42 protein-coding genes and 6 pseudogenes are annotated in these 56,401 nt (G+C 36.0%); 12 read left to right on the top strand and 36 right to left on the bottom strand.

Annotation, left to right across the window (positions count from 1 at the left end; genetic code table 11):
- Window positions 1-604 precede the first annotated feature (604 nt).
- The 14 genes and pseudogenes from HX005_RS17630 to HX005_RS17700 form a co-directional block, all read right to left on the bottom strand.
- A pseudogene (locus HX005_RS17630) lies at window positions 605-1,736 on the bottom strand (IS3 family transposase).
- A gap of 500 nt (window positions 1,737-2,236) precedes the next feature.
- A pseudogene (locus HX005_RS17635) lies at window positions 2,237-2,524 on the bottom strand (IS5/IS1182 family transposase); the annotation flags it as partial.
- Between the two features lie 10 nt (window positions 2,525-2,534).
- Window positions 2,535-3,323 carry a (2Fe-2S)-binding protein gene (locus HX005_RS17640; protein ID WP_286378345.1) on the bottom strand — a complete coding sequence of 263 codons (789 nt, stop codon included), beginning with the start codon at window positions 3,321-3,323 and terminating at the stop codon, window positions 2,535-2,537.
- 5 nt (window positions 3,324-3,328) lie between these two features.
- Window positions 3,329-4,165, bottom strand: coding sequence for an ABC transporter ATP-binding protein (locus HX005_RS17645; protein ID WP_286378346.1), 837 nt, complete (start codon window positions 4,163-4,165; stop codon window positions 3,329-3,331).
- An 11-nt stretch (window positions 4,166-4,176) separates the two neighbouring features.
- The gene (locus HX005_RS17650; RefSeq protein ID WP_286378347.1) at window positions 4,177-5,208 is read right to left on the bottom strand and encodes a FecCD family ABC transporter permease; all 1,032 of its coding nucleotides are present in this window, start codon (window positions 5,206-5,208) and stop codon (window positions 4,177-4,179) included.
- Window positions 5,201-6,238 (bottom strand): FecCD family ABC transporter permease, encoded by a 1,038-nt coding sequence (locus HX005_RS17655; RefSeq protein ID WP_286378348.1) that lies wholly within the window; start codon window positions 6,236-6,238, stop codon window positions 5,201-5,203. Before HX005_RS17655 ends, HX005_RS17650 begins: the two co-directional genes overlap by 8 nt.
- Before the next feature lie 54 nt (window positions 6,239-6,292).
- Window positions 6,293-7,132: an ABC transporter substrate-binding protein gene (locus HX005_RS17660; RefSeq protein WP_286378349.1), complete on the bottom strand. Its 840-nt coding sequence runs from the start codon at window positions 7,130-7,132 to the stop codon at window positions 6,293-6,295.
- Window positions 7,133-7,236: 104 nt separating this feature from the next.
- Window positions 7,237-7,527, bottom strand: a complete 291-nt coding sequence (locus HX005_RS17665) for a hypothetical protein (protein ID WP_286378382.1) — start codon at window positions 7,525-7,527, stop codon at window positions 7,237-7,239.
- Window positions 7,528-7,703: 176 nt separating this feature from the next.
- Window positions 7,704-9,167: an IucA/IucC family protein gene (locus HX005_RS17670; protein ID WP_286378350.1), complete on the bottom strand. Its 1,464-nt coding sequence runs from the start codon at window positions 9,165-9,167 to the stop codon at window positions 7,704-7,706.
- Window positions 9,168-9,178: 11 nt separating this feature from the next.
- The gene (locus HX005_RS17675) at window positions 9,179-9,985 is read right to left on the bottom strand and encodes an HpcH/HpaI aldolase family protein (protein WP_286378351.1); all 807 of its coding nucleotides are present in this window, start codon (window positions 9,983-9,985) and stop codon (window positions 9,179-9,181) included.
- Window positions 9,979-11,871 carry an IucA/IucC family protein gene (locus HX005_RS17680; protein WP_286378352.1) on the bottom strand — a complete coding sequence of 631 codons (1,893 nt, stop codon included), beginning with the start codon at window positions 11,869-11,871 and terminating at the stop codon, window positions 9,979-9,981. Before HX005_RS17680 ends, HX005_RS17675 begins: the two co-directional genes overlap by 7 nt.
- Before the next feature lie 23 nt (window positions 11,872-11,894).
- A pseudogene (locus HX005_RS19650) lies at window positions 11,895-13,334 on the bottom strand (DHA2 family efflux MFS transporter permease subunit).
- A complete protein-coding gene (locus tag HX005_RS17695; protein ID WP_286378355.1) occupies window positions 13,331-14,533 on the bottom strand; it encodes a type III PLP-dependent enzyme in 1,203 nt (400 codons plus the stop codon). The pseudogene HX005_RS19650 and the gene HX005_RS17695 overlap by 4 nt, the downstream one beginning before the upstream one ends.
- A complete protein-coding gene (locus HX005_RS17700) occupies window positions 14,526-16,301 on the bottom strand; it encodes an IucA/IucC family protein (RefSeq protein WP_286378356.1) in 1,776 nt (591 codons plus the stop codon). Before HX005_RS17700 ends, HX005_RS17695 begins: the two co-directional genes overlap by 8 nt.
- A gap of 324 nt (window positions 16,302-16,625) precedes the next feature.
- On the opposite strand from HX005_RS17700, the pseudogene HX005_RS17705 reads away from it, so the two are divergent.
- From HX005_RS17705 to HX005_RS17715, 3 genes and pseudogenes are all read left to right on the top strand, one after another.
- A pseudogene (locus HX005_RS17705) lies at window positions 16,626-18,846 on the top strand (TonB-dependent receptor).
- A 9-nt stretch (window positions 18,847-18,855) separates the two neighbouring features.
- Window positions 18,856-19,117, top strand: a pseudogene (locus HX005_RS17710) (IS982 family transposase); the annotation flags it as partial.
- 40 nt (window positions 19,118-19,157) lie between these two features.
- Complete coding sequence (locus tag HX005_RS17715; protein WP_286378357.1) at window positions 19,158-19,325, top strand: hypothetical protein; 168 nt, start codon at window positions 19,158-19,160, stop codon at window positions 19,323-19,325.
- Window positions 19,326-20,032: 707 nt separating this feature from the next.
- Here the strand turns inward: HX005_RS17715 and HX005_RS17720 are convergent.
- On the bottom strand, window positions 20,033-20,611 hold the full coding sequence (locus tag HX005_RS17720; RefSeq protein ID WP_107008480.1) for a TetR family transcriptional regulator: 579 nt from the start codon (window positions 20,609-20,611) through the stop codon (window positions 20,033-20,035).
- 100 nt (window positions 20,612-20,711) lie between these two features.
- On the opposite strand from HX005_RS17720, the gene HX005_RS17725 reads away from it, so the two are divergent.
- Complete coding sequence (locus HX005_RS17725) at window positions 20,712-22,211, top strand: MFS transporter (RefSeq protein ID WP_286378358.1); 1,500 nt, start codon at window positions 20,712-20,714, stop codon at window positions 22,209-22,211.
- Between the two features lie 189 nt (window positions 22,212-22,400).
- Here the strand turns inward: HX005_RS17725 and uraH are convergent, their stop codons facing one another.
- Together uraH and HX005_RS17735 are read right to left on the bottom strand one after the other, a co-directional pair.
- Window positions 22,401-22,799, bottom strand: coding sequence for a hydroxyisourate hydrolase (gene uraH, locus HX005_RS17730; RefSeq protein WP_286378359.1), 399 nt, complete (start codon window positions 22,797-22,799; stop codon window positions 22,401-22,403).
- 26 nt (window positions 22,800-22,825) lie between these two features.
- Window positions 22,826-23,305 (bottom strand): GlcG/HbpS family heme-binding protein, encoded by a 480-nt coding sequence (locus tag HX005_RS17735; RefSeq protein ID WP_286378360.1) that lies wholly within the window; start codon window positions 23,303-23,305, stop codon window positions 22,826-22,828.
- 118 nt (window positions 23,306-23,423) lie between these two features.
- On the opposite strand from HX005_RS17735, the gene HX005_RS17740 reads away from it, so the two are divergent.
- Window positions 23,424-24,095: a heavy metal response regulator transcription factor gene (locus HX005_RS17740; RefSeq protein WP_107008484.1), complete on the top strand. Its 672-nt coding sequence runs from the start codon at window positions 23,424-23,426 to the stop codon at window positions 24,093-24,095.
- Window positions 24,092-25,465 carry a heavy metal sensor histidine kinase gene (locus HX005_RS17745; protein WP_286378361.1) on the top strand — a complete coding sequence of 458 codons (1,374 nt, stop codon included), beginning with the start codon at window positions 24,092-24,094 and terminating at the stop codon, window positions 25,463-25,465. The genes HX005_RS17740 and HX005_RS17745 overlap by 4 nt, the downstream gene beginning before the upstream one ends.
- Before the next feature lie 89 nt (window positions 25,466-25,554).
- Here HX005_RS17745 and HX005_RS17750 read toward each other — a convergent pair whose 3' ends face one another.
- From HX005_RS17750 to HX005_RS17760, 3 genes are all read right to left on the bottom strand, one after another.
- Complete coding sequence (locus HX005_RS17750; RefSeq protein ID WP_286378383.1) at window positions 25,555-27,654, bottom strand: TonB-dependent receptor domain-containing protein; 2,100 nt, start codon at window positions 27,652-27,654, stop codon at window positions 25,555-25,557.
- Window positions 27,655-27,748: 94 nt separating this feature from the next.
- A complete protein-coding gene (locus tag HX005_RS17755) occupies window positions 27,749-30,172 on the bottom strand; it encodes a glucose/quinate/shikimate family membrane-bound PQQ-dependent dehydrogenase (RefSeq protein ID WP_286378362.1) in 2,424 nt (807 codons plus the stop codon).
- 857 nt (window positions 30,173-31,029) lie between these two features.
- Complete coding sequence (locus HX005_RS17760) at window positions 31,030-31,443, bottom strand: GMC family oxidoreductase N-terminal domain-containing protein (RefSeq protein WP_286378363.1); 414 nt, start codon at window positions 31,441-31,443, stop codon at window positions 31,030-31,032.
- A 12-nt stretch (window positions 31,444-31,455) separates the two neighbouring features.
- Between HX005_RS17760 and HX005_RS17765 the strand changes: the two are divergent.
- A pseudogene (locus HX005_RS17765) lies at window positions 31,456-32,387 on the top strand (IS5 family transposase).
- Here the strand turns inward: HX005_RS17765 and HX005_RS17770 are convergent.
- From HX005_RS17770 to HX005_RS17780, 3 genes are all read right to left on the bottom strand, one after another.
- A complete protein-coding gene (locus tag HX005_RS17770; protein ID WP_286378364.1) occupies window positions 32,380-32,595 on the bottom strand; it encodes an RHS repeat domain-containing protein in 216 nt (71 codons plus the stop codon). The pseudogene HX005_RS17765 and the gene HX005_RS17770 sit on opposite strands and share 8 nt — an antisense overlap.
- Before the next feature lie 171 nt (window positions 32,596-32,766).
- On the bottom strand, window positions 32,767-33,090 hold the full coding sequence (locus HX005_RS17775) for a hypothetical protein (RefSeq protein WP_107010046.1): 324 nt from the start codon (window positions 33,088-33,090) through the stop codon (window positions 32,767-32,769).
- Between the two features lie 38 nt (window positions 33,091-33,128).
- A complete protein-coding gene (locus HX005_RS17780; protein WP_228199089.1) occupies window positions 33,129-33,338 on the bottom strand; it encodes a hypothetical protein in 210 nt (69 codons plus the stop codon).
- Window positions 33,339-33,831: 493 nt separating this feature from the next.
- On the opposite strand from HX005_RS17780, the gene HX005_RS17785 reads away from it, so the two are divergent.
- On the top strand, window positions 33,832-37,404 hold the full coding sequence (locus HX005_RS17785; protein WP_286378365.1) for an AAA domain-containing protein: 3,573 nt from the start codon (window positions 33,832-33,834) through the stop codon (window positions 37,402-37,404).
- 430 nt (window positions 37,405-37,834) lie between these two features.
- Here HX005_RS17785 and HX005_RS17790 read toward each other — a convergent pair whose 3' ends face one another.
- The 5 genes from HX005_RS17790 to HX005_RS17810 form a co-directional block, all read right to left on the bottom strand.
- Window positions 37,835-38,839, bottom strand: a complete 1,005-nt coding sequence (locus tag HX005_RS17790) for a YeiH family protein (RefSeq protein ID WP_353622004.1) — start codon at window positions 38,837-38,839, stop codon at window positions 37,835-37,837.
- A 46-nt stretch (window positions 38,840-38,885) separates the two neighbouring features.
- Window positions 38,886-39,308 carry a GFA family protein gene (locus tag HX005_RS17795; protein WP_286378366.1) on the bottom strand — a complete coding sequence of 141 codons (423 nt, stop codon included), beginning with the start codon at window positions 39,306-39,308 and terminating at the stop codon, window positions 38,886-38,888.
- Window positions 39,305-40,732, bottom strand: coding sequence for a spinster family MFS transporter (locus tag HX005_RS17800; RefSeq protein ID WP_286378367.1), 1,428 nt, complete (start codon window positions 40,730-40,732; stop codon window positions 39,305-39,307). The genes HX005_RS17795 and HX005_RS17800 overlap by 4 nt, the downstream gene beginning before the upstream one ends.
- Before the next feature lie 184 nt (window positions 40,733-40,916).
- A complete protein-coding gene (locus HX005_RS17805; RefSeq protein ID WP_286378368.1) occupies window positions 40,917-41,915 on the bottom strand; it encodes a flavin reductase in 999 nt (332 codons plus the stop codon).
- A gap of 62 nt (window positions 41,916-41,977) precedes the next feature.
- Complete coding sequence (locus HX005_RS17810) at window positions 41,978-43,039, bottom strand: LLM class flavin-dependent oxidoreductase (protein ID WP_286378369.1); 1,062 nt, start codon at window positions 43,037-43,039, stop codon at window positions 41,978-41,980.
- Window positions 43,040-43,125: 86 nt separating this feature from the next.
- Between HX005_RS17810 and HX005_RS17815 the strand changes: the two genes are divergently transcribed.
- Window positions 43,126-44,037 (top strand): LysR family transcriptional regulator, encoded by a 912-nt coding sequence (locus HX005_RS17815; RefSeq protein WP_286378370.1) that lies wholly within the window; start codon window positions 43,126-43,128, stop codon window positions 44,035-44,037.
- Window positions 44,038-44,155: 118 nt separating this feature from the next.
- Here HX005_RS17815 and HX005_RS17820 read toward each other — a convergent pair whose 3' ends face one another.
- The 3 genes from HX005_RS17820 to HX005_RS17830 all read right to left on the bottom strand — a co-directional run bounded on the left by HX005_RS17820 (window position 44,156) and on the right by HX005_RS17830 (window position 48,751).
- Window positions 44,156-45,781, bottom strand: coding sequence for a long-chain fatty acid--CoA ligase (locus tag HX005_RS17820; protein WP_286378371.1), 1,626 nt, complete (start codon window positions 45,779-45,781; stop codon window positions 44,156-44,158).
- A 43-nt stretch (window positions 45,782-45,824) separates the two neighbouring features.
- On the bottom strand, window positions 45,825-47,003 hold the full coding sequence (locus HX005_RS17825) for an OmpP1/FadL family transporter (protein WP_286378372.1): 1,179 nt from the start codon (window positions 47,001-47,003) through the stop codon (window positions 45,825-45,827).
- Between the two features lie 314 nt (window positions 47,004-47,317).
- Window positions 47,318-48,751 carry a coniferyl aldehyde dehydrogenase gene (locus HX005_RS17830; RefSeq protein WP_286378373.1) on the bottom strand — a complete coding sequence of 478 codons (1,434 nt, stop codon included), beginning with the start codon at window positions 48,749-48,751 and terminating at the stop codon, window positions 47,318-47,320.
- A 151-nt stretch (window positions 48,752-48,902) separates the two neighbouring features.
- On the opposite strand from HX005_RS17830, the gene HX005_RS17835 reads away from it, so the two are divergent.
- Window positions 48,903-49,913 carry an AraC family transcriptional regulator gene (locus HX005_RS17835; RefSeq protein ID WP_286378374.1) on the top strand — a complete coding sequence of 337 codons (1,011 nt, stop codon included), beginning with the start codon at window positions 48,903-48,905 and terminating at the stop codon, window positions 49,911-49,913.
- Window positions 49,914-49,989: 76 nt separating this feature from the next.
- On the opposite strand, the gene HX005_RS17840 is transcribed toward HX005_RS17835, so the two are convergent.
- Window positions 49,990-50,838, bottom strand: coding sequence for an SMI1/KNR4 family protein (locus tag HX005_RS17840; protein WP_286378375.1), 849 nt, complete (start codon window positions 50,836-50,838; stop codon window positions 49,990-49,992).
- A 24-nt stretch (window positions 50,839-50,862) separates the two neighbouring features.
- Window positions 50,863-50,994, bottom strand: coding sequence for a hypothetical protein (locus HX005_RS17845; protein WP_286378376.1), 132 nt, complete (start codon window positions 50,992-50,994; stop codon window positions 50,863-50,865).
- Window positions 50,995-51,171: 177 nt separating this feature from the next.
- On the opposite strand from HX005_RS17845, the gene HX005_RS17850 reads away from it, so the two are divergent.
- Together HX005_RS17850 and HX005_RS17855 are read left to right on the top strand one after the other, a co-directional pair.
- Window positions 51,172-52,374, top strand: a complete 1,203-nt coding sequence (locus tag HX005_RS17850; protein WP_286378377.1) for a tyrosine-type recombinase/integrase — start codon at window positions 51,172-51,174, stop codon at window positions 52,372-52,374.
- 608 nt (window positions 52,375-52,982) lie between these two features.
- Window positions 52,983-53,933 (top strand): LysR family transcriptional regulator, encoded by a 951-nt coding sequence (locus HX005_RS17855; RefSeq protein ID WP_286378378.1) that lies wholly within the window; start codon window positions 52,983-52,985, stop codon window positions 53,931-53,933.
- On the opposite strand, the gene pcaF is transcribed toward HX005_RS17855, so the two are convergent.
- The 3 genes from pcaF to HX005_RS17870 form a co-directional block, all read right to left on the bottom strand.
- Window positions 53,917-55,119 carry a 3-oxoadipyl-CoA thiolase gene (gene pcaF / locus HX005_RS17860; RefSeq protein ID WP_286378379.1) on the bottom strand — a complete coding sequence of 401 codons (1,203 nt, stop codon included), beginning with the start codon at window positions 55,117-55,119 and terminating at the stop codon, window positions 53,917-53,919. The two genes, HX005_RS17855 and pcaF, sit on opposite strands and share 17 nt — an antisense overlap.
- Window positions 55,120-55,427: 308 nt before the next feature.
- Window positions 55,428-56,078: a 3-oxoacid CoA-transferase subunit B gene (locus HX005_RS17865; protein ID WP_286378380.1), complete on the bottom strand. Its 651-nt coding sequence runs from the start codon at window positions 56,076-56,078 to the stop codon at window positions 55,428-55,430.
- A 20-nt stretch (window positions 56,079-56,098) separates the two neighbouring features.
- The coding region (locus tag HX005_RS17870) for a 3-oxoacid CoA-transferase subunit A (protein WP_286378381.1) at window positions 56,099-56,401 on the bottom strand (303 nt) is incomplete at its 5' end.

Genomic DNA, 56,401 nt, shown 5'->3' on the forward strand with positions numbered 1-56,401 from the left:
TTTTTGCTCATGGTAAACTCCTGATGAGTATGTTTAGTTTACCAAGTTAAAGTCTCCGTTTTTATCAGCACACATCATACCTCTAAATTTTAAATATGATATTACAGATAAAGAATTTTATGAAGAATCCGATGATTTCATTAATTGGGTATTCAATCATAGAAAGAACAATGAAATTAAGATTGAAGATATTAAAAGATTGAATCAAGATTTAATTAATCATATTCATAATATACTTCAATAAGATACTACCTTAGATTAAGAAAATAAGTAAAACTCTTAATTGATTATAGAGTTTTTTATAAATATCTAGAGTAAGGCTCGTCCTTAAGGGATCGAGCCTAATTTCATTTGTTAATGCTCTTTGTTGAGCAGATGATTACACCTGTTCTGGTGGTTCAATTTTTTCATGCCGACTTAGGCCATATTCCATTTCATATTTCTACTGCTAAGCAATAGTTTTATGCTTGTCTAATCTAGAAGAACAAGCCACGATTTTTTCATGCTGGTGTAGCATTATCCCGATTTAGATCTCAGGCAAACAGAGGTGGTCCCACTTGTTTGAACAACTAAAAGCTTATTTATAAGTGATATTCTGCTCTAGTTAAGCTACCTTATTTTGTTGTGGTAGCTGGTCATAGTAAAACTCATCTGGAGTCATTTTGTCCAGACTCGAATGAGGTCGTTTCAAATTATAAAATTCAAAATATGCGTTTAATTGCTTCTTCGCATCCAAAACATTGCTGTAGGCTTTGAGATAAACCTCCTCATATTTAACGCTCCGCCATAATCGTTCAATCATCACATTATCGACCCAACGACCTTTACCGTCCATGCTGATTTGGATGTCATTTGATTTTAACACTTCAATAAACGCATCACTGGTAAATTGACTGCCTTGGTCTGTATTAAAGATTTCAGGTCGACCATATTTTTCAATAGCTTCATTTAATGTTTCTATACAAAATGCAACCTCCATACTAATCGATACGCTATGGGCAAGCACCTTACGGCTGTACCAATCAATCACAGCACATAAGTAGACAAAGCCTTTGCCATAGGGATATATGTTATATCCGTTGCCCATACTTGATTACTCCGTTGAATATTCAATCCTTTGAGCAGATATGGATATTTACGGTGAGCTTGATTGACCTGACTTAGATTTGGTTTACGATATAACGCATTAATGCCCATTTTTTTCATTAAAGTACGTGTATGACGTCGTCCTATATGATGTCCTTGACGGTTCAATAAATCACGCATCATACGGCTACCTGCAAAAGGGTATTGCATATGTAATTCATCAATACAGCGCATCAGCTTCAGATCTGATGCACTCACAGGTTTTGGGCAATAGTAATAACAACCACGGGAGACTTTCAGTAGCTTAGCTTGCTTAGATACTGAAATCTGAAGTGAGTCGTCGATTAACTTTTGTGGTTGAAGCGGCCCAGTTTCTTCAACACACCTTCTAAAAAATCAATTTCTAATGCCTGCTCACCGATTTTTGCATGTAGTTTTTTTAGATCAATGGGTGGTTCTGCTGGAGCTTTTGATTGATCGAAGGCTTGCGAGGAAGCCGAAATCAATTGATTTTTCCAGTCGATAATTTGGTTTTGATGAACATCAAATTCAGCACTCAATTCAGCAAGTGTTTTTTCTGCTTTAATCACAGCAAGTGCTACCTTAGCTTTAAAATCATTTGAATGATTTCTTCTTGGTCTACGTGCCATAAAATACTCCTTATATCGATGTTTATAACATCATTTGGGGAGCAAAATATCACTTATAGGTGTTGTTCAAATTTCCTGATCCACCTCTGTAGTGCTTCTCATACAAATGAACAGATTACTAATAACGATTTAAAGTAATCCAATATTTGCCTGTAATTGATTACTTTTGCGTTAGGCGAACTAGGTGGCACTTTTAGCTGATGTGTTTTAAGCCAATCATACGGTTGGTAAGCGCTCTTAATTCTACATCAACAGTCTTTTTAATCCTAAATAACAGAAAATTGAGTTGCGGAATAAAGTAAAGATGAATGGTAACTATAATGGTTAATTAAAGCTAAACACCTTAATTTATATAAATATAAAACAAATACTTATAATTTTATATGATGCGTAACTTACGCATCATACTATATCTGTAAATTTCGCTATAATAAAAATTTCATGCATAGTTAGTCACTTCATGAAAATTTATGTAATGGGCGAATAGAATTAGATATTGAGATATAATTTAAATCTGTATCAGCAGTCAGATGAATTTTAGAACTATTTCCACCAAAACTTTTAGAAATATCCTGACCTTTTATTCCAGAAGAATGTTGATGTGCCTAAACATGGCTATCATCAATAAAAACTCATTCCATATCCGCAGTAGAAGATATTAATTTAAATATTTTCATCAACTTATTATTTTTAGATCATCGATTGTTTTTTCTAAATATTGAATTATATGAGCCAAGTTCTTTTGGAAAATCACGTCAAGAACAGCCAACTTTTATTCTATGATGGATAATTTAGTTATTATCTTTTACGCTTAAGCCTTGGATGTAATAGGGGACAGGTACTACAGTATTCAATTGGATCCGAAGCTTGATAATAAAAGCAACAACTTTTTCGAAATCTGATCTCTGCATCTAAGCTGTCAATATAAGTCTTTGTATGATTGAAACGTGTAAGTGGGTTATAGCCCATGTTAAAAAGGTCAAAATTTTTAGGGTCTAATAAAAAATTAAAATCATTTATAATACGTTGTTTTACATGAAGGCATTGAACATTCTGCATTCTTTTTTCATATAATAGATATACTCGGACTGCTGTATTTTCCCATAAAATTCTAGAATTAACCTTGCTTATATTGACAAAAGCTTGCCACAATTTTGTTAAATTTTCTGCAAATAATTGTCGAATTATATTTCTTCGCCATTCATCTCTATCATCAGATGGGGCACATATATATGTTAAATCAGAGAGCGGCATTTTTGACTGCCATAAGCGATGATTAAAATTGTAATCTAAGTAACAATTGTTGGCAGAGAAATTTAAGCCCTTATCAAATATAGTCATTGCATACAAGCAAGAGGCTGTCGTCAAAAAAGCAATCCGCTTACTGAGCAAAGAAGCCGTTACTTTTATGGATGGAGAATGGATAATGGGTGTTAACTCAATGAGCAAGTTCTCACACTGTAACGGATCTATGATTAAATCTTGAATGTGTAAAGTTGTTGCTAGATTACGCTGATTTGAATGAATCAATCCTAAGTTTTTGGATAATACATCCCATTCTTCACCCGTAAATAATGCGGTATGCATATGCATCAGCCTTTCTCATCACTGGGTAAGTTAGATAAAATATTTTTTTTGATTTGTTGCTGACCTTTACCATAAGGAATACACAATGGTGTACCAAACAGCGGATCTTCTGTGATCAAACAATTTAAACCAAATACATCTTTAACGGTTTTAGCATCCAAAATTTCAGTAGGACGACCTTGCGCATAAACCGTTTTTTGAGCGACTGCGATCATATGATCTGCATAACGACATGCTAAATTTAGGTCATGTAAAACCATGATGATGGTTTTCTTATGTTTTTTATTGAGATCAAATAATAAATCTAAAATATCAATTTGATGTGCTAAATCTAAATAAGTTGTTGGTTCATCTAATAATAATATATCTGTATCCTGTGCTAGAGTCATTGCAATCCACGCCCTTTGTCGTTGACCACCTGATAATGAATCAACTGCTCGATCTCTTAATGCAAGTAATTGTGTTTGTTCGAGTGCTTCATTCACTTTCAATTCGTCTTCTCTTGACCATTGTTTTAACCAATTTTGGTGTGGGTAGCGCCCCATTCTCACCAATTGATAAACCGTTAATCCTTCAGGAACGACAGGAGATTGCGGTAAAATAGACAATTTTTTTGCGACAAGCGCCGTTGCTTGCTGGTGAATATCTTTTCCATTTAATAAGATTGCCCCTTGTTTAGGTCGTAATAAGCGTGCAAAAGATTTTAATAATGTACTTTTTCCACAGCCATTGCTCCCCACTAAAACAGTGATTGAATAGAGAGGAATATTTAGATCTAAATCTTCAATGATATTATGATTTTCATAAGCAAGAGTCAGCATATTACTTTGCAAAGGATACATTGGACTATTCCTTAAAAACGTTGTTTGAGTAGCAAGTAAATAAAAAATGGGGTGCCAAATACAGCAATAAAAATGCCTGCGGGTAAATCCAAAGGTAAAAAAACAGTTCGCCCAATCAAGTCTGCTAACATCACTAAATTTGCGCCAACCAAGCCGCTTACCCATGCTAAGCCACCAAAAGATCTGGGTACAAACATACGGGCAATATGAGGTGCGATGAGTCCAACAAAAGCAATCGCACCTGCATAAGCAATTGCGACAGCAGCAAGTGCAACAGCAATAAAAAGTAAACACATCCGATTAGGTTCAGGATTTAATCCTAAACCGACCAAAATGCTATCTTCGAGTTCATGTGGGTTAAGATGTCTAGAGAAAAAGATGAGCAGTGGAATAATAAGGATAAGCCAAATACTCAAATGCGCAATGTCTTGCCATAAAGCACCGTAGACACTACCAGTCAACCATACAAAAGTTGATAGCGTTGTATTTAATGGACCTAAAACAAGTGTTAAAGTCGTAATAGCACCTAAAATAGTAGAGATCCCAATCCCCATCAACACTAAGCGTATGCTTGTAGTACCACTTTTCCAAGATAATAAATAAATGAGTAATGCCGCACACCATGCACCCAAAATGGCAAATAAAGGTAACCAATGTAGACTTAACTGTGCGCTCAAAAAGGTCATAAAAATGACAACTGAAACTGATGCGCCAGAGGTCACACCTAAAATATCAGGCGAAGCTAATGGATTTCTCACAATATTTTGTAGAATTAAGCCAGAGAGTCCTAAAGCCATACCGACCAAAAATGCCAACACAATACGAGGTAATCTCAAAGACTCTATAATGAATGTATATTCACTTTGCGTTGTAGTGAAAAGCTCTTTCAAAATTTGGTCAAAGGGAATAAAAACTTTTCCTAGCGATAATGAAATCAGACTATGTATAATCGTCAGAATGAATAAACAACAAATCACCCAAAAGGTTTTAATGTGGATGAGGCGTGAAAACTTACCAAAACGTAAGTTTAACGTTTTAGCCATTTCGCATTCCTTGTCTAATTAAGTAAATAAACACAGGACCACCTAATAAAGCAGTCATCACGCCAATAGGTATTTCTTGTGGAAAAATAAGGATTCGAGCAATGAGATCAGAGATTACAAGCAATAGTGCTCCATAAATAATACAACCTGGGAGTAACCATTGATAATGCTTTGAAACAATAAGTCTGACGATATGCGGAACGATTAATCCAACAAAGGCGATACTACCCGCTATGGCAACAGCACCCCCTGCCAGTAAAATGATGATGAGTCCCATTGTAATTTGTAATAAGACCGTTCTTTGCCCAAGACTTTTTGCGATTTCCTCACCCGCCATCAAGATGTTGATTGGTAAAGCAAGGACTAAGCTCAGCACTAAACCTAGGCATAAAAAGGGGAAGATAGGTGCAACAACATTTAATTGACGGTCTGAAATCGAGCCTGCTAGCCAAAATAAAATACTGTCTAAACTTTCTTGGTCTATGACTAACATAGCTTGTGTTAAAGCTGTAAACAGTGCCGAAATAGCGGCACCAGCCAAAACAAATTTTAATGTATGTAATTGTCCATTCTTTGCAGTACCTAGAAAATAAACAAGACAACCAGCAATGGTGGCACCAAGCATTGCCAGATACATATAATCTTGAATTCTAGACAGGCTAATAAAACTTGAAAAAATGACAATACTAAACATTGCTCCAGAATTAATGCCAAATAAGCTAGGCGATGCAAGAGTGTTGCGTGTTAATGCTTGCATGAGCGCACCTGCTACGGCTAAACAGGCGCCAATAATGAGTGCAAGTACTGTTCTCGATATACGTGTTGTTTGAACTAAAATGTGTTGTAAGTTTGTAGGGTCATAATGCTGAAATGAATCTAACACAATATTTGGCTGAATAAATTCATGACCAATTGATAGACTCAAAATTGAGAAAAAAAATAATAATAAAACACCTATAATTAATGCAAAAATAGGTTTGAAATCATGGTTAAGACTGTTAGCAACACAAATTTTGAATAGAGGTTTCATATTTATTTTTTGACTTCCTCAATTTTAAAAATCTGATTAATTTCATCTAAAACTCTATTGGCGCCTAAAATACCTCCTGTTAAATTCCAATTCACTGTATTCACAAAATAAATCTGTTTTTTTTTGTGATGCTCTTAATTGTTTCCATAAAGCATGTGATTGCCAAGTTGTAAAATTTTGTTTCGTCGTTGGGCTATTTCGCATAAAAATAAAAAAAATATCGGCATCCAGTAAAGGAATACTTTCTTTACTTGTTAGCTTTTGCAAAGCCCATTGTTGCTTTGAGGAAACCTTAGACCAACTAAAACCAAGTTCGGATAAAATTTGACCTGAAAAACTATGTGGAGAATATGCTCTTAAATGATCATCTCGGATTTCAAGTAAAGATACTTGTTGTGGCCAATGCTCTGCATAGCGATGTTTAAGTTGAGATTGCGTGTTTTTAATGCGCTGATTCCATTGTTGTAACAGCATATTGGCTTGTGGTTCTTTGCCAACTGCTTGACCTACAATTTTTAAAGTATCTTTAAATTCATATACTTCTGTAAGCATCACAGTAGGAGCAATCTGTGACAGAATTCTATAGGTTTTTTCATTGCGAAATTTTGATGCAATAATTAAGTCAGGTTTTAAACGCGCGATATCTTCTAAGCTAGGTTGTGTCTCTAAACCGACATAATGCAATTGTGGTAAATGTGGGCGTAAATATTGGTACATCGGTTTTTCAGACCAAGATTCAACAGCTCCAATAGGTTTAATTCCTAGTGCCACTAAAGTATCGGTGGCTCCCTGCATTAAACTGACCACGCGTATTGGTTGACCATAGATCGTGGTTTTCCCCATAGCGTGGTGGATGGTTCGACTAGGCACTGTATCAGCACGCACATCGTTCATTAATAAAGTGAATAGCAGAAAAATAGCATAGAGAAAATCAATAATACGATGCTTTCTGGTCAAAACTTTACGAGCTGATATTATGAATAGCATTATAATTAGATCTATAAAAATTTATGGTATTGTAAAAAAGGATTCGGTATTTGCCCTTTACCGAATGGCATGCTGCCTGGATCATCGTCATCATGCTCAAACATTGGCGTAAGAAGCATTTTAAATGGCCAGCATTCTTCTGTAAAAAGTAGTTTATTAAGGAGTATTTTCATAGCGTAATCAAGTTCAATTTCTTTAATTACCTGTTTTATACTTGTACTCATGTCTTGCCATAAAATGGCAGGCGGTATCTGATAAATTTGTGCTAATGTCTCAATAATGGCACGTAGATTAACTTGAATTCCGAGTGTTTGAAAAAAGAAAAATAAATCTTCAGGTTGTTGATTGTATAAAGTATTTGGATAACCTTTTTAATACTGTATTTAGGATCATATAGACCATTTTTTTCAAGTAATGGCACACATACGCGTAATGCATCATGATCACGCATTAAAATGCCTTGGGCATGCCCATCTTTTCAGACAAATACAGCATTTTGTCCATGCATTTCTCCAACCATTCCTAATTTAAATAATCTTAAATTTACGTTGTAAAAGCAAACACATAACTCTTTAAATAAAAGTCTTACAGATGAGTGATTTGTTGGTAGTTGACGATATTGCATCCAATCATCAAAAAAATGATGAGCGCTATTTGGTATGACAGTACCCAAAGTTGCCATAGGAATCAGCTTGAATTGCGAATTTTCCAATAGTTCATTTGGATAGTGCCTAAGCATTGCTGATAAATGCCGAGGCTCTTGAGCATATAATATTTCATTGTCAGGATGATAATCATGAATATTTTCTGGCAAATACGCCCACCAAATCGCTTCATCACATAACCAGAGCTTATCTTGTAATTCAGGATCTTTAGAAAGTGCATCTTGCAAAAGTTGTTGACTTTTTTGTCCATTAATCATTTTAATTGCTGGCAAATAACGTGCAGAACATAAAGAATAGATGTCCATAGGTAATTTTAAGTAAAATGGACTTTCTGAATCAGGTGCTAAGGAACGCAATGAAGACGTTGCGTTGAAAGGTGAAGATTGAAATTTTAAAGCAATACATGTTTTTTGGATAAATGTATCGGGTAGGAATTTTTGTATAACTCGGTCAAATTGCCATGGGTGAACAGGAAGTGCAATATGGCTATCTAGAACATTCAATTTTTCAAGTTCAGCGAGAAGTTCAACTTGCTCATGTGAGTTTAAAAAGTAATGTAAAGGATGCTGTTTGGAAATATCTTTAACACCATGACCAAGCATCAAATAATCTTGATTAACTGCAATCCAGAAGAGTGGAATTTTCTTTGAAAATTCAGCCATATATTGACAATAATCTTGTTGATTCAATCCTATTTTTGCTTTTGCAAGAGGATGATATGGTCTGTCTCGTAAAGAAGCCCACTGTTCCATGCATTGAAAAAATTCAGCAGGGCTTTTTGAAAAAAGTTTTTGATGGTTGATCTGATAATTTTGCGACCATTCAAGCTGTTTAATATTTTCTTGTAATAAATCTAAAAATTTATGCATTGCTTTAGGTTTATTTGGATAATATTTTTCTGCTGCATAGCGCATAAATGTTACAGGATCTAGAATCACGATTTGATTGGATGATTCTTTTTCAAATGAATGAACAGCATAAACAGGCGTGTTGCTCACCTTTTGCCATGTTTGAGTTAAAGCTGGTATCAATGCTATAAGAATATAAAGGTTTTCATTCGGGATACTGAGCTGCCAAATTTTCGCTTCAGTCTCTAAATTTGGAAATAGACGAGCGCTCGTTAGATGTGGTGTAATCTGTATCAATTTGTCCCATTGTTCAAGACCATATAACTGTTCAGAAATATCGCCAAAAAATTCTTCGACCAATAAACCATCGACGAGATCTTGCATAACCGAAATAGTTGCTTGTTTAAATAAATTTGGATGAGTATTCACACTATAATTCCTTATACTTGAAGCTCAACAAAAATTTCACTTTGTGCTTGGGTTAAGCGACTTGATAAAGCTCGGAACGCAATTCCACGCTCATCTCCTAAAACAAAAATATTGATCCCTAAATTTACCCAATATTGTTGTTCTGAAGCTTGTCTTGGAATTGCGGAATAAGGAACGTTGAGTGCTTTACAGGTATCAACAACATGTAATAAAGCGTGTTGTACAACTTTATTTTCGATTTGCCATGGCACTCCTAATGATTGAGAGAGATCTGCAGCACCTTCAAGGACAAAACTAATGCCTTCTACAGATGCAATGCTTTGGATATTGGCGACACCAAGTTGACTTTCAATCATAGGAATAACCATGATTTGCTGATTCGCAAAAGCCATATAATCTACAAGACCTCGCTCACCAAAGGCATAAGAGCGACCAAAAGCTCCTGGTCGACCTGCATTTAAACTACGTTTACCTTCTGGGTAATATTTACAGGCTTCTATACATTGTTGTACTTGCTCCCCATATTCAACCATAGGCAGTACAATGCCTTGTGCGCCAGCATCTAAAATCTTCAACATCATTTTTGAATTAAAATCAGACACACGGACTAATGGTGTCAAGTCGAAACCTTCAGCTGCACGAATCATATTTTCTAATGTCTCAGGATTGATCATGACATGTTCAGTATCAATAATTACAAAATCGAAACCTGCTTCACCAATGATTTTGATCGCTGAAGGTGAAGGAATTGAGCAAAACAATCCGAAAACAGCTTGTTTCTGCGTGATCTTTTTGAGCAAAGTATTTTCTTTCAGCATGTTTTTATCTCTTTTAATGCATTATTTGGTGTCTGATGAGTTTGGGCAAAAGCGGCTAAAGGATTATTCACATATTTAAAACGTGGTTGTGCATCGCCAAAGAGACGCAGTTTGGTTAATTCTTCAACTTGAATTTGTGCGGTAAATACATCAAATAATTTGAACCTTGTCTGATGTTGAGGGTGTTGGTGTTGATAATCATGAATACAATCAGCAACCAATTTCCAGAAACTCTGTTCGGAATAGTGGTATTGTTGATAAAGAAAAATTGCGAAGTCAGCTAAGCAAATAAAAAAGAAACAGTCGCATGTGATGTCTCGCACAGCATTTGGATCAGTTGTGATGACATGCGAGTTATCATTTTTTTTGGCGTGATGTTCAGGCATAGAAATGAGTTGAGGGGCAAGCTCAGCTCTTGCCAAATGTTGGACAGAATAACGTATACCATCATGGAAATCCTTTAGTGCTACGCGAACAGGCCATCCATTTTTATGTATTAAAATAATATTTTGAGCATGAGATTCCATGCCTATACCCTCAGCAAAGAGCATATGGATGACAGGCAGTGTTGTCACTCGAATCAATTGTTTAAGCCATGCTTCTAAACCGTATTGTTCAACCCAACCCGAAATAATCGGTTGTTGATTGGGTTCTAAGTAACTAAAACCATTTAATGGAAAAGCCTCTTCATCTTCACGTAAATAGGGATGAATACTTTCACGCCAAATAACGCCCAATGCTCCATAACATTTTTGCTGTGTTGATGGCGGCAATGATTCATCAGCATAACCAACACCTACATTTTCATTCAAAATCACAAAATCTAAGTGTTGAGCAGTCGGGTCTGATTCGATTAAATACTGTAACCAATCACTGATAAGTGGTGCATTCATTACAGTATGACGTGATAAAGTACGTTTACTGGATGTGTTGGTAATCCCTAAAGCGAGTTTGACATAGGGTTTATTAGGATCAGTGAAATTTGCTAAGGAGCGAATAGATTGCTGAGCACGGTAACATTCAGACGATTTACCCAATAAGATCATTTTTTGTTGTGCAATCTGCAACATAAAAAGTGAACTAATTTCATTGTCCCATTGCCAAGGATGAACAGGCAAAATCCAATAGTCATTGGCTGCTTTACCTTGCAGCATCAACATATTTTGAAAGCTTTGGTATTGCTCATGACCGATTTGTTGTTGAATAAATTCCACATAATTTAGCTTTTTAGATACATTTAAGCCGATTTCAGATTTAACAACAGCTAACCAAATTAGTTGAATATCTTGTTTAAATTCAGGAGAAAAACGAAAATTATCCTGTAAATTAAAACCTATACGGGACTTATAGCAAGGATGGTAAGTATGTGCATCGAGCAAATAGCTTTCAAGCGCATCATATTGACGTTCTGATGAAGATAAAATGTGTTGACCGCATAGACTACGGGCTTGAGCATCTTTAAGTAATGTTTGTTCTAACTCATCAATAAATGAGTCTAGATGAATGGTGTTCGGTAGAGGTAAAATTAACTCTTCAACAATTTGTTGAAACGTCGCATTTTCACGACTTTCTTCAGTAACACGTTGAACTACATTATTTTTATCTAAACGAATTAAGTCAAAACTTTGATAAATTTTACCAATACATTCATAACGTATGTCCTGAGTATCTTGCATTTTGACATGGATGGTAAATAATGTCTTTTGGTCTGTAAGCACATCTTGCTCAAACTCGAAGATGTGTTCAAACAGCATGGTTTGTATTAGTTGGCGTATAACACGTTGTTCAACTTTTTCAAAGATATTCAGGTGTAATGGTGTTAGCCAAGTATTATGTTGCTCTATATTTGGGGTGATGACAGGAGTATGGTAATTTAATGAATTCATGAGCTAATCCTTATCTAATTTGTTTATGAATGATGATGTTCAGTGGAAAACTTAGAAAAATGTTGCTGTTTTTTTGAAGTCAATAAATATGCACAGGGGATGGTCATCACAATTAAGCCACTTGTTACGAAAAAAACTTCATTAATAGATAGATGCAATGATAAAAGTTGTGGAAATCCTTGCTGTACAAAAGATGCACTGCGGACTTCAAGATAGATCGCTACAAATATGATTGCTATAGATGATGCGATCCGTCGGATTAAATCGTGCATTGCTGTGGCTTCTACAAGATGTCGTTGCTCAATATGATGAAGACCTGCTGTAGTCACGGGAGTTATTGAAAACCCAATGCCAATCCCTCTTAAAATCATCAAAAGAATCAGCCATAGCATATTGTTTGGATGAGTTGATAGTTGTCCAAGTGAAAAGATTGCAATTGCTGATAATATAAGTCCAAACATGACAATATTACGGGGACTCTGTAAGTCCAAAAACTTAGCTGCAAGATTTAAACTGAGACTGGCAGATAAAGCGGTTGTGAATAAGGCAATTCCTGTCCAAATAGAATTAAGGTTAAAAACCTTCTGAATCAATAAGGGTAAAAGTACTAAGCATTCAAACATTGCAACGGTTTGAATCATGGTAATTATGACGCTAAGTGAATAATTGCGGCACTGAAATAGACGCAAATTTAAAAGTGGAGATTTACTTTTTAATTAGTAGAAAATAAAAAATAGAAGGCAACCAAATGCGAGAACCAAAGCAAGTAGATTTGAATTCGACATCATCTCTTGCCATGACTTTAGTTGGTGACATGTCCAAATTAAATATCCCAATCCAAAGCTAATTAAAGAAAAACCGATCCAATCGAAAGCGTTATTTCTATTTGTTGCTTCGTCTTTAGGCAAATTTTTGGTAGCAAGACTAAAAGCAATTAAAGATAGAGGAACATTAATGAGAAATAACATTTCCCAACTACTTAGAGATAAAATAATTGCACCAAGAAAAGGACCAATCGCCAACGAAAACATAACAACGGATGCCCATAAGCTGGTGATACGTCCACGTTTTTGTGTTTGTGTAACTGAAAAAATAAAAGGAAGCGAAAGTGGCAGGATAAGTCCACTTGCTATACCTTGTATACTTCGTGCAAAAATCACGAGATAAATATTGTGAGCAATACTTCCTAAAAAGGAGCCCAAAATAAAAAGAGCGAGACCAATCAGATAAATACGGCGTTTCCCGAGGCTATGACTTAAATAACCTGTAACAGGCAAAGTTAGACACATTGCCAACATAAATGCAGACAGAATCCAGCTTGCTAATACAGGTCCAATCTGGAAAATCTGCATGAACTCAGGCAAAGCTGGATTGAGTGCACTATTATTTAGACTAACAGTGATTGCACCGAGTAAAATCGTAAAAACGACTTTTTTCTCTGTTGGATTATTTTCAATTTTCATATGTTTAATGAACGATGAACGAAAAGTTGTTCTGGTCGCGGATGACAGAGAAAATCAGCATGAGAAATGTTATAACCATAAGCACCCGCAAGAGGTAAATAGAGTAAATCACCAATTTTGATATTATTTAGTTTTTGGTCACGACTAAGCACATCTTTGGGAGTGCACAATTGCCCAACAATGTCATATATTTCGTTAGATATTTTGTGATCTAATTCAGCTTTAGGAAAATGCATGATGGGGTGAGCATGTGCTTGGGCTGCAGGCAATCGAAACTGATGCGTACCACCTCTACAAACTAAGAAGTTTTTTTTATGACTTCTTTTAATATCAAGTACTTCTATGACATAGTAACCACAAAATGCAGAAATAAAGCGTCCCATTTCAAAACGTAATAACGGCATATCATCAAATTTAGACTGTAGCTGATTCAAGCGATTACAAAAATCTTGCCAGTCAAATTGCAAGGGGCTTAAATAATTTACTCCGATACCTCCGCCAACATTAAAATATTGAAGCGATGCGGGATATTTTGCCCAACTTTTCCATAGCTGCCATTGCTTTAAATACCACTGCATTAGTTCTAAATGCTGATTTACTTGTGTTTGATGAGACATGGCATGTACATGAAAGCCACACAAACGTAAGTTTGGACTTTGTTCAACTAATGAAATCGCTAGATGAAGATCTTGCTCATCAATGCCAAAAGGAGTAGCAGTGCCTGCCATTGATAATTTTGTGAGTAAATGACTGGGTAAATGAGGGTTAATTCTGATCAAAATATCTTGTTGCTTGTTCTGTGTTGCAGCAATTTGATTAATTTTTTTAATTTCATTTAGACTTTCGACATGAATAAATTCGACATTGTTTGCTATAGCTGCCTTCAAATCTGAATCTAATTTACCCGGTCCTGAAAAAACAAATGGTTTTTTATATTTACATTGCTCAATCTTTGCAATTTCTCCGCCAGATGAAATTTCAAAACCATCCACTAAGGGAGCAATTGTATTTAAAATATCTACTTCACTATTGGCTTTAATTGCATAATAAAGAGAAATTCGAGGTGGTAAATTATCGACAAGGTTCTGGACATGTTGCTGTAGTGCTTCTAGATCATAAATAAATAGAGATATAGGATCAGGTTGTTGAGTTTGAAAAAGTAGTGCCGTAGCTTGTATGTGTTCAGGAATATTAAACATTCGCACTACTCCAAGGTGATGCAAGTTGAACATAGCCCGCATCGCGATCTGCATTTCCAGCCAAACGTACTTTAAAATTAGTTTTACAATGAATCGGAGCACCTGCTAAAAGTGCATCAATCTCTGGTGTTGGGACTGAAATCGAATTGCGAAATTTTTCAAGTTCGTCATGCACGAATTGCCACATCTGCACGGCAAGTGCAGGACGTTGCCAAGTCAAAGCTAAAATAGCTTCTGATAAATGATTTACAAATAAACAGTAACTAATCCGCTTCCAACCTTTTTCTCTTGAATATTCAACAGATTGTTTGACACGTGGATGAATTTCTTCCTCTTGAATTAAAAGTATTCCTACATCCGAAGTGAGTTTGACACCTTCAAAATCTCGCAGTAAAACTTTCATAGGAATCGAATTCTGATGAACCAAAACACTATTTTGTAAATGAGGTTCCATGACAATGCCATATTGATAAAATAGACTTAAGACAGGATTTAATAATAATGATTGATATTGCTTAAACCAATTTAATAGGTCTTGATCTTGCAAATCTTGATTTAAGTGAGTGCGGAGGAAATCGATAATATTAGGAATTAAGTCATATGAGCGACCAAAAACCGTTCCCGCTAATAAACAATTGTTATCACCTTCTGTTTTACAAAAATTTTCTCTAAAAATTGTTCCTGTTTGTTCTTGGAACCACAGTTGGTCTTCTGGAGATACATCAATAGGAGCCCAACTCAATACAGCGGGTTCTGCAACAGGCTGAAAACTAGTGAATGTTTCAGCCTGAGAGCTAAGCAATTTTTTGAATATTTTATCAATTAACAAAGTGCTTTCTAATTCATACCATGCATTTTTCCGCACGCAGTTTGTTATGCGGACATGTAAAGAACCTTTAATGAAAAAATTATGCTTCGAAGAGAACCAAGTACGAATTGAGGCGGTAGGGACAAATTTTTCACCCACACAGCCTAAATCTGTAATTATCCCTTTTTTGATATAAGATTGAACTCTTTCATCCTGTAGAAATAACTGCGCTTGTACGGGATGTAGACAAATTATGACCTTATCTGGATTTTCAGGTTGATCTGCTATTTCTTGTAATATTTCTGTATCAGTCAACTGACCATTCACCCGAAGCAACAGCCCATTTTTAGGGACTTCAAATTTATATAATGCATTTGGTATAGCAAATTCAGGTGAAAAATTATTTTGTTGCTGTGTAGACCATAAACGTGCCTTTGGCGCAGGATGGGTTGGATGCCCAAACCAAAGGGCTTGTTCACTTCGTGCATAAGTTTCTAGGGGGTTTTGATCTTGTTGTTGTGCAAAGTGATGGATTTGTTTTTTTAATATTCTACTCGCATAAATTTGTTCAATTAACTCTTTATTATGATATCCAGTAATCGCACTACAAGATTCTAATAATAGATTCACAAACTCCTCAAAATCCAAATACTGCCATTTGTCTTCTAACTTCCGTGTATAAATATCAGATAAATAATATTGCGCTCCTAAACAATCTTTTCTGTCAACTAATATAAAAAATTCTTGTTCGTTAGGCATATGAATGTGAAGAGGTATGCCTTCGATAAGTTTTCCATTGAAAAAAACGCCAATAGGAATGCCTGATATATCGGATGGCCATTCGTATGAACATAGTCCCATTGGCAAAGCAAATTCTTTAACCAAACAATTAAGTAAGGTGTGGCTAGCTGCAAGATTGCAAACCAAATTAGATTTAAACGAGTAATTTAACTGCAGCATATAAAAGAGCCTTTTTAGGAATTAGATTTATAGGATTTTTAAATTTAAATTAATAGTAATGATTTTCATTATTATTAATATTAATACTTACAATTAAATACAATTTAATAATGAAAAAATATTTTTTATTACCAAAAGCGTCTAAGAATTAGGGATGAATTATGATGTTTTATTTAAAGTATTGAATATAAAAAATATTTTATTTTCTTAATAAAAAATGTAGCTATTTTTGAATAAGATTGCATTATTTAGTAATAAAAAATAATTGACTAAAAACCAAACAGGAATTATGTTGATAACAATTATTATTACCATTTATAATTTATGAAAAAGCCACCTTCAATATTTGCACCTAAAAATTTTTTCCCAATACTGGCAACAACAGGGGCAATTTTCATTTCTAATTCAAGTTTTGCTGAAAATGCAGATCAAACTCTACCATCAAAAAGTACGATACAACAGTTAGAAACAATGACATTCACAGCATCACGTGCTGATGGTGTACAAGAAAATTCTAAACAAACAACAAAAATAGATGAAAAACAGTTGGAGCTTTTAAAGCAAAGCTCAGCAGGAAATATTGCAACGGTTTTGGCTAAAACAGTCCCTGGTCTTGCAGATTCGAGCCGTACAATCACTGATTTTGGACAAACTTTACGTGGTCGCAATGCACTGATTTTAGTTGATGGCATTCCTCTTAATTTAAGTCGAGAAACCTCTAGAGGGCTCTCTGGTATTGATCCAGAAAGTATTCAGAATATTGAAGTTATTCGCGGAAGTAATGCAATTTATGGTGGTGGTGCAACGGGTGGTATCATTTCAATCACGACCAAGAAAGCAGGGGGAGAACCTGAAGCAAAAACCGTTGTAGGCTTTCAAACACCATTAACTAATTTTAGCCATGACGCTTTAAGTGCTGATATACATCAGTATTTTTCTGGAAGTTTAAATGATTGGGATTATGCCTTAGATTTTGGATATAAACGTACAGGTAGCTCTTATGATGCAAGTGGTGATCGTATCGCACCAGAGCCTAGTCAAGGTGATTTATTTGACTCTGACGCTTATAGTATTGGCGGAAAATTAGGCTATCATATTGATGATCATCAATATATTCAACTATCCGCAAATTATTATACCGCTGACCAAGACTCAAAATATGCTGCTGATCCAAGTGTAGCAAAGCTACCAGCTGGTAGTGTACCAGCGAAAGCGATAAAAGGTTTAAAGTTGGTAGACCAGAACCAAAATGAAAGTCAGGTCTATAATTTGACTTATAAAAATAAAGATTTTCTAGGAAGTAAGTTCGACTCTCAGATTTATTACCGTGACTTTTATACGCGCTTTAACCCAACAGATGGTAGGAATCAAGCAAACCGTGCCAATACCATTAATCAGGGATATCAAGAGAATGATGTCTTTGGTAGTCGTTTTACATTTAATACACCTCTTCATTTTTTTAGGTGATAGCTCATTAGTATGGGGAGGGGATTTTATCCGTGAACAAAGTAAAATGCCTTTAGATACCTTTGATCCTGCAATTTATGATCAATCTGGCGGATTAGCATTTGTCAAAAATGGCAATCTCATCTACCTGCCAGAGCTTACAACACAAAGTATGGGTGTCTTTGCACAATTAAAACATCGTTTTAATGATCAATGGTCTGCTGAAGTAGGTACTCGTTATGAAGATAGCTTTGCAGAGGTCGATGATTTCATTCCACTAACACAAGCCAACAAACCAAACCCATATACAGTAAAGGGGGGTAAAGTTAAAGCAGATGCATGGTTATACAATGCGAGCATCACTTTTAGCCCTGTAAAAAAACATTCGATTTATGGCTCTTTTAGTCAGGGCTTTCAACTCCCAGATGTTGGTTTAGTGATTCGTAATGCAAATACTGGATTTGATTTAGGTTCTTCATTTTTAGAACCCGTTAAAGTTGATAACTATGAACTTGGTTGGAATGGTGATTTCGATCGTATTTCATCGAGCTTAGCGGTGTTCTACTCAACTTCAGATTTAGGCGCAGTGCAGTCATTTAATAATGGTCTTAGCCTTGCGCGAACAAAAGAAGAAGTGACAGGGGTTGAAGCTACTTTTGACTATCTAGATCAGGACGGAATTTGGGGATTGGGTGGTAGCGCGACATGGATGAAGGGACGTGAAACACCGCAAGGACAAAGTAAAGATCAAAGAATGACGGGGTATCGTATTCCACCATTAAAACTGACATCTTATATTTCTTATAATCCATCAGATACGTGGACTAATCGTTTACAAGCCACTTATTGGGGTTCTCAGGATTATCGTTTAGATGGAAAAGAAAGCTTTGGTCGATATGATGCAAAAACATATACAACCGTTGATTTAATGAGTAGTTTTGATGTGAATGCTAAGAATAATGTCAGTATTGGTTTAGAAAATATTTTCAACAGAAAGTATTATCCTTTATATAGCCAATTATTGCGTAGTAATAACAATATGAGTCATTTATTGGCTTCTGGTATCACTTTAAAAGTCGCATATAGTCATAAGTGGTAGTGTAACTAGTTGATTACACGTGTAAAAAGGAATAAAAATTACATGTTTTAGACCCATTTGATCATGATGTATTAAAAAATGAGGAATTATTTAAGCACTATTCAATCTTATAAAGAGTCAATTTGATCTTGGGCATACTCGACATAGATCAAAAATAGGATTATTAACTACAATATTTTCGGCTTTAACCTTGTATGCGTTGGTACTTGTGAATGGGTATAATTCAGGTATTCAGCAGATTTTAAAACCCATTAAGTTAAAATCTGCTTAAGCCGAATTCACGTTATACAAATTCAGAAGCTGACGACACGATGAAGAGTAGAAATATCAGTGATGTAGTTAGTGATATGAAACAGAGAAAATTAAATCCAGATAAATTTTTAATATCTTATACAGTTGATCCTAAAACAGGTGTTCCTATTATTTTAAATAATAGAGATGGTAGTGGTGTTATTAGAACAGTTTCATGTCCTTTTTAAGAGGAATTGTTTTTAAAGCAAACATAGTAAAGTTTATGAAGTATTCTTAAGGTCAACATATCATATTTATCGTTGAAATAGAAATTAGTTAAGTTATTGAATTATAGCTTAAGAAAGAAGGATATGAAGTTATTGTTAGGTGTATCGGACTTAACATAACGTACATTATGCGAAATGGTGGTGTTACTCACCATTTAAAGCGTATTATGTTAATTTTAGAAATACTAGATTCAATATAGTACAATCAATTTGCTTGCTATTTATTCAAAATAATATTTTTTATAACTGTAAATCCTAATAACTTTTTAAATAATTCCCAATCTACATCATTTTCAAATTTATTTTTTCAAGTAGATAAATTTAACTTCTGATAGATTTCATCTTCAGATTCAGTATTCAATAAATCCTGTATAATTGAAAGTAGCTCATGAGGTTCAATATGTTCTGGAAGATCTTTAGCTAACTGTAATAATATTACTTCTAGTAGAGACAACTTACTAGATTGTATAAATAATGTATTACTTTGGACTCTAAACATTTTAATCTTCATACAGATAATACGATAATTCCATTAAAACAGATATCTCCGTTAAATATCACTATTTAACATAGCAGCTGTTATACATAATTTAAAAAATAGTAAAATAGGAGCTTAAGCCCCCATTTTTGATTTTGTATAAGGTGTATTCTGTTAATTTTAAGGAAAGTTAAATTTTTTGATTGATTTTATTTTCAATTAAATCAGTTACTAATTGAGTCATATATTCATAGGTAAATAAATGAGAATGAAATTTTGCCAATCCTTCTAATCCTAAAGTTAGACCTATAAATTGCCAAGCCATATCGTCAAGGTTTTCTTTATGATTCCTTAACGATGCCGATTTCAAGATTTTTTTTACAGACTTATGCCATTCTTCAATTGCTATTAAAAAAACCTGATTAAATTCAGGACTAATATGACTATTTTTTTCAGCATCATTCCACAAGCGAATATAAGGTAATTCATCTTCAGATTCAGTAAAACCTAGAGCTAAAAGTATTTTTTCCGTTAAACTTAAATTATCATCTATTTCACTGATATCTAAATTCTTATAAACGAGCTGCATAAATACTTCACATTTTAATTCTTGAATAGTTTTAAAATGATGATGAATAAGCCCTATTGATAAAGAAGCTTTTTGCGCTAAATTACGCACGGTTAATGTATTCAAACCATCATCTAATGCGATTGTCATAGCAGCATCTAATATCTGTTTTTTTCTTTCCGTTTTACTTAAATAGCTCATTTCTTAACACAGTTATTTACAACCTCATCAGCATATACAAGTTGCGTAAAAAATCAAAAAATAGTATAAATTGAACAACTGTTCAATTTATACTATTTTTATGTTTTCACATCCCAAATGGTTTATTTTAGCCATTGTCGTTGGGCTTTATCTTCCTGTCGCTATTGATGCAACTGTCCTTCATATTGCTGTACCTACATTAAGCCAAGAGTTGAAAGCAAGTACATCTCAACTTTTATGGATTATCGATATCTATCCATTGCTAATGACCGGTCTTATTTTAGTTATGGGGGCTTTAGGCGATAAAATTGGTTATCGAAAACTAATGCTTATGGGAAGTCTTATTTTTGGAATAGCATCTGTACTCGCAGCATTCTCATCGACAGCAAATTTTTTAATTTTTTCAAGAGCGATCTTGGCTTTAGGTGCATCAATGATTATGCCAGCCACTTTAGCTTGTCTACGTCATACCTTTATGGATGAAAAAGAACGAAACTTTGCATTAGGAATATGGGTGATGGTTGGAGGAGCAGGTGCTGCTTTCGGACCTTTAGTCGGTGGGTTGTTATTAGAATATTTCTATTGGGGATCAGTATTTTTAATTAATGTTCCTATCATTTTTGCTGTAACAATATGTATTTTAAAGTATCTACCTAAACAAAAACCTATACATGAAAAAAAATTAAATATATTCGATGCTTTGATACTAATGACAGCCATTCTTTTAGTCATTTACAGTTTAAAATCAGGTTTAAAAGAATTTGATCTTCAATTCATTTTTCTTGGGTTTATTGGATTTTTACTCGGCTTTTTATTTGTAAAAAGACAAATTAAAAGCAGTCAACCACTATTTGATCTTAAGTTATTCGCATCGAAACCTGTGAAATATGGTTTCACTATTTCCGTTGTTGCTATGATTGCATTGGTTGGATTTGAGTTACTTATTTCCCAAAAATTACAGTACGTACATCAGTTTAGTCCATTAGAAGCGGGTCTATATATTTTACCATTTATGATTGCGGTCAGCGTGGGTGGCGTAATTAGTACCCCCCTTCTAAATAAGTTTGGAGCTAAAAAAGTTGCTGTGATTAGCTTAATACTGAGTTCTGTCTCTATGTATTTTTTATCAATTGTTAATTTTGAAACCGAATACTTATTTGCAGCTTTTTATATGATTTTATTAGGGCTAAGTATTCTATGTGCCTTTTTAGCAGCGACATCAGCAATTTTATCAGGAGCACCTATTGAGCAAGCATCATCTGCAGGTGCTATTGAAGGAATGTCCTATGAATTAGGAACAGGTTTAGGTGTAACAATCTTCGGCTTAATGGCATCTTTTTTCTATACAAAAAATGTTGATTTTCATCATTTTTTTAGTGCTGATCAACTGAAAATAGTCGAAAGTTCCATAGGAGAAACGTATCAAGTCCTTCCAAACCTATCGCCAGAAAGTGCGAATATCATCATGAAATCAGCTAACTCAGCTTTTGTTATCGCTCATAGCTCTGTGTTAATTTTTTCTAGTTTAATACTCTTTTTCCTTGCTATCTTTATCTGGGTCTTTTGGAGGGAAATTTCTAAAAACGCACTTTCGAGTTAATATCATGAAACTTATGTGAAATTTAAAAAACATAGTAAAAATTTTAAATAAGGGTTGAAAGAGCATCTAAAATACGAATTAAAGCTGCTTCTGAACTCGAATTCTAGCCTTGATTTTTTAAATTCATATAACAGTCTTTATTTTAAATGAGTTTTAACGCTGTATGAGGTTAAAACTCATATTTAATGGTTAGTTGCCTCGGTATGTCGAATATCCATAAGGACTTAGCAATAAGGGAATATGATAGTGTTTTAATGAGCGATCTACTTGGAAAATAACAGGAATTTCTGGAAAGAATGAACTTTGCTGATTTTTCTTAAACCACTCCCCTGTTTTGAATGTGACTTTATATATCGTATTATCTAAAGTTTTATTTTCTGGAAATAATGCAGTTATACGACCTTGCTCATTGGTTTTAGCTTCTGAAATTTGTATCCATTTTCCATTTTTTTGCTCCTCTAAAGTAACGTTTACTTCTGGTGCAGGCAATCCACTTTCCAAGTTAAGTACATGTACACTTAAAGGGTTTTGTGCCATCACCAAGTTTGAAATAAATAAACTACTAGTAAATAAAAATAACTTTTTCATATAAACTTATCCTAAATAAACTTGATTTAAATTTGTTTGAGTGTAATTTCAATACCTTGTTGTGCACATTGATCATCTTGAATTGAACCACCTGCACCTGCTACGCCAACTGCACCTATCAACTGATTTTTATAAATTACAGGCACGCCTCCACCTAAAAGTAATAATTCAGGGAGGCTATTTAAGTTCTGAGAATCAATATTATTCTGTGCATTACGCATAAATTGTAATGTCGTGATTTTACTTGAATAAGCAGTAAATGCTTTTCTTTGCGCCGCAATTAGGTTGTGAATACCTACTGCTTCATGACGTTGACTTGCCATAACATTGCCACCTTGATCCAGAATTACAACAGCAGCAGGTTTGGCAGTACGTATACAAGCTTGCATCACATTCGTCACAAGTTGATTTGCAATAGTTAAATCCATTACATAACTATTTTTAGGAAGAGCATGTGTAATTGAACTACATGCCATTACAGAACTAAAAAGAAGTTTTTTTATCATTTCTATTCAGCCAAATTAAGATATAAATTAGCTTATATAAAATAAATTCCTTCTTGCATGACAATCAGATTACAAATTTGTAATCTAGCAATAGATTAATTCAGATAATATTATTTAAATGCATATACTTATTGTTGAAGATGAAACAAAAATTGCTGAATTTCTAGCAAAAGGTTTAAATGAGTCTGGTTATTTATCTTATATGGCTCATGACGGGTTGACCGCGTTAACGCTGTTACAAGAGAGAAAATTTGATTTATTAATTTTGGATGTCATGTTACCTGAAATTGATGGCTGGCAAGTGTTAAAGACTTTAAGAACATTTTCTAAAATTCCAGTACTTATGCTGACTGCAAAAGATCATGTCCTAGATCGAGTAAAAGGCTTAGAGTTAGGAGCGGATGACTATTTAATTAAACCCTTTTCTTATATTGAGCTATTAGCACGAATTAAAAGTTTATTGAGACGCAGTGTACATAATCAGTCTGAATACTATCAAGTTGAAGATTTAATTTTATATAGAATGGAACATGTTGTTTATAGGAATCAACAAAAAATTGATTTAAGCCCTAAAGAATTTTTACTTTTACATTTACTTATGCAACATCAAGGTGAACTATTAACCCGATCTCAAATTGCATCTGAAGTGTGGAATATTAACTTTGAAACAGACACCAATGTCGTAGATGTTGCTATTCGTCGTTTACGTGCAAAAATTGATGATCCTTTTCATCCTAAATTAATTCATACTGTTCGAGGTATGGGATATTATTTAAGCCTAATGAAATGAAAAACTGGCTAAAAAATTTTAGTTTAACAACGCGCTTAAGTATTGCTTTTAGTGCGATTTGTTGCGTTGTATTTGTGAGTATAGGCTTACTTTCTTATCACAACATGCAGCAACTACTCGCTAAACAAATGGATCAGAATCTAATTGCACGAGTTGAACGTATTGAAATTTTTTTACAAGATCAAGAAAGTTTTCAAATTCTCATTAAACACCCTAGTCTATATGAAAATATGTTGGGAAAAGAAGATAATCTCTTAATACTAAAAAACCAACAACAAAGCTTAATTGAGATTAATCCACTAAAAGTTCATATTCCCTATACGACCGAATCGAAAACTATTACATTTTTGAATAATCAATCGAAATTTGCTACAACCCGTTTGGCTTATAAAACTGTAGTTTTTAATGATCAACATTATCAACTGATTGCTGGTACACAACTTGATGAAGCTCAATCTATTTTAGATCAATATTTATGGAAGCTGATCCTTTATAGTTTATTGGGAATTGTTATGGCAAGCTTACTTGGACGTTGGGTGGGATTATACTTACTAAAATCTTTAAATAACTTGATTGAGCAAACACATAAAATTCAAGGGACTCAACTTCATCAAAGAATTGAAGATAAAAGTACTACGGTTGAAGTTGAGCAACTTCGTGCAGCAATGAATGCTATGTTAGAAAAAATACAAATTAATTATGATCAATTGGCACGTTTTTCTGAAGATATTGCCCATGAATTAAGAACCCCTTTAAATAACTTAATGGGACAGACACAAATTATGCTCATGCAATCTCGACCTAAACAAGAACTGGAGCAACTGTTATATTCTCATCTTGAGGAATATGAACGACTCAGTAAAATGATAGACAATATGTTGTTTATTGCTCGCTCTGAAAGTCGTGATTATATTCTCGAAAAAGAACATATTGACTTATCTCACCTTATTTTAGAATTAATCGATTATTTCGAATTCCTAGCTGAAGATAAACAAATGTCATTTGTTTTACAGTTAGAAAAGGAGCTTCAGATATATGGCAATGCAGATTTATTAAAAAGAGCGCTTTCTAACCTTATAATCAATGCTCTTGATTATGGAATTAAAGACCAAGATATTGTAATTTCAACAAAATCTATAGAAAATGCTGTCGAGATTGAAATATTAACTACAAATATTTTTATTGATCAACAACATTTAAATCATTTATTTGAACGTTTTTATCAGATTGATAGTAGCCGACATTCCAAAGCAAAAACGGGTGGTTTAGGGTTATCAATCGTTAAATCTATCATGATGTTACATAACGGAGAAGCAATTGTATACAATAGCCATCGAGGCGTTGTATTCAGCTTAAGAATAAATATCTAAAAAATAATCGAAGATCTAAGTTAAAGGCGCAGTTCAAACATTATTTGCGCTTTAACTTAGAAGATCAAAACATAACTCTTTTTCTGTTTTTAAAATGCTTTCGTCACAGATAAGCCAATATTGAAATTTCGTTGATCTGCTGATTCAAAGAAACGACTATTGCTGTCATTCACAATGACTGAACCAATATAATTTCGGTCAAACAAGTTATCAACTCGAGCATAACTATTTATCTTCCAATCACGGTTTACCCATAAATAGCCAACATTTGCTGCTACAACAGTATAACTTGGTGCAGCATCTGAATTAATATCATTGACATAAATTTTATCCATGTAACGTGCTTCTAAGCCTGCTTGAAAGCCCTGCTTTGGTTGCCATGCGATACGGGTAAACACTTGGTTTTTCGCAATTCCAGGAATATATGTCCCTTTTTCAATCAAAGGCTTCGTTGTCGTTGCTGCAATATCAGCATCAAAAGTTGCATCTAAATAACTATAGCTTGCACTAAGTTTTAAATCTCGCCAAAGTTGATGCTGCCAAGCTAGCTCAGCACCTTGTCTTAAAGTTTGCTCTGCATTACGAAATGTATTACGTCCTGCATTAGCATCATCAGGTACAATGTCATTTTTAGTGATTGTATTAAAAACAGCGAAAGTAAACTGTCCCAATGCATTTTGGGACTTTAATCCTAGTTCATAAGTATCACTACTTGCAGGTTTTAAATCAAAATTAATCCCTGATGTCGCCAATGTAGGGTAAGCCATTTCTGTAAAAGTTGGCGTTTCAAAACCTTTACCATAACTCGCATAAGCATAAAGTTTAGGTAGAATTTTCCAGCCTACAGCTACCGAAGGCAATAATTTTTGATAATCCGTTGAACCACTATCATCACCATTACCTGCTACGATGTAATGATCATCTGATTCATAATGCACGTTGCTATAACGTAAACCTGCATCAAGATTCCATTTAGGTAAAAACTGCCATGAGGCTTGTACATATGGATCTAAATTCCATAGGGTATTATTTTCATTACGGCGTAAATCACCTTTTACATCAAACTTACCTGTCTGATCATAATTATTATAACCTTTACGATCTTCAACGATTCGATCTAAAGCAACACCTGCAATCAATGTTGTATTTGGTAAAATCTTTTTTCCTGCCCAACGGAAATCTGCACCATAATAATCCCGATCAAAATCAATCACGCCACCTGCATGGCGAGCATTTGCTTGTGGAGCCTTTGGAATCGACTGATATTGTACGACTTGTCGGTTTCCCAAATAGACCATGCTATGCAATTCTTGTTGGTCATTGAGTGGCTTCGTCCATGTCAGTCCTGTTTGGGTTTGTTTAATTTCTTTACGGACATTATAAGTGTTAGTACGGTCATTTACTTGTTTCGGATTTGCTTGCCACTGCTCACGATTTAAACCTTGTGGATCTTCGGCATCAATATCAACATAGTTCATGATCCAGTTGATTTTACTGCCATCCTCTAAGTTCCATGTCAATTTGGCATTATTTAAGACTTTTTGTGCTGCGCTATGATCTCGAAAACCATCGGTATCAAAATAAGAAGAACTAATCATATAGGCAGGTTGATCAAACTGTTCAGAACCGCCCTGTAGTTGAATATAAGCTTGTTGCTTATGATGACTACCTGTATTTAGCCCCACTTGGATTGAGTCTTTGCCTTGCCCTTCTTTGCTCTCGGCTAAGATGGTTCCGCCTGATGAATTACCATATAAAGATGAAAATGGTCCTGTCAAAACTTCAATGTGATCTAAACTATTGAGGTCAATATTCGAGCTTTGCCCTTGACCATCAGGCATAGTTGCAGGAATACCGTCCACATACATTCGAATTCCACGCACTCCAAAAGTCGAACGAGCACCAAAGCCTCGCATTGAAATTTGTAAGTCTTGTGCATAATTTTCACGGTTATTAATTTGTAAGCCTGCAACACCTTGTAAGACTTCAGATAAGTTTACATTAGCATTATTTTGTACTGTAGCACCTTGAACTTTTTGAATAGATGCTGGAGTGGATAACAACTCGCTATTGGTACGTATCGCTTGCATGGTGATAGCAGGAAGCTGATATTCTGTCGTTTCTGCATAAGTATGCATCGTTTGCACAATAACCATAGTCAATAAGACTTGTTTAAAAGGCATATGCATTAAATCAGTTAATCGCACAATATTTCCTTACTCGTTATGACCATAAAAAATAGGAAGCCTATGATCTAATAGACTTCCCATACGATAAAATATTTTAATCAGCTAAACTATACGCAACTACATAATCACCATGATCAAGGGACTGACGTGCCCCACCTGCAGAAATGACCACATATTGTTTGCCTGTTTTTGGAGAAACATAGCTCATCGGTGTACCTTGACTACCCACAGGTAAACGCGCTTTCCATAACTCTTTACCATTCGATGAATTGAATGCACGTAGATAATAATCTTGCGTTGCAGCAAAGAATACTAAACCACCTTGAGTTGCCATTGGACCGCCAATTGTTGGCATACCCACTGGCGCATGTATACCCATTTTAATGCCCATTGGACCAGTATCTTCAACCGTACCTAAAGGAATCTGCCAAGCGACTTGACGAGTTTTCATATCAATCGCTGTCATGGTTCCAAAAGGTGGTTTTTGACATGGAATACCCAGTACTGACATAAAGCGGTTTTTATTCACTTTATATGGTGTACCTTTCATTGGCACAGCACCCATACCTGTGTTGACTTGCTCTCCGCCGCTAGCTTCAAGTCTTAAATCTTCAGGTGTCTGTTTAATCAGTTGAATCCACAGACCGAGGCGCATGTCATTGACAAACATATAGCGATTTGTTGGGTCAAATGCGATACTGCCCCAGTTCATGCCACCTAGTGAACCTGGGAAACTTAATGAAACATCAGAACCTGGCGCAGTAAATAGACCTTCATAACGCATTGATTTAAAGCTAATACGACACATTAACTGGTCAAATGGCGTTGCACCCCACATATCCGATTCAGTCAAAGTCTGATTACCAATCTGTGGCATTTCAACTGAACGTGGCTGAGTTGCACTATATTGCTCATCAGGGATATCCGCAGCTTTTACAGGTTGTTCAACCACTTTAGTTAGAGGTTGACCCGTAACACGGTCAAGTACAAAGAACTGACCTGATTTCGTCCCAATAACAACAGCAGGTTTAGTTTGTCCATTTTGCATTGGGAAATCAACCAAGCTTGGTTGCATTGGTAAATCGAAATCCCAAAGGTCATTATGAACAGTTTGATAAACCCACTTCTCTTTACCTGTCGTTGCATCTAAAGCTAAAACAGAAGAATTGTACTTATGGTCTGTAGGTTGACGGTTACCGCCCCATACATCGACAGATGAACTACCCATTGGTAAAAATACAGTGTTCATTTGCGGATCATAAGACATTGCTGCCCAAGAGTTAGCAGAACTACGTTTATAAGTTTCACCTGGTTTAAGAACATAGTTTGGATCTGGATTACGTGGATCAAAAGCCCAACGTAGCTGCCCAGTAATCACGTCATAAGCACGGATCACACCACCAGGCATATCCGCTGCAAAGTTATCCGCGATTCGACTTCCAACAATGATGCTAGTTCCTGCAATAGTAGGTGCAGAAGTTACTTCGAAACGAGGTGCTTGAGTACCTTCACCCAAACCTTCTAATAAGTTGACTGTTCCATCAACACCAAAGTCTTTACAACGCTCACCTGTATCGGCATTCACTGCAATTAAACGACCATCAGGCGTATTGGTATAAACACGACGTGGACATGCGGTATTGTTTGCCACAGCAGTAACAGGACTTGCACCTGCTAAAGTGGGTTGTACCAAAGCTTGAGTCGAGTCAAAGTAACCTACACCACGACAACGCTCCCAAGCATCAGCTTTAGAGTTTACTTCGGCTTTCCAGATTTGTTTACCTGTGTCCGCATCTAAAGCAATGATGTTGTTATGTGGTGTACATAAAAATACTTTATCACCAACTTGTAAAGGCGTGAGCTGATCTTCTGCGCCATTACCTGAACCTGTGGTCACATCACCTGTTTGAAAGCGCCATGCTTCCTTCAGTTTAGATACATTATTACGGTTAATCTGATCCAATGCAGCAAAACGACTTCCGCCAGCATCATTACCATAGTGTGACCAATTCACTTGTTGGCTTTGAGCTGTTACAGGAACCAATGGTAATTCTTCACCAGTCGCTTCCACTGTTGGATGTGGAATAAACATACCATACAAACCACCGAACATCCCTAACACCGTTAAACCACCTAAGGCATAAGCAGGTGCTGAAGACGCAACTTGTAATTGGTATTTACGAATTGACGGCAAGGTAAAACAAAGCGCAGCAAATAAACCTGCAGGGAACATCAAACGTGAATGGAGTGCCCAAAAATCCCAACCTGCATCAAGCAGAGACCAGATGATCGTACCAAGGAAAACCAATGCAAAGATCCAAACACCTAATGCTTTTTTCCTAAAAATAAAAATTGCTGATACAGTCGTTAATAACCCTGCTATTAGGAAGTACCATGAACCACCTAAACTAATGAGTTTTCCACCACCGATTAAATAAAATAAGCCAGTTAGCAATAATGCTAAGCCTAATATAAAGCACCATATTTTAAATATGGGGTGAGATTTTGCTTCGGACATACTTTTACTCCAAATGCTGTGATTTAAATGATCTCTCCACTGCTGTTTTGAACATCATTCATACCACGTCTAAACTTTTGAGAATCCACAATTTAATTGCTTCAACAATGAAAAAAGAGTGATTGGGACTATTGATCATTCATAAATGAATTGCGTGTTGACTAAAATTGAGTCAAGCATAGAACAATGAGAATAGTGGGGCTATTTTCAAGTTTTATAACAGTGTCTATGAAAATTTTAGTCAAAATCTAAACAAAACAAGGCTTTGTTTACAGTACAAAGCACTGCGGAGGACTAGAGTATTTTTTGGCGCTATGTTGTTGAGAACCACTGCTTTAGAATGACTAAATTGCGTATTTCGCATTCAATATCATCTAAAAAATCCTCGTTGTTGCAAACATAGATGAAGTATCAATAGTTTCTGAATCACTCAGAAACAATATTGTTTACATTTCAAACACTCTATTCAATTTAAATACAATTGAAAATTCACTTGAATACTGAGGACAGCCACCTAAATATCATTGAATTTGTGGTGTTGGTCTGTCAAAAAAAGTCTTTAACAAATACCAACTAAAAAGTACCAACAACTGTATAACTTCTACAGTCTACAACAGTTATGTTTTAGTCATGGAAGACTCAATTAAAACTGATATAAAACCACGTGTAGGATCAACCCGAGACTGGGTTAATTGTGGTTGAGTACTCAGCCAGAAACTATATTTACCACTATGGATTACCCCTAATGTATTGACTTTTAGTTTCTGCCGTAGGATATAGTTTACCGATTTTTTATTGATTTGTTAAACCACTAAATGTGAAAAAAATGAGATTTTTGTAGTAATTCGACTAGAATATCAACTCCTTTGAAGATATTTTTCTTCATCCATAAAAGCACCACCTTCTAAAATATTAGAGGTCACTACACCAGTACGCGTCAGCATCCACTGAGCACCATTTTTGATTTTCTGCAATCCTAAGTCCTGACCATATAACGACGTTGGCAGTTTGGTTACCGCATTAATTGAAACATGTAAATGGTCATGATAATTCTTACCTACAGGTAAATCCTGAATAGTTTTAATACCCATTTCAGTAAGATGATTTTGAGGATCAACTCCTGATAACATTAAGATTTTTGGTGTACCAATTGCACCTGCACTGAGTACAATTTGCTTACGCGCTTTAATAACTTGTTTCTGACCATTGATTTCGCATTCAACTGAAACGGCTCTGTTGCACAAACCTACCGTTAAAGGCTTATTCAGCACTATAATTTCGAAATGAAGAAGCCAACACCTAAAATCTATCGTACAACGAATTGGTCCGTTTACAACCGAGCATTAATAAATCGAGGAAATATCTCGATTTGGTTTGATCCAAAGACTGAATGGTATGCACAACAACAAGGCAAACAAGGTCGAAATCAAATCTATTCCGATACAGCTATTCAATGTTGTTTAATGATCAAGTCTCTATTTCGCCTTTCTTTACGTATGGTCACAGGTTTTGTTCAAAGTCTGATTAAACTATGCGGATTAGGCTGGACAGCTCCAAATTACACTACACTTTGTAGAAGACAAGAACATACTTGATATCGCAATTAGCTATCAGAAAAGTAGCGATGGGCTTCATCTACTCGTAGACTCTACTAGCTTGAAGTTTCTCGGTGAGGGTGAGTGGAAACGTAAGAAACATGGACCTGAATATCGTCGCCAATGGCGTAAGCTCCATATTGGTATAGATGCTCAAACCCTACAAATACGTGCTGTGCAGCTTACTACGAACGATGTCAGTGATTCACAGGTGCTAGAAGAGACTCCATCAAATCCCTTTGGATGAGCAGATTGATTCTGTCTATACCGATGGAGCTTACGATACGAAACACTGCCGACAAGTTATTTCAGATCGACAAGCACATGCGGTGATTCCACCAAGAAAGAATGTAAAGCCATGGAAAGATCAACAAGCAAGGTCTATCGAACGGAATGAATTATTAAAAACTGTCAAACGACTAGGAAGAACTCTTTGGAAGAAGTGGTCTGGTTATCATTAGCGAAGCTTGGTAGAAACTAAGATGCATTGCATCAAATTATTAGGCGATAAATTAACGGCAAGGAGTTTTCCTAGTCAGGTGAATGAGATTCATGCACGTGTAGCAGTCTTGAATAGATTCACAGAATTAGGTCGCCCTCATACCCAAGTTGTCACTTAAAAATGTGTTGTTTGGACTTTTCGATGCGTCGACCCAATGCATCGTAGTGGTAGTGGATTTCGGCTTTGTCATTTTTACTGCGGATCAGTCGTCCCAATGCATCCCATTCAAAGTGTTGGAGTTGTCCGCCATCATTTTGCACAATCAGCTGACCATAGTCATCGTATTGGTATTTCTGATCTATGTAGTCTTGTACTACATTGTTCACTAAGCTGTTGTAGCCATGTTTATGGGTCGGCTCAAAGTAGGTGTCTTGGCGTATTGCTATATGGGGTTTGTTGATGGCTTTGTATTTTATTTGGATTAATGGTATTACTTGCAGGGTCAAAGGCAAATGTTTCTTTGCCTTTGAATTAAAGTTATTAGCGCAGCCTTAAAACTACCAATCTGAAAGTACACCGTCTTCATCTTCAACTCTAATTTCTGTTTTGCTTCTAATCCAGTTGAGCAATTTTTTCAAATCATACGTTATTTCAGGTCCATGAGAAGATATTTCTAAGAAAATATAAGTAGCTTTGAAAATAAACCTAACGTCATAATCCCAATCCCCCTGTTTTCCATACGTTTCTCTCAATAAAACAGTATTGTTCTCTTTATCAGTTTTTATAAATGTGCGCAAATCTTCCAAATTTTTGATAATTAATTTGTCATTATCTGTATACCAGTTTTTATCTTTAAAAAATATATATCTTTCAGCTGACATTTAACTTAATCTCCGTGATTGCGAATAACTTAAAAGCTCTATTTTCTTGGTTTCCAATACTCTAATTTTTCAAAAGCTCTTTCTAAATCATCCTGATCATCTACCCCTAAACTATTATCAAATTTACTAGATAAAATTTTTCTAATATTTGCTAGTTTTTCAGAAATATTATTATCATCTATAAATTTAGTAGTTTCATCTGCATATTCTAGATAAGAGCTTGGTAGGGTTTTCAGTTTTACACTCATCCCACTGCGGTGTTTGGTGTTGATTAATCTGTTGTCTGTACGTGGCTTGAATCAGTGGAACAAAGCTTCCATTTTCATACATATACACATAGTGTTTGGTGTATTGGTTGCTACTCTCATAAGCGAGTGTATCACCATCCCAACCGTATTGGGTGGGTTTAGTGTAATGTATTAGCCCCCGTAAAACGGACAGTTAACTTAGCTTTATTTTACATTAATCATGGGTTTGTGTAGTGGTGTTAAAATGAGTAGTATACTTTGGAACACTATCAAATATATTAACCATAAGCCTTTGGAAATGACAGCAGCGGCTTTTAAATGAACTCAGATTTTTTAGATTCAAACAATTTTTACAACTAACACAAGTTAAACGAATGATTTTAGTTTAAAGACTAACTTTTATTTAGTCAGTATCAGCATTCCCCAAATCCCCTATCACAAAACTCAATATGATATTATTTTGGAAAATATTTATATTTCAATTGAGCTACTTATGGGTTTAAATCAAAAAAATCTTTTAAAAGCCTGGCAACATTATATTGAAATTACAGGCTGTGAAAAATCTAAAATACCAGTAAAAAATATAGATCATTGCCAGATTATTAATTTCAAAGAAGCTGATTTTAATGAGAACATCAGTAGTAAAGGTGTTTTTATTGAATTATATCCTGATCAAATCGCACATTTGACTGAAAAATATGTCGTTTTCGATCAGGAAACTAATGAAAACAGATTGAGTGAAGAATTAATATTTTCGTTTCCACTGCTCAATATACATCACAAAAATGAATCGTTTTATCTGCCAATATTTACCATAGACCTACTTTCCAATTTTTTACTTGAAAATGATTTTACAGGCTTTGATCTTTCGTCCAATGTCTCAAATATGGTAAAAGTCAATCTAGCTGTTTTACTCAACTACTTTGATGTCGAAATTGATGATTTGGATGAATCACGTAACATACTTGAGCTGATGAGTCTTATTTGTGATCGTCCATTTGCTGATTTTAAAACGCTTTATTTTGGTTTCCTTGAATGGGCCAATGAACGATTAGCGTCCAAGAACAATAACTTTAAGTCTATATACTTTGCACCGCATACACATGGCTTGATCTATGGCACAAAAAATGATGATGCAGGGACAACTCGTGATCTACAAGACTTCAAACATATACTCGGTGAAATAGAATCTGATCCACAAATAATTGCTAAAAAATACCCATTACTCAACGAATATTTAACCAAGAATGGTGACAGCACCTCGATTGTTGAACAAGATCATATTACTTTAAATACAACCTATGGTCTTTTTGAAACTAAGTACTCTTTAGGGCGTGGACAATATCAAGCCATTCAAGTCGCCAATATTCATCCTGCCAATCCCCTCATCGCTGTACAAGGAGCTCCCGGTACTGGAAAAACCACGTTATTCAAATCACTCATTGCTCAACAAGTTTCAGCACGTGCTCTTGCCATCATTGAGGGTGCAGACCAAAATATGAATATGCTTGTCTGTTCTACAGCAGTTAAAGCTGTAGATAACGTGATTGCTGATCTTAAATCAGATCCTTTTACCCAAAACCTAGACTGGTTATGGTTCCATGGTGGTTCAAACGCCAAAATTGGCATTGAAATCGAAGAACGTCTGAAGCGACATATTAATAGATTAATTTCAACTGACTACAATGACGCTGAATATTCACGACTTAAGCAGGCTATTCTCCAAGCCAAAAATCGTATTGATCAATTGAGTTTAAATTATTTATCAGCCATTGCTGAACTCAGCAAACGTAAGGCTGATATTTCTTTTTTAACAATTGATCATACTTTAGATGATTTTTTTCTGAAAAATACCCTTCAACAACACTTTCAGGAATCATCTAAACAGCTAGACTTGCAATATCAATCAAATGCTTACAGCCACGTTGTTTTAAAATCATATATACATCAACTTGAAAATGAAGTTTCTGTCTTATTGGATGACATCCAAAAGCAGAAAGAAGCACTAAACCACGTTAAAAATCTATTAGCTTATTGGCCCAACAAGTTTACGCCATCGCAATTTTCAGATTGGATGCTTAATGTCAAAGTGCGTGGTGATTTCCCTTTATCTATTGGTGACTTCTTCAAGTTACAATTCTTAAAATTCATAACCATGTTCTCACCAGCTAAAATCAACCTTAAGGCAGCTTGCGAGATCTTGAATCAACATGATCAACTTGAAAGTTGGGAAAAGCGATATGAACACAACCAAAAGCAATTAGAAGTCCTGAATCAAATGCTGAACTGTTTTGAAAAATTGGAAGCGTATATTCAGCTGAAAAATTCACTTCAATCAGAATATAAAGACTGTAGTGACTTAACTGATGTTCTCAGGATCTATGCCATCAAGGACAATAGAGAAATCTTTGAACTTTCAGTTCAATTTATTTTCCAGGAACAACTAAAAAGAAAAGATGATGTGGTTACGGCGCTAAGCCATTGGTCAGCAATGCTTGAAGGTGGAGGCAATCCTACACCCCATTTCGGTAAATTTATCAAAGAAGCTGAAGCCTTCTATTGTGATATTTCACTTGCTTACCCAGTTGTAGCAACAACCCTTGCCTCTGCTTACAAAATGTCAGCCTATAAGCATCTCAAACACCTGAATAGTGTAAAACCATGGAGTCTTGCACTCTTGGATGAGGCAGGGATGGTATCTGTTGAAAACCTATTGCCGATCGTTGCACGTAGTACAAAGGCTATGATTGTTGGAGATCCACTTCAGTTAGAACCGATCAGAACAATTTCGAAGAACTCAATTGAAAAAATCTATAAAGAGTATTTTGCAAACCATGATGAGGAATATGCAATGCTTGGTCCCGGTCAAGTGACAGCATATCATCGAGCAGCTGGAACTCAAACTGGAGAAATCAGTGACATAGGGGATGGGATCATTCTTGATGAGCACAGACGCTGCCAAGCACCGATCGCTCAGTTGTTCATAGATATTGCAAAATACAAAGGTTTAAACGTTTCAACCTTTAAGCCTTCCGATACTATTCAAAAATGCTTTGATTTATTCGGTGGGCATCATTTGATGTTCTACCATGTTGATGGTATGCGCACACATGGAAAAACAAATCTTGATGAAATAAATGCCATTGGTGAGCTGTTAAATGAATTGGAACGAGTTGGTTACAATCTTAAATCTGATATTGGCATCATTACACCGTATGCTGACCAAAAACACCTTTTAATTAAAGCCTTCGGCAATCGCATGGAACAGGACAAACTGGCAAAAATTGGGACAATTCATCAGTTCCAAGGTGTCGGATTTGAAGTAATTATCTTCAGTTCTGTAATTTTTGATCAAAAAGACAGTTCGAATTTTTTGAATTCACGCCCAAACATGCTCAATGTCGCAGTATCTCGTGCAAAACAACAATTTATTGTTATCGGAAATTATCACAAGTTGAAAGAGTCCCGAGGTTCATTGGGTTTGATTGCAGATCGATGTTCAGCTGAGTTCTATTTGGAGCTTGGATTACAGAGTAAAAATTATGATGAACTCGCAAACAGTTTTAATGTAGAACGCCACATTCATGATGCCCAACACATTAAAGCATTTGAGTATTATCTGGAAAATGCTGTTCAAAGCATCACGATTGTTGTCCCATGGATTCGCAAGCCCTATAACATGCGTACTCAAAAACAACTGGAATTACTCAAGGCTGCTAAAAATCGTGGTGTATCTATTACAGTCTTCTATGGATACTCAAATCTTGAAATCAACCAAAAAGATGATAATGATCAAGCCTTGGTGCAAGAATATATTCAGGCTTTAGGAAGTAACAATGTCATTCGTTTGCCTCAAGGAACACATGAAAAGGTTCTGTTGATTGATGACCGCATCCTCATTGTTGGCAGTTGGAATTGGCTCTCAAATGCCTATTACAAATGGTACAGTGAAGACCAGAATCAATCGAATTTGGCTATTCGCCGTGAGACGAGCGTGATCATCATGGATCGCAACATCATTACTCAATACAAGGCTCGCAATTTATCGGATGTTACTTCCCTTTAATTTGAAAAAGACTGCTAGATTGGTTTTCTCAACTAGCAGCGTCATTTTTCTGTTGTTTATATTCGAGATGCCAAGAACACAGAGTTTTTCAGGAGTACAACTCTTGGTGGTATTTCAAATCGTATGTTTTTTAAATTTTCATGAACTATTCTGACAAATGAGTAGCACAGATTATATTTTCAATATTTCTAGCTCCTCATATTTTGAACTAAATATACTCAGCATAATTTTTAGAATACGACTAAAGCATCTTTAATATATTTATCTTGAATAAATAAATTTATATCAAGTCTATTGTCATTCTCACCAAGATATTTCAGGGTAGAGTTTCTTATATTTCAATTACATAGAATTTTTTAGCTCAAAGTGGTACACGTCATAAAACTATGTCGTGTCCACTATATGATCTGAGAGATTTTATGTAAATTTCTCAGTTGAGCAGGCAAAGTAGTACTAGGGCTGCTAAAAAGATAGTTTCACCTACCAACATAATGATAGGTCGCCAACCCACTTGAGTTAATTTCCGTAACGAGGTTTTGATACCTAATGCAGCTATAGCAACAATCAAGCAACTACGTGATAACTGCCCCATTCCTTCTGTTATAGCATGAGGTAACATATTGGTACTGTTAATGATCACTAAAACGACAAAGGCAAGTAAAAAACTCGGAACCATTGGAATTTTTTGTCGCTGTTCTGGAGCTTGTCTAGCCCTAAATAACCAAGTCACGACTATCACGACTGGAACTAACATAGCTACACGTAATAGTTTAACGACAGTAGCTATATCGCCTGTAGCAGGTGAAATCATGTAACCAGCACCTACGACTTGTGCTACATCATGAATAGTACCACCTAAGAAGATACCCGTCTGTTCAGAATCAAGACCAAAAAGTTTGCTGAGGATAGGGTAACTAATCATTGCAATTGTTGATAGACCTGTTACCCCTACTACTGTGAGTAAGGTATTACGCTCACTATTTTCATGTTTAGGTAATACTGCGGAGATCGCTACAGCGCAACCTGTTAATATACCTAAATCAGCACTTTGACCAAGCAGGCGAGCACTAATCCAACCGACGCAAATAGTCGCTGCGACAGCAATTATAGCGATAAGCATAGTTTTTAATCCGAGTGCTCCTATCTGCTCAAGGGTGATCCGTGCACCCAGAAGTGCGACCCCAGCACGTAAAACTGTTCGGGAAGCAAACTCGATACCAGGTAGACAACGACCATTCTCAACGAGAAAATGGCAGGACATACCAAACAATAACGCATACAGTAATGTCGGACCACCGTAGTTATCAGCAATAAAGGCTGAAGCCATAGCAATTGCCAAACTAACGACCAACCCCGGTGCTATGGTTTGCATAAATATAAGTATTTTTCGATGAATACGAATAGGACTAACATAAAGTATATCTTTATTATTCATGGGGATGCCTCAGATCTGCCCTAGTTATGGCTTATCACCAAATAAATTACTCATTTTCATTTGGTGAAGCCTCTTTGAAGCAAGGCAAAGAGCCATCGATATCCACCCATGGTAGTGCTGAAGAACACCATAGATGCAGTTGTGGTTTGATACTAGTTGGGTCAGTCAGAGAACCCCCTTTGATCGCAATCATTCCTGGCATTACATCAACTTCAGAGTACAGTGCAGAACCACAGTTCGTGCAAAAAAAGCGTTTGACGGATAAGCCACTGCTGCCAGATTTTGAATAAAAGCCAAGACTTGCACCATCAATAGAGAAGCCATCAACGGGTAATAGCATATTGACTGAGAAAGCACTGCCTGATTGTTTTTGACAGTCATTGCAATGGCAAATTGCAGTAGTGAGTGGCAAAAGATGACTAGGATATTGAATATTGCCGCACAGGCAACTGCCCTGAATGGAACTCATGAGTTTTCTCTTTGATTAGAATTAAAATTAGAATAGGTATGTGGAATAGTTTTGACTGACTTCCATGTCTGCGCCAGTTGAATAGATTTCTTGAAGCTATTGCGGGCACCAAGCAATAACGGGCAGGCAATGAAGCAAGCGATTAATGTAACAATTAGAATTGAATAGCCAATTGCAGCAGGGTCGACTAGAACATAATCAGTAATTAAACCTATAGCGAGTGGACCAATGCCAACACCCACTAAATTGAGTACACCTGTAAATAATGCGATGAATTGACCACGCATTGGCACTGGGGTTACTTCAATAATTAATGCAGGACCAACGCCAAACAGACATACCCATAATGCAGCAGATAAGGCTAAAAACGGCAATGCAATTTCTGCACTAGATGCTAACAACATAGGCGTGGCAAATAGTGGCAAGAGAATACTAGCGAGGACAGCTACACGTAAATTACCATTGACTACACCGCGGCGACGCCAGAAATCACCCAACCAACTTGCACCAAGTACACCAAGTGGCGCACTAATACACATAATTAATCCCATGACTGTGCCAGTTTTGGCATAGCTCCAACCGAATTCACGTACCATATAACTGGGAACCCATGCACCGCCACCATATATGGCAGCATTATAGAAACCCATACCAAGGATAATAGCCACAAAGGTACGTCGGTTAATGTGCAGGAATGCTACAACTTCAGTTAATGAAACGTTAGTGGCTGCTACTGTTGGTATTTTTCGATCGGGGTTATCTAGTCTCGGCTCTGCTACACCAACCATCATGACCAATACAATCAGTCCTGGTAAACCAATTGACATTAACGTAGTTTGCCAAGGTGCTAGTTCACCAAGTAGCGGTAGAGTTAATGGATGAGCATTGAAGTAACCTAGTACTAGACCCGTGGCGAGTAACCCAGCTCCAAGACCAATAGGACCTCCTGCACCAAATACTCCTAGGGCACGATTACGTTTTTCTGGTGCAAATAGATCGCTGATTAGAGATATTGCACCAGGTAATAATACTGCTTCGCCAACTGCCACGCCAACACGTGCCAATAGAAGATGCCAAAACTCAGTCGCTAAACCGCTAGCAGCTGTAGCTAGGCACCATAGACCAATACCAGCCATAATGACTAAGCGTCGGTTGCCACGATCAATAATTCGCGCGATCGGCAGACCAGCTAATGAATAGAAAATAGCAAAAGTGAAACCATGCAGTAATCCCATCCATGAGTCATTAATGTGTAGTGATTGTTGGATAGGACCTACTAGTAAACTGAGCACTTGACGATCCATGATCGAAAAGAGGTAAGCGAGCATTAATACACCAAGGGCATAATTCGCTTTTACACGGCTAGGTAGATGTTTTGTGGTACAGGGAATCGTAGATGTAGGGGGCATTGCAGAATTAGACATAGACTATTTACCTTCACTGGTTTGTTTATGTAGTTGAGGTCGCGCAGCGGCAATCCAGCCGCTGTAGCATTTTTACCTCAATAGTTTTTGTAATTGAAATTATGTAGCTGTGATCTAGTCATTTGCAGTACTTTGGCTGAATGATCTATTTTTTAATTGGTAATACAGTCACTACAATATGAGATCAACCTGTCGTTAAAATGGCATCTGCTTGTTGCCATATGTTGTTATCCTGCCAGATATTTTCTTTACGCCAATATGTAGGAAGATCAGTACCAGTGAACTGAATAATTCGACCTATCAATAGTTTAAGTTGCTGCGCTTCTTCATATGAGAGACTTTCTAAAGCCTGCATTTCTGCTGCTTTGGCGAAGGCTAACCATTGAATTGCCAATTGGCGACCTTGATCAGTGAACTGTAAACGTTGTTCGTTAAGGATCAACAGACCTTTTTGTATCCAAAGCATTAACTGCTCAGACAAGAGGGCTTTTCCTGTGAAATCGAATAGTTGATTGAGTTCTTCCAATGTAGACCCTTCACTAAAGCTAAGAATACCAAGTAGCTCAAAATCACGATCTTGCATACCTAAATCTTTTAGCTGTTTACGAATCGGCAGTTGTAATTGATAGTAAGCACGACCGAGTAAGAACCCTAACCAGTTTTCACCATAGATCACACTTTCCTTGCCCAGTGAGGTAGGCGACACTAGACGTCTATAACTACCACTATGAAATACCAGAGGGGCTTTATCGAAATGGTCAAATGCCAATACTTCACCAACTAGAATAATATGATCGCCACCTTCATACTGGTAGGTTGTCTTACATTGGAAGCGTGCTGAACACCCATCAAGTAAGGGAATATCGTTAGGACCACGTTGTAATTTGAGTTCTGCAAATTTATCTACACTGCTTTTAGCAAAACGATTCGATAAAGATTCTTGGTCAGTAGATAAAATATGTACAGCAAAATGCGAACCTTTAGTAAAAGCTTTTGCGGACGAAGAATCCTTATTAATGCTCCACAATACCATTGGTGGATCGATTGACACTGAGTTGAAGCTATTAGCAGTTAGCCCATAATCAAGATTATCTGGACCACGGGTAGTGACAATCGTCACTCCAGTAGTGAAGGCACCAAGAGCTTGACGAAATTGCTTGGGATCGAAAGAAGAGGTATTCATCAAAAGTTATTCCTTTACTATTGAATGTATGAGTGGATAGATTATTATCAAATTTAAAAAAGCTAGAGCTTTAGGAGTGGCATGACGAGACGACCAAAACGCTCAGCTTCTTCATGATGTGGATAACCTGACAGACAAAATCCAGTACAGCCAGCATCTACAAAAGCTAATAATTGATCAGCAACTTGCTGTGGATTTCCTACAACAGCAATTCCTGCACCAGGACGAACTTCCGTAATTCCAGTCCATAGGTGTGGTGTCATCTTACGACCGATAGTTTGAGAGAGTTCCTTCATTCGTTGATTGGCTACTGATTCTGCCATCATGGTTTTAACCTGTTTAGTCCAATTTGGATCGGCACCATTGATGAGAGTATGAGCTGCATCCCAAGCTTCTTCTTCAGTTTCTCGGCAGATAATTTGTAAGCGCATAGAAAATTCAATATCTTCACTACGACCATACTTCGCAGCACGGTTACGCATTTCTTCAATCTGTTCGGCAATGCGTTCAGGATAATCACCCCAGAATAAATGGACAGAGGAATGCTTAGCAGAAATTTCTGCGGCTTGTTCTGAACCACCACCAAGAAAGAAAGGTGGATGTGGTTGCTGAAATGGTGCTGGGATAACTTTTGGGCTATGGGCTTGGTGATAAGTACCATCGTACTCAACATCTTTCTCAGTCCATAAACGCTTCATCAGTTCAACTTCTTCTTCTAACTGCTCATAACGGGACTCTTTCGAAACAATTTGCCCTTCAGCATAAGCATCATTTTCACTGAGACCAGCAATTAAATTAATATAGATGCGCCCTTTAGACAGTTGATCAAAGGTAGCAAACATCTTTGCTTGAGCAACTGGATGGATAAAACCAGGCTTTACAGCGACAAGGGCTTTGAGCTTCTTGGTGCGGGCAATAACGAAAGATGCAATGACCCAAGCATCCCAGCAATAAGGGGTTACTGGGATTAACACATAATCAAAACCTGCTTGTTCTGCGGCGAAAGCGACTTCTTCAAAATGCTCAAGTGATTGAGGAATGTTTTTGTCTGGATCACTGAAGGCTGTAGTATCACCCATTGTTGGAATGAACCAACCCATTTTCAGTGGTTTTTTATTATTCATAATATTAGCTCTCTAGCAGTAAAAACTGTTGAACTATTACAACAAGTCTCTTGCAATGAAGGAAATGAATATATAGCATTCAAAGTATGAATAATATTAATACAAGAACTCTTGATCTCAATTTACTGGTGGTTTTCGTCATGCTCTGGGAGACTCAAAATGTCACCCGAGCTAGTGAACGTTTAGCGCTCAGCCAATCAGCAGTTAGCCATGCCCTACGTCGCCTGCGTGAGCGACTAGGTGATGAGTTATTTGTAGTTGGTCGTACTGGTCTAGTACCCACAGCACGTGCTATAGAGTTGATTGGTCCAGTGCGTGATGCTTTATCGGGTCTTGATGATGTATTACAAGGCTCTACCCCTTTCATCCCTAGCACAGCGCAAAGAAAATTTCGTATAGCTTCTGGCGATTTTGTAGAATTTCAGATTTTACCCCAACTGATCCAGCACATTGCGCAGGAGGCATCAGGGTTAATGATTGAAGTAGTGCCATTACCACAAAGCAATATGATCACAGCATTATTAGAAAGTGGTGAAATTGATCTTGTTATCAGCACAGCAATGGTACTTGGCACGAGCCTTTGTTATGAACCGATCACTACAGTTCCTTTGCTCACGATGATTTGGAAGCGAGAGGGCTTAGCATCAGGGCGTTTTCCACTTAAACTCTATTTGGAACGACCCCATGTGATGATTGAGGCTCATCAGCGTGATGGTAATATTATTGATCAAACTTTGAATGCTCAAGGTTTAGTACGACACATTGGAGTATTAGTACAAAACTTTATGGCAATGCCCGTAATTGCTTCACAAACTGGTTATATTTGTAATTTACCTAAACCCATTGCTGAAGTACTTGCTAGCACTTTTGAATTAAGCTGCCATGAACCACCTGTGAATTTCCCAGCACCTGATATTTTGGCATACTGGCACTCACGTTTCGATGCAGATCCAGGTTTGCAGTGGTTACGTGAAAAGATAAAAAGTTACGCATCTTAAGTCACGTAACTGATATTACACAGCAGCCTTTTTAAAATAAAAATTTCTAAATAGGCTGCTTTGAGTGAATTGAGCCAAAAAATTTTAGATACCTGTACTTAAGGGCACGGCTTTACGGCTATAAAGATAAAATATGTCTATATTTTTCTCTAAGATCTTTTTTAACCATTTTTCCAGTACCACTAATTGGGATATTATCTACAAATACTATTCTGTCTGGAATCTGCCACTTGGCGATTTTATTTTGATAAAAATCAAGCAAGCCATCTTCAGTTATTTGACCTTCGGCTTTCTTTTTTACAATTAGAATCGGGCGTTCATCCCATTTCGGATGTATTGCTGCTATCGCTGCTGCCATTGCAACATCTGGATGCTCTAAAGCAATGTTTTCCAATTCTACTGATGAAATCCATTCACCACCCGATTTGATTAAGTCTTTCGCACGATCACTCAAACTCATATAACCATCACGATCGATTGATGCAATATCACCTGTATCAAACCATCCATCTGTTGTTAATGTATGTTTATCTTGATTAAAATAACGCTCAACAATCCAGTGACCTTGGATCTGTAAATGCCCAACAGATTGCTCATTATCCCTTAAACTGTGTATTCCATTTTCTTGATCAACAATTCGAATAGATACTCCAAAAGGTGGGCGCCCTTGGGATAAACGCACATTAAGCTTTTCTTCTTCAGATAAGCCACTATGCTTAGCTTTTAAATTATTAATTGTACCTAATGGACTTGTTTCCGTCATACCCCAAGCATGAACTGTTTCACAGTTATAACGTTCTTTAAACTCAGAAATAATCGTTGGTGGACAAGTTGCTCCTCCGACTATAGTTCTTGTCAAACTTTTTAATTCAGTTTTTGAAGTTCGAGCATAAGCCAATAAGCCCTGCCAAATGGTTGGTACACCTAATGCTACTGTAATGTTGTATTGATCAATCAGCTCGACCAAACTTTTCCCATCTAAATCAGGACCTGGAAGTACTAAGGAAAAACCCACCATCGCTGCAGCATATGGAATGCTCCATGCATTTACATGAAACATGGGTACAACAGGAAGTACAATTTCGTTTGAAGAGAGATTAATAGAATCTGGCAAACAAATTGAAAAACTATGTAATACCGTTGAACGGTGTGAATATAAAACACCTTTCGGATTACCAGTTGTCCCAGAGGTATAACACAATGCAGCTGCTGTGTTTTCATCAAATTTAGACCAAATAAAAGTTGCTGTTTGAGCAGCGATCAAATCATCATAAAATTTTACATCTGGCATAAGTTCTGCGATAGTCGCATCATATTCGCTCATACATACAAAATGTTTTACATGTGGAATAGCTGTACGTAATGAAGCAATTAAAGGCGCAAATGTTTGATCAAACATTAGAACTTTATCATCTGCATCATTAATAATAAAAGTAAGTTGTTCAGGAAATAAACGTGGATTAATGGTATGACACACCATACCTGAACCCGTTATTGCATACCATGCTTCTACATGACGATGATTATTCCATGCCATGGTGGCAACACGATCACTTGGTTGAATATTTAATGCTTTTAGAGCATTTGCATATTTCTTCGCATTATTAGAAATATCTAACCATGTGGTTTCAACAAAGCTACCATTTACATTTTTAGAAATAATTTTGGTATCATAATGATACTGCGCTGCATGTTCGATTAGACTGCTAATTAACAGTGGTTTAAACATCATATTTCCCAACATTTGAAACTCCTTTATACGTTTTATTTAAAACAAAAATTCCCTATTACTTCATTTGATATGAGAGCTTTACACCTACGGCATAACTTTTATTATCCTGAAAATCACCCACTATACGCCCATCAGAGACTTCACCTTTTACATCGCCAAACCACATATAACGACCGCCTAAACTCAAAGCAAAATTTTGATTAAACTTATATTTAGTTGCTAAACCGATGCCCCAATATCCTTCGACTGGACCTAATGTTGGTGCTGGAGCACCAGCGCCAGAATCCCATAAACCTGAAATAGACATTGCAAGTTTTGGTGATAAGCTTTTACTAATACCAAGTTCAGCCGCTATTTGATCATCACGGAAAGCTACGAGAGGTAAACCAGTATTATTTAATGCCTGACCTGTTGCCGCTCTTAGAATCGGAGGATAAAAGGCAAAATCACTCCACGGCACCCAACGTAGTTTGGCATGTAATGCTGTTTTTGGATTTAATCCTGTTTGAAAATTTAAGTTCACAGATTTTGGAGTCGTAATACTGCCATCATTCAAATGAGAATAGTCAAGCCCAATTAAATCAGCTAAAGGTACATCTTCTCTAATCGTTGTTTTATGCTTAATTTCAGAGCGATAGCTTAGCGATGCCAAAATACCAAGCTCAGGCTTAGCAAAGCTCATACCTGCAACCCACCCAACTGACAGATCATCAAAACTATTGTTATAGCCATTTGATTTTTGATACGCCAACCCACGTAAATGCACATTTGTTTGCAGCTCTTGTGCTGCTAAGCCACTATAAATCATCACATTTTTATTTAAATTATAACCCAATAAAGTCGTGAGGTTTTTAGACTTCACCTCAAGACGTGTATTAGAATCTGAAACAGGAAAATTAGTTGCGATAAAATCACTATCTCCTTTAAATTTTACTTTTGCTCCATAGGGTTCATCAAAAATAAAAGCCAAACGTAGATTTGGACTTAAATCAGTTTTGACCGCATAAGCTAACGTTTGATAGTCTTCAGCTAAGTCAGAAATATGATGACCACTCGCATCTATCCCCTGTATATCTGGAGAAATATGTGTATAACCCACTTCTGCATAAGTTCCTTTTTCAAAAAGGGCATCTATTTGTTGTGCCGAACGTTCAAGTCCTGCGGCTTGAATACTCGATACAGCAGCAAAACCTAAAGCCAAACTGAATGGAACTTTTGTTTTATTTTTTAACATTTTAATACCTATTTTCTTCCATGATTTACGGCATTTATATAGTGATAAAAATTGATTAGACGAATATAAACACGCAGATTTATTGAATTCAGTAGATTCCTATCCACTGATTCATCCCTACACACATTGCAATCAGATAAAATATAAATAATTTTGTATCTTCATGGCTGTCCTGAAATATTCATCTTAAAAATTAAATATATAACCCACTCACAAAATCGCCTTGCTTTTGATATTCCAAGCACAATTCATCTTGCCCAACATCATTTATGTTTTGCAGATTGTAAAAATAGCTTTTAAGTGATTAGAAATATTTAAGATTTAGCTTTAGTTAAAAAGTTCAGTACACAGTCAGCAAAATTACCATAAGGCGGTGCTAAAAATTTTAAGCTAGAAAAACTCGCTTGATAGAATACAGGACGCATTTTTGAGAAAGTCAAAAAACCTTCATAACCATGATAATGCCCCATCCCACTTGCACCTACACCACCAAAGGGTAAATCATGTTGACCTACATGGAACAAAGCATCATTTACTGACACGCCACCTGACATGACATTTTCAATATAATAATCCACCAAACTTTGCTTAGTGCTAAATGGATAAAATGCTAATGGACGATCACGCTGTCCAATGTAATTTACGACATCTTCTGGCTGGCGATATGTTTTAATCATGAGAATGGGTCCAAAAGTTTCACGAGTATCAATATCCATCTCATCGTTACTGTCCAAGATCAGAGTCAGTGGAAATTTTCGGCTCAAAGGATCAGCTTTTTGTTGATTTAGGCTAATTACCGTTGCTCCTTTTTCATATGCTTGACTGACGGTATTACTCAAGCGTTGAAATGAGCGATCATCAATAATTGATGTATAATCATTACTATGGATATCTGGTACATGTTCTTTTACCCAGTTTTTTGAAGCTTCTATAAAGGCATCTTTTTGTGATTCATGTAAAAATAAATAGTCTACATTTGTACAAATTTGTCCTGCATTAAACTGCTTCACAAACATGATTCGCTCTACTGCTTTCGTTAAACAATAGTCAGGATCAATCACTGCTGGTGATTTCCCCCCGAGTTCAAGTGTTACAGGAGTGAGATTTTCTGCTGCTGCAGCCATGACTTTTTTACCTGTTGCACTCGAACCCGTAAACATGATGTGATCAAATGGTAACTTTGAAAAAGCAATGCCAACGCTTCCTGTTTCATCAAAAAGCTGTAACTTTTCAGGTTTAAAGTATTGTGGAATTATTTTTAAGAATAGTGCTGCAAGATGTCGAGAGTTCTCAGAAAGTTTTACCATAGCTTTATTCCCTGCTGCGAATACAGCAGAGAGTTGCGAAAACATCAAATTAACTGGAAAGTTCCATGGAACAATTAAACCAATCACACCCAGTGGCTGTGGAATAACACGATTAGTACCACCACAATACATACTTAAATCGACCTTACGCTTTTGCACCTTGGTCCATTTTTTTAAATTCTTCAAACTATTATTAATATCATCTATAGCTGTAATAATTTCAGCAAATAAAGTTTCATGTCTCGACCGATTACCATAATCAAGATGAATTGCCTCAATCAGTGCCTCACGATGATCGCGGATCAAGGCTTTTAATTGAAGTAAATGCTGCTTCCTTTCAGTAATACTTTCAATGCCCTGCTCTTTTACTGCGGTTTTTTGTATATGTAAACAGTTATATAAATATTGCTGAATATCTAACTGAGTATTATTGAATAGCATAATCCTTCCTTTTGTCATTAACTGTGCATTCCTAATCGTAGTGTTCATTTTTTGATTGTGTTGTACTTCATTTAACTCTAGCAGAACACTTACACTTCGCTTGACATTTTAGGACATGAATTTGATAATTTAGGACAAAAAGGAGTATCAGATGGCAAATTATATTAGGGCTGCTAGCTTAAACGGTTTTGAAGAGTTGGTTCGTAGTTATGGAATGAATCCTATTGAATTACTTAAAAAAGAAGGTATTTTGCCATCAACAATTCGTGAGCCAAATTCATTTATTGATTATGATTGCTATTTAAGTTTGTTAGAGAACGCCGCGATTCGTTGTAATGAAGAATGTTTTGGTCTAAAACTCGGTACTTTTCAGAATATTCGAACTATCGGACTCATTGGCATTTATATGTCTAGACAAAATAATATTTTAGATGCCTTAAGCTCTGCTCAGAAATATGCCTATCTACATGCTGAAGAACTCGTATTTCATGTCAATCAACTTCCAAATAAGCTGTGTGAACTTCATTTTGTACGTCTTAATAAAGATAATAAGGAAATGCCACAAAAGTCCCAGCTCACTATTTGTCTAATCCTTAACATTATTCAAGATCTTATCGGAACAACATGGCATCCTGAAAAAATTAAACTCAAACAAAGTCCTCCATTAAAGTCTTTAAAGTTATTCAATAAAATCTTTGAATGTGAAATTGAATTTAACTCTGATCGGGATGCTTTATATTTTCCATCAGATTATTTAACACATAAGCCACTTATGTTTAATGAAAACATCGTGAATCAGTTAATTCAACAACAGCTAGAAAGTTCATCTAATAAACCTATTCATGACGAAAATTTACTGATTGAAAACGCTATCAAAATGTTATTAGCAACTGGTGACTGTAATGTTCATAACATTTCACTCTGTATGGGCATACATCCTAAAAAATTACAACGCAAATTAAAGGAAAATGGAACTAATTATCGCGATGTTTTGGAGAACATTCGTAAAAAAGAAGCTATTCGTATAATGAATACAACAAATATTCATCTTACTGATCTTGCACTACAACTTGGATATTCCGAATTATCAATTTTCAGCCGCTGTTTTAAGTCTTGGTTTGGAATTAGCCCAACCGAATGGAAAAAAGGTAGATTTAATTAACTAAGTAAATACTAGGAAGTAAATGAGTTTTTACACTTAGAATGGTTTTGGTACGTTGATTTAAGGGAGTATAACCTTACCATTCGGGCATATTTTTAAACATTTTAGATAAACTGCTAAGATACAGATTTTTCATGCCTTGAGATGTTAGACCACGTGAACAACTTCCTAACAAATCAATCACATACATTTCCGCAAATGACTTACAACGGTAAAAATTTCCATCCTCAAAAAGCCATGCCTCGTATTCACCATCCTGCGTTTGTTGAAATGGCAATAAGATACGAGTTAAATATTCTGTAATATTAATGACACTGTTTTTAAATTCTTTATGCAGAGGTAAAGTACCACGGCTAAAATAACCAATTTCAGATTCATCTTTTATATTCACCACATCTAAGATGTTGCCTCGTTCCTCACCTGTCAATTTAAATAATTCAAAATAGTTTACATAGTGATAATGGTTCTGTTCTGCTTGAGCTAGGCTTTGAGGATTTTCAATATAGTCTTCCTCATCCATTTCTATAATACTGTGATAAGCTCTAAACCCTTTTTTATCTTCTTTAAGATAACTTATATTTTCAATTTTAGATAAAGCAGAATATGTTAAAAAGTCATAAGTGAAATTCTTGGAAATTTCTATTCCACCAGCCAATACAAAATCTTTATATGATTTTGGTAAAACTATTCCTAAATCTTTTTCTTTTTTATCTAACTGGTTTTGTATAGCTACGACATCAAAATGTCTTATTAAGTTCAAATATTCAGCTTTTAAATGACTAAAATCACTTGCATCAAATTCAGGATTTTCTTCTTTAAAATTTTCATAATTATCAATAAATTCTATAAAAAATTGTTGCCATATTTCAACTGTACCGATATACCCTGAATGTATATGTCTTAAAGCGGTTGTTGGAAAATTCATTTTTTGTTCCATTATATTAAACTCTTATTTATCTGGATCTGGACCATGTGAGGTTTTAATTTTCCCTTTTTCCGTCCAATAAAAACTCATTGGCACCATACTATGAGAAAGTACAATATATTTTTCACTTGAAGATGTGCCATCAGATTTTAACATTCCATCTAGTAAACGCCCACCATCTTGATTTTTGAATCAATTTGACTATTTTTTCATGCTGTCAATGTGTAAGTCCTAGTTGATAGGATGCAATATAAACACATCAAACGCTATCAATAAATTTTGTTATAATAACAATATCATGCATAGTTTATCGTAGTTACTTCATACAAATTTATGAGTCTTACAGAATCAAGAGTACGGCAGGCAAAACCTAAGGAAAAAATTTACTTTTTAGCTGATGACGATGGTTTAAGCTTAAAAATAGATCCGAATGGAAGAAAGTCTTGGAGCTATCGTTATTCGATAGAAGGCTCTAAAAAAAGACCTAGAATTAAATTGGGTCTTTATCCTTTCATGTCATTAAAAGATGCTCGATCTGCACGAGATGAATACAAACTCAGTCTAGATACTTCTTATATTTCAATAAATAAAGAATTATCTTTCCAAGATGTCTGTGAAGAATGGTTAACTTTTAAAATAAAAAATTCTTTTGAAGATAAACCTCGCTGCGGTGTTATAGAGTTAGCTAAAAAATGTTTAACTCAAGATATTTACCCACATATTCATGATTTATCGTTTAGCCATGTAAAACGATATGATCTTGTCATTATCATTAAAAATATAGAATCACGTGGTGTAAAAGAACCTGTTAAAAAAGCATATAGTTATTTAAAACAAATTTATGATTATGCTGTGGCTATGGGGTATTGTGAATATAATATTGCAAATGGTCTGAACAAAATATTCTTAAATAATAAAATTAAGAAAAATTATCCTTATTTAAAATCAGATGATTTATCTGAATTTATAGATAGAATCAGTCAGTTAAATACAGACCCTATTATAAAAAAAGCTTTATGGTTAAAGCTTTATACTGGCGTTCGTGGTTCAGAGCTTTTACTTTGTGAACCCCATCATTTTGATTTAGAAAATAAAGTATGGAAAATCCCCGCGCTTCATGTCAAACAATTCAGAAGAAAAGTTATTTTAGGATATGATATTCCTGACTTTTTAGTACCTTTATCTACTCAAGCTATAAAAATTATAGAATCTGCTTTAGTGTGGTCGCACGGTGAAAAGTATGTATTTTACAGTCCTCGAAACCCAAATCAACATATTCATTTTAATACATTAAATAGTTGTATTAGAAAAATGGGATATAATAAAACTGAATTGTCCTCTCATGGTCTAAGATCTACTTTTAGTACAATATTAAATGATTCAGGACTATTCCAATCGAGTTGGATTGAAGCTCAACTTTCACATACTGATAAAAATAAAACACGAGCAAGCTATAATCATGCTGAATATTTTAATCAACGTAAAGAAATGATGCAGTGGTGGGGAGATTATATTGAAAAATACAGTTCAATTTAATTTATATTTTTGATCAATTTAGATTTCTTAAATACCACTTAAATGATATTAACTTATAATTAATTGCATCTTAAAATTCATTTAGCTCTATCAAATCCATCAAAGATAAAAGTAAATAGGTTTTATCCCTAGAGTTATCCACAGAAATTGCGGATAATTTAAGAACATTTATACTTGATAAATAAAATAAAAAATATATTTTGATTCTTTTTTAATCTAAAATACCCAATAAGTATAATATATCTATCCAAAATAATCAGACTTCTAATTTGACTATCTCCTTTTATTCATTGTAGTAGTATTTAAATCTAACGTGTTGTCCATTTATCTTCATATCTTGATTCTATCTTATAGTTCAATTAAATTTTCAAGCGATCTAAATTAAAACAGACAGGCTATTTAAAATATTAAAAATAAAAAATTTTCAAATCATTCAATATAGATCAAATTTACTACTGAATATTAAATTTAATTTCTTTTAATAATGTATGGTTTTTAAAAAATGAGTTAGAATATCAACTCAAATCAATAGTATTTTAAATACTATTAACTTCAACTTTCAGTTGAGTGTTGTGTATTCTAATATATTAATTTACAAGGGATAAATAATGGATAAGTTACAATGCATGGATGCATTTGTACGTGTGGCAGAAAGTGGAAGTTTTATAAAAGCAGCAGAACAATTGGGTGTCACTCGTTCGGTCATTAGTAGCCGTATTCAACAGCTAGAAAATTTTATTAAAGCCCCTCTCTTTCATCGTAGTACGCGCTCTGTGCGTTTGTCAGATATTGGTGAGCGTTATTATCATGAATGTGCCGATATTATTAAGCGTTTTGAATTTTTAGCAGATGAAATGGCACATGCCACCTCCAAAATGCAAGGACGTTTACGCATTCATATGGCGCCAGGTTTTGCGATTGATCATTTTGGTCATCTACTTACGATTTTCTTGAAAGAATATCCTGATTTAAATATCGATATCGTGGTTAATGACCGAATTATCGACCCAATTGCAGAAGGCTTTGATATTGTTTTTCAAATGTTCCCACCTACTGGTGAAAGCTTAGTCGAAAGAAAACTGTTTAATGTGAATCGAGTGCTTTGCTGTTCGCCTCAATATCTCAAAAATATTGAACCAATCCAACATCCTGAACAATTAAAAGACCTCCCTCTAGGCTATTATTCGGGTTATCCAACCCGAAATCGCATTCAATATTTAGAAGGGACTGAATTTAAAGACATGGAAATCAATATTCATGTTCTTTCTTCTTCTGTGCACTTATTACGTGATTTTGCTCTAAGTGAAGGAGGCGTAGTCTGCCTCCCAACCTTGGTTTCACATAAGCATATTATGAATCAACAACTGGTCACGATTTTACCTGAATATCCTTTATTGAATTACGGCTTACGTGCAGTCTTCCCTGCCAACTCAAAAAACTTATCTAAAATCAGAAAGCTTTTAGACTTTTTATTGGCTCGGTTAGACACTATTCCTACTTGGGATGTTGAATTGATTAAAGCTCAACATTTATCTGAAAAAGTTAAACTCTTTCAATAATCAAAGCAATGCCTTGACCTACACCGATACACATTGAGCACAGGGCATATTTACCACCTGTTGCTTCAAGCTGATTCAGTGCTGTAATCACCAGACGCGCACCCGATGCACCAAGTGGATGACCCAAAGCAATCGCACCACCATTTGGATTGACTTTTTCTGAACCATCGGCAATGCCTAGGTCACGGGTCACAGCCAATGCTTGTGCTGCAAAAGCTTCGTTCAGTTCAATCACATCCATTTGCTCAAGTGTTAAATCCGTTTGAGCAAGCAATTTTTTGATCGCAGGTGCAGGACCAAAGCCCATAATGCGAGGTTCAACCCCAACTGTTGTTGCACCAATCACTTTGGCACGGGCTTTTAAACCATACGTTGCAACTGCATTATCAGAAGCGATGAGGAGCGCTGCTGCACCATCGTTAATGCCTGAAGCATTGCCCGCAGTGACTGTACCTTCAGCTTTCACTACAGGTTTTAACTTGGTTAACGCTTCAATCGTGGTTGCACGAGGATGTTCATCTTTTGCCACAACAATGGCATCGCCTTTGCGCTGTGGAATGGTCACAGCGATAATTTCTTTGTCAAAGAAACCGTTTGCCTGTGCCGCCGCAGTACGTTGCTGACTGGTCAAAGCGAACTGATCTTGATCGGCACGGTTAATGTTGAATTGCTCAGCCACGTTTTCTGCAGTTTGAGGCATGGTTTCAACACCATACATTTCTTTGAGTTTTGGATTGATAAAACGCCAACCCATGGTGGTGTCTTCAAGCTTTTGTGCACGACCATAAGCAGATTCAGATTTACCCATCACAAATGGGGCACGAGACATGCTTTCTACACCACCTGCAATAATCAAATCTGCTTCACCTGCTTTAATCGCACGTGCTGCCATTGCCACAGCATCCAGCGATGAACCACATAAACGGTTGACTGTGGTTGCAGGCACTTGGTATGGCACACCTGCAAGAAGTGCAGACATACGACCGACGTTACGGTTGTCTTCACCTGCTTGGTTGACACAACCGTAAATCACATCATCAACTTTTTCCCAGTTCACAGATGGATTACGTTCAATTAAAGCTTTAATTGGCAATGCGCCTAAGTCATCTGTACGTACAGGTGCAAGTCCGCCTGCATAGCGGCCGAATGGGGTACGGATGGCATCAATAATGTATGCGTTTTTCATAGAAATCTCTTTCTGAAGTTCCCTCTCCTTTGAAGGAGAGGGTTAGGGAGAGGATGTTTTAGGTTCCCCTCATCCTCTTGCGCTTCGTTCATCTCAAAGGGGGAAGAAAATTCCCTTACTCATTTGAAGTGATTTAACTGTTCTTATAATTCTTCTTCTAAAAAGGAGAATTATTGATTCCAATTTTTACCTCCCTTAATCCCTCCTGAAAGGAGGGAGACTTTCCAATGAAAAATAAATATTTATTGGTCAAAGTCCCCCTTTGAAAAAGGGGGATTTAGGGGGATTCTGTATATTTCTAAAGTGTCTTAAACCGTCGCATCAATCAATGTTGCACCCGTCAACGACTGCAATTCTTCAAATGAAAGACCTTCCACTTTTTCAATCACTTTCATGCCTTCAACAGTGACATCAATCACGCAAAGGTCAGTGTAAATACGGTCTACACATTTCAAACCTGTAGCTGGATAAGTTAGCTCCGCAACGATTTTCGGCTCGCCTTTTTTGGTCACATGATCGGTGGTAATGAAAACTTTTTTCGCACCAACGGCTAAGTCCATTGCACCGCCAACCGCAGGAATTGCATCAGGAGCACCTGTATGCCAGTTCGCCAAATCACCATTTTCAGCAATCTGGAAAGCACCTAAAACAGCGATATCCAAGTGACCACCACGCATCATGGCAAATGAGTCACCGTGATGGAAGAAAGCACCGCCATCCAGTAAAGTCACAAATTCTTTACCTGCATTGATCAGTTCAGGGTCACGATCTTCTTCAGCAGGTGGTGGACCAAAAGCCAACAAACCATTTTCAGAGTGTAAAAATACGTCTTTATCGCTTGGTAAATAGCTTGAAATTTTAGTCGGTAAACCAATGCCTAAGTTGACATAAGCACCATCAGGAATGTCTTGTGCCACACGCTCAGCAATTTGATCACGGCTTAATTTTGTATAACTCATTTTAAATTCTCCGTAGCCAATTATTGAGCAGGTTTTACTTGTACAACATGTTGTACAAAAATACCTGGTGTGATGATATGTTCAGGATCTAAAGCACCCAACTCGACAACTTCAGACACTTGTGCAATGGTCACGTCTGCCGCCATTGCCATGATTGGACCAAAGTTACGTGCAGATTTACGGTATACGAGGTTACCCCAACGGTCGCCTTGTTGTGCTTTGATCAGGGCAAAATCCGCTTTGATTGGATTTTCTAAAACGAAATCTTTACCTTCATAGTTTAAGGTCGGTTTGCCTTCAGCAAGCAACGTCCCAAAACCTGT

Origin of the sequence: Acinetobacter sp. R933-2, assembly GCF_030325485.1 — a bacterium.
In the GTDB taxonomy this organism is placed as follows: Bacteria; Pseudomonadota; Gammaproteobacteria; order Pseudomonadales; family Moraxellaceae; genus Acinetobacter; species Acinetobacter sichuanensis.

What these genes read in the sequence shown, in the direction of transcription:
- HX005_RS17865 (WP_286378380.1), bottom strand. Translation starts at nt 56,078, where the DNA reads ATGAGTTATACAAAATTAAGCCGTGATCAAATTGCTGAGCGTGTGGCA.
- HX005_RS17725 (WP_286378358.1), top strand. Translation starts at nt 20,712, where the DNA reads ATGTTTTCACATCCCAAATGGTTTATTTTAGCCATTGTCGTTGGGCTT.
- HX005_RS17855 (WP_286378378.1), top strand. Translation starts at nt 52,983, where the DNA reads ATGGATAAGTTACAATGCATGGATGCATTTGTACGTGTGGCAGAAAGT.
- HX005_RS17830 (WP_286378373.1), bottom strand. Translation starts at nt 48,751, where the DNA reads ATGCTATTCAATAATACTCAGTTAGATATTCAGCAATATTTATATAAC.
- HX005_RS17715 (WP_286378357.1), top strand. Translation starts at nt 19,158, where the DNA reads ATGAAGAGTAGAAATATCAGTGATGTAGTTAGTGATATGAAACAGAGA.
- HX005_RS17775 (WP_107010046.1), bottom strand. Translation starts at nt 33,090, where the DNA reads ATGTCAGCTGAAAGATATATATTTTTTAAAGATAAAAACTGGTATACA.
- HX005_RS17810 (WP_286378369.1), bottom strand. Translation starts at nt 43,039, where the DNA reads ATGAATAATAAAAAACCACTGAAAATGGGTTGGTTCATTCCAACAATG.
- HX005_RS17850 (WP_286378377.1), top strand. Translation starts at nt 51,172, where the DNA reads ATGAGTCTTACAGAATCAAGAGTACGGCAGGCAAAACCTAAGGAAAAA.
- HX005_RS17675 (WP_286378351.1), bottom strand. Translation starts at nt 9,985, where the DNA reads ATGCTGAAAGAAAATACTTTGCTCAAAAAGATCACGCAGAAACAAGCT.
- HX005_RS17750 (WP_286378383.1), bottom strand. Translation starts at nt 27,654, where the DNA reads ATGCATATGCCTTTTAAACAAGTCTTATTGACTATGGTTATTGTGCAA.
- HX005_RS17650 (WP_286378347.1), bottom strand. Translation starts at nt 5,208, where the DNA reads ATGGCTAAAACGTTAAACTTACGTTTTGGTAAGTTTTCACGCCTCATC.
- HX005_RS17815 (WP_286378370.1), top strand. Translation starts at nt 43,126, where the DNA reads ATGAATAATATTAATACAAGAACTCTTGATCTCAATTTACTGGTGGTT.
- HX005_RS17680 (WP_286378352.1), bottom strand. Translation starts at nt 11,871, where the DNA reads ATGAATTCATTAAATTACCATACTCCTGTCATCACCCCAAATATAGAG.
- HX005_RS17700 (WP_286378356.1), bottom strand. Translation starts at nt 16,301, where the DNA reads ATGCTGCAGTTAAATTACTCGTTTAAATCTAATTTGGTTTGCAATCTT.
- HX005_RS17780 (WP_228199089.1), bottom strand. Translation starts at nt 33,338, where the DNA reads ATGAGTGTAAAACTGAAAACCCTACCAAGCTCTTATCTAGAATATGCA.
- uraH (WP_286378359.1), bottom strand. Translation starts at nt 22,799, where the DNA reads ATGAAAAAGTTATTTTTATTTACTAGTAGTTTATTTATTTCAAACTTG.
- HX005_RS17795 (WP_286378366.1), bottom strand. Translation starts at nt 39,308, where the DNA reads ATGAGTTCCATTCAGGGCAGTTGCCTGTGCGGCAATATTCAATATCCT.
- HX005_RS17740 (WP_107008484.1), top strand. Translation starts at nt 23,424, where the DNA reads ATGCATATACTTATTGTTGAAGATGAAACAAAAATTGCTGAATTTCTA.
- HX005_RS17720 (WP_107008480.1), bottom strand. Translation starts at nt 20,611, where the DNA reads ATGAGCTATTTAAGTAAAACGGAAAGAAAAAAACAGATATTAGATGCT.
- HX005_RS17735 (WP_286378360.1), bottom strand. Translation starts at nt 23,305, where the DNA reads ATGATAAAAAAACTTCTTTTTAGTTCTGTAATGGCATGTAGTTCAATT.
- HX005_RS17745 (WP_286378361.1), top strand. Translation starts at nt 24,092, where the DNA reads ATGAAAAACTGGCTAAAAAATTTTAGTTTAACAACGCGCTTAAGTATT.
- HX005_RS17800 (WP_286378367.1), bottom strand. Translation starts at nt 40,732, where the DNA reads ATGTCTAATTCTGCAATGCCCCCTACATCTACGATTCCCTGTACCACA.
- HX005_RS17660 (WP_286378349.1), bottom strand. Translation starts at nt 7,132, where the DNA reads ATGAACGATGTGCGTGCTGATACAGTGCCTAGTCGAACCATCCACCAC.
- HX005_RS17820 (WP_286378371.1), bottom strand. Translation starts at nt 45,781, where the DNA reads ATGTTGGGAAATATGATGTTTAAACCACTGTTAATTAGCAGTCTAATC.
- HX005_RS17840 (WP_286378375.1), bottom strand. Translation starts at nt 50,838, where the DNA reads ATGAATTTTCCAACAACCGCTTTAAGACATATACATTCAGGGTATATC.
- HX005_RS17785 (WP_286378365.1), top strand. Translation starts at nt 33,832, where the DNA reads ATGGGTTTAAATCAAAAAAATCTTTTAAAAGCCTGGCAACATTATATT.
- HX005_RS17655 (WP_286378348.1), bottom strand. Translation starts at nt 6,238, where the DNA reads ATGAAACCTCTATTCAAAATTTGTGTTGCTAACAGTCTTAACCATGAT.
- HX005_RS17640 (WP_286378345.1), bottom strand. Translation starts at nt 3,323, where the DNA reads ATGCATACCGCATTATTTACGGGTGAAGAATGGGATGTATTATCCAAA.
- HX005_RS17835 (WP_286378374.1), top strand. Translation starts at nt 48,903, where the DNA reads ATGGCAAATTATATTAGGGCTGCTAGCTTAAACGGTTTTGAAGAGTTG.
- HX005_RS17805 (WP_286378368.1), bottom strand. Translation starts at nt 41,915, where the DNA reads ATGAATACCTCTTCTTTCGATCCCAAGCAATTTCGTCAAGCTCTTGGT.
- pcaF (WP_286378379.1), bottom strand. Translation starts at nt 55,119, where the DNA reads ATGAAAAACGCATACATTATTGATGCCATCCGTACCCCATTCGGCCGC.
- HX005_RS17645 (WP_286378346.1), bottom strand. Translation starts at nt 4,165, where the DNA reads ATGTATCCTTTGCAAAGTAATATGCTGACTCTTGCTTATGAAAATCAT.
- HX005_RS17755 (WP_286378362.1), bottom strand. Translation starts at nt 30,172, where the DNA reads ATGTCCGAAGCAAAATCTCACCCCATATTTAAAATATGGTGCTTTATA.
- HX005_RS17825 (WP_286378372.1), bottom strand. Translation starts at nt 47,003, where the DNA reads ATGTTAAAAAATAAAACAAAAGTTCCATTCAGTTTGGCTTTAGGTTTT.
- HX005_RS17790 (WP_353622004.1), bottom strand. Translation starts at nt 38,839, where the DNA reads ATGAATAATAAAGATATACTTTATGTTAGTCCTATTCGTATTCATCGA.
- HX005_RS17695 (WP_286378355.1), bottom strand. Translation starts at nt 14,533, where the DNA reads ATGTTTAATATTCCTGAACACATACAAGCTACGGCACTACTTTTTCAA.
- HX005_RS17845 (WP_286378376.1), bottom strand. Translation starts at nt 50,994, where the DNA reads ATGTTAAAATCTGATGGCACATCTTCAAGTGAAAAATATATTGTACTT.